Annotated in this window: 50 protein-coding genes and 1 other RNA gene (1 of these 51 running past the window's edge); 31 read left to right on the top strand and 20 right to left on the bottom strand. The window is 58.7% G+C overall.

The genetic code is table 11. The features are described from left to right. On the top strand, positions 1-180 hold the 3' portion of the coding sequence (locus tag VE934_RS11035; protein ID WP_324887363.1) for an amidohydrolase. It extends 996 nt beyond the left edge of the window; only the last 180 of its 1176 coding nucleotides appear in the window; its start codon lies beyond the left edge, outside the window; it ends in the stop codon at positions 178-180. 49 nt (positions 181-229) lie between these two features. On the opposite strand, the gene crcB is transcribed toward VE934_RS11035, so the two are convergent. From crcB to VE934_RS11015, 4 genes are read right to left on the bottom strand one after another with little or no spacing between them, the layout of a single operon-like run. Continuing rightward, a complete protein-coding gene (gene crcB, locus VE934_RS11030) occupies positions 230-616 on the bottom strand; it encodes a fluoride efflux transporter CrcB (RefSeq protein WP_324887361.1) in 387 nt (128 codons plus the stop codon). 11 nt (positions 617-627) lie between these two features. Continuing rightward, on the bottom strand, positions 628-1938 hold the full coding sequence (locus tag VE934_RS11025; protein WP_324887359.1) for a TRAP transporter large permease subunit: 1311 nt from the start codon (positions 1936-1938) through the stop codon (positions 628-630). Positions 1939-1952: 14 nt separating this feature from the next. Next, entirely contained in the window at positions 1953-2486 is a 534-nt protein-coding gene (locus VE934_RS11020; RefSeq protein ID WP_324887357.1) for a TRAP transporter small permease, read from the bottom strand. A 2-nt stretch (positions 2487-2488) separates the two neighbouring features. Further along, positions 2489-3460, bottom strand: a complete 972-nt coding sequence (locus VE934_RS11015) for a TRAP transporter substrate-binding protein (RefSeq protein ID WP_324887355.1) — start codon at positions 3458-3460, stop codon at positions 2489-2491. A 122-nt stretch (positions 3461-3582) separates the two neighbouring features. Between VE934_RS11015 and VE934_RS11010 the strand changes: the two genes are divergently transcribed. The 8 genes from VE934_RS11010 (at position 3583) to VE934_RS10975 (ending at position 13839) form a co-directional block, all read left to right on the top strand. Further along, complete coding sequence (locus VE934_RS11010) at positions 3583-4452, top strand: LysR family transcriptional regulator (RefSeq protein ID WP_324887353.1); 870 nt, start codon at positions 3583-3585, stop codon at positions 4450-4452. Between the two features lie 149 nt (positions 4453-4601). After that, a complete protein-coding gene (locus tag VE934_RS11005; RefSeq protein ID WP_414693837.1) occupies positions 4602-5414 on the top strand; it encodes a putative hydro-lyase in 813 nt (270 codons plus the stop codon). Between the two features lie 28 nt (positions 5415-5442). Continuing rightward, complete coding sequence (locus VE934_RS11000) at positions 5443-6408, top strand: TRAP transporter substrate-binding protein (protein WP_324887351.1); 966 nt, start codon at positions 5443-5445, stop codon at positions 6406-6408. Positions 6409-6456: 48 nt separating this feature from the next. Beyond that, entirely contained in the window at positions 6457-7041 is a 585-nt protein-coding gene (locus tag VE934_RS10995) for a TRAP transporter small permease (RefSeq protein ID WP_324887349.1), read from the top strand. Positions 7042-7052: 11 nt separating this feature from the next. Next, the gene (locus VE934_RS10990; protein ID WP_324887347.1) at positions 7053-8363 is read left to right on the top strand and encodes a TRAP transporter large permease subunit; all 1311 of its coding nucleotides are present in this window, start codon (positions 7053-7055) and stop codon (positions 8361-8363) included. A gap of 76 nt (positions 8364-8439) precedes the next feature. After that, positions 8440-9453: a TRAP transporter substrate-binding protein gene (locus tag VE934_RS10985; protein ID WP_324887345.1), complete on the top strand. Its 1014-nt coding sequence runs from the start codon at positions 8440-8442 to the stop codon at positions 9451-9453. A gap of 64 nt (positions 9454-9517) precedes the next feature. Continuing rightward, a complete protein-coding gene (locus VE934_RS10980) occupies positions 9518-13162 on the top strand; it encodes a hydantoinase B/oxoprolinase family protein (RefSeq protein WP_324887343.1) in 3645 nt (1214 codons plus the stop codon). Between the two features lie 113 nt (positions 13163-13275). Further along, positions 13276-13839, top strand: a complete 564-nt coding sequence (locus VE934_RS10975; protein WP_324887341.1) for a DinB family protein — start codon at positions 13276-13278, stop codon at positions 13837-13839. 70 nt (positions 13840-13909) lie between these two features. Here VE934_RS10975 and VE934_RS10970 read toward each other — a convergent pair whose 3' ends face one another. The 12 genes from VE934_RS10970 to gyrA all read right to left on the bottom strand — a co-directional run bounded on the left by VE934_RS10970 (position 13910) and on the right by gyrA (position 27695). Next, positions 13910-14491 carry a ComEA family DNA-binding protein gene (locus tag VE934_RS10970; RefSeq protein WP_324887339.1) on the bottom strand — a complete coding sequence of 194 codons (582 nt, stop codon included), beginning with the start codon at positions 14489-14491 and terminating at the stop codon, positions 13910-13912. A gap of 135 nt (positions 14492-14626) precedes the next feature. Continuing rightward, complete coding sequence (gene rfaD / locus VE934_RS10965; RefSeq protein WP_324887337.1) at positions 14627-15640, bottom strand: ADP-glyceromanno-heptose 6-epimerase; 1014 nt, start codon at positions 15638-15640, stop codon at positions 14627-14629. After that, complete coding sequence (gene rfaE1, locus VE934_RS10960; RefSeq protein WP_324887335.1) at positions 15637-16575, bottom strand: D-glycero-beta-D-manno-heptose-7-phosphate kinase; 939 nt, start codon at positions 16573-16575, stop codon at positions 15637-15639. The genes rfaD and rfaE1 overlap by 4 nt, the downstream gene beginning before the upstream one ends. A 110-nt stretch (positions 16576-16685) precedes the next feature. Further along, positions 16686-17831 (bottom strand): lipopolysaccharide assembly protein LapB, encoded by a 1146-nt coding sequence (gene lapB, locus VE934_RS10955; RefSeq protein WP_324887333.1) that lies wholly within the window; start codon positions 17829-17831, stop codon positions 16686-16688. After that, complete coding sequence (locus tag VE934_RS10950) at positions 17821-18096, bottom strand: LapA family protein (RefSeq protein WP_324887331.1); 276 nt, start codon at positions 18094-18096, stop codon at positions 17821-17823. Before VE934_RS10950 ends, lapB begins: the two co-directional genes overlap by 11 nt. Positions 18097-18156: 60 nt before the next feature. After that, complete coding sequence (locus VE934_RS10945) at positions 18157-18468, bottom strand: integration host factor subunit beta (protein WP_324887329.1); 312 nt, start codon at positions 18466-18468, stop codon at positions 18157-18159. Between the two features lie 67 nt (positions 18469-18535). Then, entirely contained in the window at positions 18536-20221 is a 1686-nt protein-coding gene (rpsA, locus tag VE934_RS10940) for a 30S ribosomal protein S1 (RefSeq protein WP_324887327.1), read from the bottom strand. A 148-nt stretch (positions 20222-20369) separates the two neighbouring features. Continuing rightward, positions 20370-22358 carry a bifunctional 3-phosphoshikimate 1-carboxyvinyltransferase/cytidylate kinase gene (locus VE934_RS10935; RefSeq protein ID WP_324887325.1) on the bottom strand — a complete coding sequence of 663 codons (1989 nt, stop codon included), beginning with the start codon at positions 22356-22358 and terminating at the stop codon, positions 20370-20372. A 10-nt stretch (positions 22359-22368) separates the two neighbouring features. Beyond that, positions 22369-23250 (bottom strand): prephenate dehydrogenase, encoded by an 882-nt coding sequence (locus VE934_RS10930; RefSeq protein WP_324887323.1) that lies wholly within the window; start codon positions 23248-23250, stop codon positions 22369-22371. Between the two features lie 39 nt (positions 23251-23289). Continuing rightward, positions 23290-24372, bottom strand: coding sequence for a prephenate dehydratase (gene pheA / locus VE934_RS10925; RefSeq protein ID WP_324887660.1), 1083 nt, complete (start codon positions 24370-24372; stop codon positions 23290-23292). Positions 24373-24471: 99 nt separating this feature from the next. Next, entirely contained in the window at positions 24472-25041 is a 570-nt protein-coding gene (locus tag VE934_RS10920; RefSeq protein WP_324887321.1) for a DUF2059 domain-containing protein, read from the bottom strand. After that, positions 25041-27695, bottom strand: coding sequence for a DNA gyrase subunit A (gene gyrA / locus VE934_RS10915; RefSeq protein WP_324887319.1), 2655 nt, complete (start codon positions 27693-27695; stop codon positions 25041-25043). Before gyrA ends, VE934_RS10920 begins: the two co-directional genes overlap by 1 nt. 254 nt (positions 27696-27949) lie before the next feature. Between gyrA and ompA the strand changes: the two genes are divergently transcribed. The 9 genes from ompA to VE934_RS10870 all read left to right on the top strand — a co-directional run bounded on the left by ompA (position 27950) and on the right by VE934_RS10870 (position 39213). Next, complete coding sequence (gene ompA, locus VE934_RS10910) at positions 27950-28582, top strand: outer membrane protein OmpA (protein ID WP_324887317.1); 633 nt, start codon at positions 27950-27952, stop codon at positions 28580-28582. Positions 28583-28648: 66 nt separating this feature from the next. Then, positions 28649-29356, top strand: coding sequence for a bifunctional 2-polyprenyl-6-hydroxyphenol methylase/3-demethylubiquinol 3-O-methyltransferase UbiG (gene ubiG, locus VE934_RS10905; protein ID WP_324887315.1), 708 nt, complete (start codon positions 28649-28651; stop codon positions 29354-29356). An 11-nt stretch (positions 29357-29367) separates the two neighbouring features. Continuing rightward, positions 29368-30030 carry an HAD-IA family hydrolase gene (locus VE934_RS10900; protein WP_324887313.1) on the top strand — a complete coding sequence of 221 codons (663 nt, stop codon included), beginning with the start codon at positions 29368-29370 and terminating at the stop codon, positions 30028-30030. 12 nt (positions 30031-30042) lie between these two features. Next, positions 30043-30429, top strand: a transfer-messenger RNA (tmRNA) gene (ssrA, locus tag VE934_RS10895). A gap of 77 nt (positions 30430-30506) precedes the next feature. Then, the gene (locus VE934_RS10890; protein ID WP_324887311.1) at positions 30507-32201 is read left to right on the top strand and encodes a site-specific integrase; all 1695 of its coding nucleotides are present in this window, start codon (positions 30507-30509) and stop codon (positions 32199-32201) included. 121 nt (positions 32202-32322) lie between these two features. Then, entirely contained in the window at positions 32323-33843 is a 1521-nt protein-coding gene (locus tag VE934_RS10885) for a site-specific DNA-methyltransferase (RefSeq protein WP_324887308.1), read from the top strand. A gap of 20 nt (positions 33844-33863) precedes the next feature. Next, on the top strand, positions 33864-36575 hold the full coding sequence (locus tag VE934_RS10880; protein ID WP_324887306.1) for a DEAD/DEAH box helicase: 2712 nt from the start codon (positions 33864-33866) through the stop codon (positions 36573-36575). Between the two features lie 497 nt (positions 36576-37072). Beyond that, positions 37073-38515 carry a DNA cytosine methyltransferase gene (locus VE934_RS10875; protein WP_324887304.1) on the top strand — a complete coding sequence of 481 codons (1443 nt, stop codon included), beginning with the start codon at positions 37073-37075 and terminating at the stop codon, positions 38513-38515. Positions 38516-38610: 95 nt separating this feature from the next. Beyond that, positions 38611-39213, top strand: coding sequence for a hypothetical protein (locus VE934_RS10870; RefSeq protein ID WP_324887302.1), 603 nt, complete (start codon positions 38611-38613; stop codon positions 39211-39213). A 74-nt stretch (positions 39214-39287) separates the two neighbouring features. Here VE934_RS10870 and VE934_RS10865 read toward each other — a convergent pair whose 3' ends face one another. Further along, complete coding sequence (locus tag VE934_RS10865; protein WP_324887300.1) at positions 39288-41177, bottom strand: DUF262 domain-containing HNH endonuclease family protein; 1890 nt, start codon at positions 41175-41177, stop codon at positions 39288-39290. 322 nt (positions 41178-41499) lie between these two features. Here VE934_RS10865 and VE934_RS10860 point away from each other — a divergent pair, with 322 nt between their 5' ends. The 4 genes from VE934_RS10860 (at position 41500) to VE934_RS10845 (ending at position 45359) form a co-directional block, all read left to right on the top strand. Then, complete coding sequence (locus tag VE934_RS10860; RefSeq protein WP_324887298.1) at positions 41500-41847, top strand: plasmid mobilization protein; 348 nt, start codon at positions 41500-41502, stop codon at positions 41845-41847. Further along, the gene (locus tag VE934_RS10855; protein ID WP_324887296.1) at positions 41844-43241 is read left to right on the top strand and encodes a relaxase/mobilization nuclease domain-containing protein; all 1398 of its coding nucleotides are present in this window, start codon (positions 41844-41846) and stop codon (positions 43239-43241) included. Before VE934_RS10860 ends, VE934_RS10855 begins: the two co-directional genes overlap by 4 nt. Before the next feature lie 100 nt (positions 43242-43341). After that, positions 43342-44283: a hypothetical protein gene (locus VE934_RS10850; RefSeq protein ID WP_324887295.1), complete on the top strand. Its 942-nt coding sequence runs from the start codon at positions 43342-43344 to the stop codon at positions 44281-44283. A gap of 107 nt (positions 44284-44390) precedes the next feature. After that, positions 44391-45359 (top strand): ArdC family protein, encoded by a 969-nt coding sequence (locus VE934_RS10845; protein ID WP_324887293.1) that lies wholly within the window; start codon positions 44391-44393, stop codon positions 45357-45359. 400 nt (positions 45360-45759) lie between these two features. Here the strand turns inward: VE934_RS10845 and VE934_RS10840 are convergent, their stop codons facing one another. Continuing rightward, positions 45760-46545: a hypothetical protein gene (locus VE934_RS10840; protein WP_324887291.1), complete on the bottom strand. Its 786-nt coding sequence runs from the start codon at positions 46543-46545 to the stop codon at positions 45760-45762. 604 nt (positions 46546-47149) lie between these two features. On the opposite strand from VE934_RS10840, the gene VE934_RS10835 reads away from it, so the two are divergent. Both VE934_RS10835 and VE934_RS10830 read left to right on the top strand, forming a co-directional pair. Continuing rightward, on the top strand, positions 47150-48085 hold the full coding sequence (locus VE934_RS10835) for a TraB/GumN family protein (protein WP_324887289.1): 936 nt from the start codon (positions 47150-47152) through the stop codon (positions 48083-48085). Between the two features lie 247 nt (positions 48086-48332). Then, positions 48333-48890, top strand: coding sequence for a hypothetical protein (locus VE934_RS10830; RefSeq protein WP_324887287.1), 558 nt, complete (start codon positions 48333-48335; stop codon positions 48888-48890). 162 nt (positions 48891-49052) lie between these two features. On the opposite strand, the gene VE934_RS10825 is transcribed toward VE934_RS10830, so the two are convergent. Continuing rightward, positions 49053-50336 (bottom strand): phospholipase D-like domain-containing protein, encoded by a 1284-nt coding sequence (locus VE934_RS10825; RefSeq protein ID WP_324887285.1) that lies wholly within the window; start codon positions 50334-50336, stop codon positions 49053-49055. A gap of 126 nt (positions 50337-50462) precedes the next feature. Between VE934_RS10825 and VE934_RS10820 the strand changes: the two genes are divergently transcribed. After that, a complete protein-coding gene (locus tag VE934_RS10820; protein ID WP_324887282.1) occupies positions 50463-51197 on the top strand; it encodes a 16S rRNA pseudouridine(516) synthase in 735 nt (244 codons plus the stop codon). A gap of 41 nt (positions 51198-51238) precedes the next feature. Beyond that, entirely contained in the window at positions 51239-51832 is a 594-nt protein-coding gene (locus VE934_RS10815; protein WP_324887280.1) for a molybdopterin-dependent oxidoreductase, read from the top strand. 89 nt (positions 51833-51921) lie between these two features. Here the strand turns inward: VE934_RS10815 and VE934_RS10810 are convergent, their stop codons facing one another. Further along, positions 51922-52701 (bottom strand): alpha/beta hydrolase, encoded by a 780-nt coding sequence (locus VE934_RS10810; protein ID WP_324887279.1) that lies wholly within the window; start codon positions 52699-52701, stop codon positions 51922-51924. A gap of 163 nt (positions 52702-52864) precedes the next feature. On the opposite strand from VE934_RS10810, the gene VE934_RS10805 reads away from it, so the two are divergent. The 5 genes from VE934_RS10805 (at position 52865) to VE934_RS10785 (ending at position 57653) form a co-directional block, all read left to right on the top strand. Beyond that, positions 52865-53812 carry a YncE family protein gene (locus tag VE934_RS10805; protein ID WP_324887658.1) on the top strand — a complete coding sequence of 316 codons (948 nt, stop codon included), beginning with the start codon at positions 52865-52867 and terminating at the stop codon, positions 53810-53812. Between the two features lie 106 nt (positions 53813-53918). Beyond that, positions 53919-54782, top strand: a complete 864-nt coding sequence (locus VE934_RS10800; protein ID WP_324887277.1) for a polysaccharide deacetylase family protein — start codon at positions 53919-53921, stop codon at positions 54780-54782. A 3-nt stretch (positions 54783-54785) separates the two neighbouring features. Beyond that, complete coding sequence (locus VE934_RS10795; RefSeq protein WP_324887275.1) at positions 54786-55742, top strand: sterol desaturase family protein; 957 nt, start codon at positions 54786-54788, stop codon at positions 55740-55742. A 27-nt stretch (positions 55743-55769) separates the two neighbouring features. Continuing rightward, positions 55770-56690 (top strand): EI24 domain-containing protein, encoded by a 921-nt coding sequence (locus tag VE934_RS10790; RefSeq protein WP_324887273.1) that lies wholly within the window; start codon positions 55770-55772, stop codon positions 56688-56690. A gap of 33 nt (positions 56691-56723) precedes the next feature. Further along, entirely contained in the window at positions 56724-57653 is a 930-nt protein-coding gene (locus VE934_RS10785) for a competence/damage-inducible protein A (RefSeq protein ID WP_324887271.1), read from the top strand. Positions 57654-57671 lie beyond the last annotated feature (18 nt).

Below are 57671 nucleotides of genomic sequence, written 5' to 3'. Positions count from 1 at the left end.
CTCATCTCCGCCCACCCCTGGCGTTTCCTGGCCGCGCTCGATCTCAATGGAATGATCATGCCGACCTTCGCGGGCAGGGTGCGCGCGCAACGGGGGGTCTTGGCCAGCCTACCGGAGTCGGTGCAGGAGATCGTGGCGTACAAGGCGGCCTGGAAGCTGTTATTCAACGAAGAGTTATGAGGCAATGCTCGCCTGAGAATGACGAGAGAAAAGTGCCTATTGCCCTTGTTTAATGGGCGCGAACAGCTATAAAAAACATAGCGGTCTTCATTCCCACCACTGTCAACAACAGCGACCCGAACAGGTGCAGCGAAGCCGTACCCAGAGCCAGGGCGTAGCGCTCCTGTTGCAGCATGGCAATCACTTCTGCGGAAAAGGTCGAGAAGGTGGTTAACGCGCCCAGGAAGCCGGTGACCAGCAGCAGGCGCCACACCGGGTCGATTTGCGGTATGGCCTGGAAGGTTGCCACGCAAACACCGACCAGGTAGCCGCCTATCAGGTTAGCGGCGAGAGTGCCCCAAGGGATCAGGCCTGCGGGATTGAGCCACAGGCCCAGACCCCAGCGGGCCAGGGCGCCGACGCAGGCGCCTGCGCAGATAGCCAGAACGGACCACATCAACGTGCTCTCTATTTTTCTTTGCCCATCACCAAGTCGGGCAAGATGGTGACGATTTGCGGGAACAACGTGATCAGCACAATGCAGATCACCATACAGATGAAAAACGGAATGGCCGCACGTGCAATGACGTTGCTGTCTTTGCCGGTCATGTTTTGCAGCACAAAGAGGTTAAAGCCGACAGGCGGCGTGACCTCGGCAATCTCAACCAGCAGCACGATGAAGATGCCGAACCAGATCAGATTGAACCCGGCTTTCTGCACCATGGGCATGACCACCGCCGCCGTCAGCACAATCATGCTGATGCCGTCCAAGGCCGTTCCAAGAATCAGATAAATCACCACCAGCGAACCGATCAACGCGTAAGGAGAAAGCTGCATCGCGTTGACCCACTCAGCCAGCTCGCGCGGTATACCGGTGAAAGCCATGGTCTTGGTCAGAAATGCCGCGCCGGCCAGAATGAACATGATCATGCAGCTGGTGCGGGTGGCACCCATCAGGCCTTCGGTGAAGTTGGCCCAAGTCAGGCTGCGGCCCCAGGCGGCAATGCTGAGCGCACCCAACACGCCGTAAGCGGCGCATTCCGTCGCCGTTGCCCAGCCGGCCACTAGCACCCAGACGATAAAAACGATGAGCAGGCCGCAAGGAATCAGGTTGCCGGAGAGGCGGATTTTTTCCCTGAAGCTGGTCGGTGGATCGGCTGCCGGTACCTGATCAGGATGACGCAAGCTCCACCATGCGATGTAGCCTGAGAACAGAAGCATGAGCAGAAAGCCGGGCAAAAATCCTGCTAGAAAAATACGGATGATGGAAGCATCTGCCGCCACGGCATACACGACCATGGTGATTGAGGGGGGAATCAAAATTCCCAAGGTGCCTGCAGATGCAAGCGAACCGATTGCCAGGTTCTCGTTGTAGCCACGGCGCTTGAGTTCGGGCAGCGCTACTTTGGCAATGGTGGCGCAGGTGGCGGCAGACGAACCCGACACAGAGCCGAAAACACCGCAACCGATAACGGTTGTGTGCATCAGGCGGCCGGGAATCCTGTTAAGCCAGGGGCGCAGGCCTTCAAACATCTCTTCACTGAGCTTGGTGCGAAACAAAATTTCGCCCATCCAGATAAACAACGGCAGGGCGGCCAGCTCCCAGCTCGCGTTACTTTCCCAAAAGGCAGAAAAAAGATTCTTGCCGGGTAGGGTATTGGTAAAGAAGGCCTGACCGACCCAGCCGACGATGGCCAAAGTCATGGCAATCCATACGCCGCCCGCTAACAGTACCAGCATGATGACCAGGAGCAGCGCCCCCATGAGCAAGGTATCCATGGATTTTCTGATCTCTAAATGTCGGAAGAGAAGTCGCCCTTGGCGTGGCGCTCTTCGACCGCGCGCTGATGGCTCGGCTTGCCGCCTTGCACCACAGTCACCAGTTCATCAATCATGGCGGCCAGCAGCAGCCAGCAGCCAATAACAAAGGTTGATTGCGGAATCCAGATCGGGATCACCACCAGGCCTGTGGCCATTTCCTGAAACTCCCAGCTCTCGTAGGTGAAGGCGGTGGCGGAGTAGGTGAGGTAGCTCACGCAGATGGCTGCAATAACCAGGCAGGTGACGTCCATGATGCGACGCAGTTTTGGAGGTACTTTGTCCAGCACCAGCGTCACGCGTACAAAGTCACCGTGACGAAAAGCGTGGGCCATCGCAAAAAACGCCGCAGCAGCGCACAGCCACGAGACGATGTCGTTGACGCCACTGACAATCATGCCCGTCTGGCGACCTACCCCCGCAACAATCATCAGCACAAAGATGAGAAAGACGCAGAAGGCGCCAAGCGCACCCGCTGCGTCGAGTACACGCTCCAGAGCGCGGCGCACGTTTACTTCTTCGCTTTGTAGGCGTCGACGATGGCCACGCCCTCAGGGCCAGCAGCCTTGAGCCAGTCAGCCTGCATGATGGCGCCAACCTGGCGCATGTCGGCGTTGAGCTTGGCAGACGGCGCGTGGATTTTCATGCCGCGCTCGGTCAGCAGGCGCTTGTATTCCACGTTTTTTTCCTGAGCTACTTTCCAGCCGCGGGTTTCGGCGTCTGCTGCCATTTTCAGCAGGGCGGCCTGGGTGGGTGCGTCCAGAGCGGTAAAGGCTTTCAAATTAACCAGCACGGCGTTTTTGGGAATCCAGGCCTGGGTGTCATAGAAGTTCTTGATGTGCTCATATGTCTTGGTGTCGAACCCGGTCGAGCCCGAACTCATGTAGCTTTCAACCACGCCAGTGGCCATTGCGGCGCTCAGTTCGGCTTGCTGGATCTGAACCGGCTGCGCGCCAATCAGTTCTGCAATTTTGGCGGTGGCGGGGCTGTAAGCGCGCCACTTGATGCCGCGCAAGTCACCTACCGAATTAATCTCTCGTTTGCTGTAGATGCCTTGCGGTGCCCATGGCACCGAGAACAAGAGCTTGATACCTTGGGCAGCCAGCAGTTTTTCCATGGCTGGTTTGGAGGCGTCGTACAGGTTGCGTGCCTGCGGGTAGCTGGTAGCCAGAAACGGGACGCCGTCCAATGCATAAATCGGATTCTCGTTGGCAAAGTTGGCCAGCAAAATCTCGCCAGCCTGGGCCTGCCCGCTTTGGACCGCGCGCTTGATCTCCGGCGCTTTGAAAAGCGATGCGTTGGCATGTACCGTGATTTTGAGCTTGCCGCCAGTGGCTGCGTCAACGTCCTTGGCAAACTGGGTGATATTTTCGGTGTGGAAGTTAGTGGCGGGGTAGGCCACGGGCAAATCCCATTTTGTCTGGGCCCATGTGGCTGTACTGGCGCTGAGCAGTGCGGTAACGATGGCGAGCTTGAATTTCATGGCGACTCCAGAACTGTTGATTACTAAGTACGGATAGGATAGACGCAATTCCCGCGCCAGTTTCCCCGGACATACCCCCAAAAGTCCGACTTCTCCTCTCAAGCTGCTTTGTCAACCGCCTTATGAACCTTCGCTTTGTTGAAGCCTTTTACTGGGTGGCCTCACTCAAAAGCATTTCGCGGGCGGCTGAAAAGTTGTATCTGACCCAGTCGGCCATGTCGGCCCGCGTGGCCGCGCTGGAAGAGGAGTTGGGCGTCTTGCTGCTGGACAGGCGCGACAAGCAGTTCCGCCTGACCGTAGCTGGCACGCGATTTGTGACGTATGCGCAGAAACTTCTGGAATTGCAGCGCGAGGTCAAGGCCGAGATGGGCTCGGGTCTGGCGCTGTCCACGTCACTGCGCATAGGCGCCATTGAATCCGTGCTGCACTCGTGGCTGATCCCATGGATTGAAAAACTTCGTGTGGAGCAACCCGGGCTGGAGCTGGAGCTCACGGTGGAAACCACGCCTGTGCTGATGGACCAGATTCAACGCGGTGCGCTGGACATTGTCTTTGCCGCTTTGCCATCGGGCGGGGAGGGCGTACGTACCAAAGCCCTGCCGTCCATGCCCATGTGTTTTGCAGGGCAGGCCACCGTGCACCGCAAACGTGCCTACACGCTCACCGAGTTGGCCAAGGGCGAGTTGCTGACCTTTCAGCGCGGCTCTCAACCCCACGTGGCGTTGCTGGATGCGCTGCGCCAAGCCAAGGTAGAGAACAAGCGTATCCACACCATCTCCAGCATCTCGGCCATGGCGCAATTGGTGCAGGGCGGCTTCGGGGTGGCCACGCTGCCACTCGCCGCTGCAGAACGATTGGTGGATGTGCAGGGCCTGCGCGTGCTCAAGTGCAATGTCCAGCTGCCGCCGCTGCCGATTCACGCCAGTTATCGGAGTGATCCGGCGACGGGGATTGTTGATGGTGTGCTTAAGTCGGCCCTTGCTTTTATGTAAATCCTGTGAATTGAACCTAGGGTTTACCTGTAATTTGTCTCTGACGCGCCATCGAAAAAATTGATGACTTAAGCAATATATTTTGAGTTTGCGTCTCGGCGTGACGCTGTTCACAATCGGTTTCATCTTCAGAACGTGATGGACCCGCTGTGAATATCCTGGACCTTTCTGCCGCCGACGCAACCCCCCTTAGTGCCCAGCAAGCACGCGCCCGCATTCGCCGCGGCGAGTGGACTGCCCACACCAGTGGTCTGGCCGACGGCTATGTGCAGGGCAATGTCGTCATCCTGCCCGAGGCACTGGCAAACGACTTTTTGCGTTTTTGCCAGCGCAACCCCAAGCCTTGTCCTTTACTGGCGGTAAGTGAGCCAGGGCAGGCCAAACTGCCAGCGCTTGGCGAAGACATCGACATCTGCACCGATGTGCCGCGCTACCGCGTGTGGCGAGATGGTGAGCTGACAGATGAGCCAACAGACATCAGCACCCTGTGGCGCAAGGACCTGGTGACCTTTGTCATTGGCTGCTCCTTCTCATTTGAAGAAGCCCTGATGCAGGCCGGCCTGCGCATTCGTCACATTGACCAGGGCAGAAATGTGCCCATGTACCGCACCAGCGTGGCCACCGAATCGGCTGGTCCTTTCCGCGGACCTATGGTTGTTTCCATGCGGCCGTTCAAAGCTGCCGATGTCATACGCGCGGTGCAAATCACCTCCCGGTTTCCCAACGTGCATGGCGCACCTGTCCACATGGGCGACCCTTTGCTGATTGGTATTGCCGACCTTGCCAAGCCCGACTACGGCGACGCTGTTGATTTGCAGGCTGACGAAATTCCCGTCTTCTGGGCTTGCGGCGTCACACCGCAGGCGGCACTTGCGCAAGCCCGTCCCGAGTTCTGCGTCACCCATGCCCCCGGGGCCATGTTGATTACCGATTTGCTCAATCACCAACTGGCCATTTTTTGAGGCCGTCTTTTTACGAATGGAGATCACGATGAAAAAATTACTCGTTTCCCTGGCGGCTCTCGCCACCCTTGGCACCACCTGGGCGCAAACCAAATGGGACCTGCCTTCCGGCTACGGCGCCAACACCTTCCAGGTGCAAAACCTGATGCAGTTTGCCGAGGGCGTTGACAAAGCCACCGGCGGAAAAATGAAGATCAACGTACATCCGAATGCATCGCTGTTCAAGGCCAATGAGATCAAGCGCGCCGTGCAGTCGGCGCAGGTCCCCATGGGTGAGTTCATTCTTTCGGGCGCATCCAATGAAGCACCCGTGTTTGGTGTGGACTCCATTCCTTTCCTGGCCACCAGCTACGCCGACTCGCGCCGCCTGGACGCCGCTTCACGCTCCCTGCTGGTCAAGACGCTCGCCGGGCAGGGCATGAAGTTGCTCTACACCGTGCCATGGCCTCCGCAGTCCCTGTATTCAGCCAAGCCTGTGGGCTCGCTCAAGGACCTCAAGGGAACCAAAATGCGCGCCTACAACCCGGCGACGTCATACATTGCGACCGCTGTTGGCGCGCAGCCTGTAACCATCCAGCTGGCTGAACTGCCGGCTGCGCTGGCAACCGGCGGCGTTGACAACTTCTTGACATCAAGCGCCAGCGGCGTGGACAGCAAGCTGTATGAAAGCGTGAAGAATTTTTATGCTGTCGCAGCCTGGCTGCCCCGCAATGCAGTGGTCGTCAACTTCAAACTGTTCAACGCACTGGACAAGCAAAGCCAGGACGCTGTGTTGCAGCAAGCTGCTGCCGCAGAGCAGCGCGGCTGGAAACTGAGCGAGCAAAAAGACGCCGAGTACATGAAAGAGCTGGCAGCCAAGGGCATGAAGATTGACGCCAGCGCGGCAGGGCTGAAGAAAGAGCTGTCGGTGATTGGCGAGCGCATGACTGCTGACTGGGTGAAGCTGGCCGGTGATGAAGGCAAAGCCGTCATCGAATCGTTTCGCAAGCAATAAGTCCTGATCCGGATATCAGCCTTAAAAAAGCAAGAAAGCAGCCAACCCATGTCTTCCTCTCTGGCCATCGCCCAACCTACTGAAGCTGCAGGCTCTGCCTTGCGGCGCTGGCTGGATCGAACCTACGACGGGGCTGGCGCGCTGGGCGCTGCCTGCATTGCGCTGATTTGCGTGCTGATGGTGTTTCAGAGTCTTAGCCGGCAATTCGGTTTTCCCACGGGCGCCATCAACGATGTGGTGGCGTGGCTGTGCGCAGCTGCGGCTTTTTTGACCATGGCCCACGCCTTCAAAAATGGTGACTTTGTACGCGTCACCCTGGTGCTGGAAAAAGTGTCCGCGCCGAGGCGGCGGGTGATGGAGCTGGTGAGCCTGGGCATTGCCGTGGCGGCAACGGGCTATCTTGCCTGGTGGGCTTGCCGGTTTACCTATGAAAGCTGGCAGTTCAATGAACTGGCACAGGGTTTGTGGGCCATCCCGATCTGGATTCCGCAAATGAGTTTTGCGCTGGGTTCGCTGCTCTTTTTGGTGGCGGTAGTGGATGAGTTTGTGATTGTGGCGCGTGGCGGTGTGCCTACCTTTGTGCGGCTGGTACAAGAGCGCCACGCCAAGGGTGATTTTTCTTCAGACCTGTAAGAGGCCACACCATGGATATTTTGACCATAGGCGCGATTTTGCTGATCCTCATGCTGCTGATGCTTTCAGGCGGCGTGTGGATCGCCATGACACTTGCTATCTGCGGCTGGGTGGGACAGGCCTTTTTTACCAGCAGCCAGCCCGGACTTAATTTGTTTTCGGCTTTCTGGGAGAGCAATGCAAGCTGGGAGTTGGCTGCGCTGCCGCTTTTCATCTGGATGGGCGAAATATTGTTTCGCACCAAACTCAGTGAAGAGATGTTTACGGGTCTCGCCCCCTGGCTCAACCGGGTACCGGGGCGACTGTTTCACACGACCATTTTGGGCTGCGGTATTTTTGGCTCGGTGTCTGGTTCATCGGCCGCCACCTGCGCCACGATTGCCAAGGTGTCATTGCCAGAATTGAAAAAGCGCGGCTACGACGAAACCCTGGCCATTGGCTCCCTGGCCACTGCGGGCACCCTGGGCATCCTGATTCCGCCCTCCATCACCATGGTGGTGTATGCGGTGGCGGCGGACGCATCGATCATCCGGATTTTTCTGGCGGGCTTTTTACCTGCACTGGTGCTGATGACGCTTTTCTCCGGCTACATCGCCATTTGGTCTCTGCGTAACAAGCACAAAATGCCGCCTTCAGAGCCCGTCACGACGCTCGCGGAAAAGTTGCGCCTGTCAAAGAACCTCATTCCCTGTGCGCTCCTGATCGTTTTTATCTGCTGGTCGCTGGTGGCGGGTTGGGCCACAGCCACGGAGTGTGCGGCCTATGGCGTGGTGGGGGCTGTGGCCCTGGCGGCCTGGAGCCGCTCCCTGACCTGGGAGAACTTCAGGGAAAGCCTCTTCGGTGCCACCCGCACCAGCTGCATGATCATGTTTATTCTGGCGGGTGCAGCATTCCTGACCAAGACCATGGCTTTTACCGGCATACCCCGCGAGCTGGCCGAATGGGTTAGCAGCATGAACCTGTCTCCCTATGCACTGATTGCTTGCCTGATCGTTGTCTACCTCGTGCTGGGCACCGCGCTGGACGGCATCAGCATGATTGTGCTGACCGCTGCGGTGGTGATGCCCATGATCCAGAAAGCCGGATTTGATCTGGTGTGGTTCGGCATATTCATCATCCTGCTCATCAGCATTGCAGAGGTGACCCCACCCGTCGGCTTCAATTTGTTTGTGCTGCAAAACATGACAGGCAAGGACAGCAACCTGATCGCGAAGGCTGCTATCCCATTTTTCTTTTGTTTGGTCGTGTGCATTGTGTTGATCACGGCTTTTCCGGAGATCGTCACGGTTTTCCCTGATGCGGTGATGGGGAAACAGAAGTGACGGCGATATCCAGGCGCGCGGCAATGGTGTGGCAACTGCCCAGGCGCATTCTGTGAGCCACCTCTAAGGATTCATCATGAAATTTAAACTGATCGTGGTTGCTGCCGCAGCCACGCTGGGCAACCTTTGCCTGGCGCAAACCACAACCCCCGCTGCGGCTCCCGTTGCAGCGAGCCAGAAGACCACCTGGAAACTTGCAACCGGCTACCGGGCAGAGTCTTTCCACACGCAAAACATTGCGCAGTTTGCGCGGGAGGTAGAAGAGGCAACGCGCGGGCAGTTGGTGATTCAGGTTCACCCCAACAACACGCTGGCCAAGCTCAATGACATCAAGCAGGCCGTGGTGGACGGCAAGGCCGAGGCTGGCGAAACCATCATGACCAGCCTGGTCAAGGACATGCCCATCGCGGGGGCGGATTCCATTCCATTTGTGGTCAGTAGCTACAGCGACGCAGAGCGCCTTTGGAAGCTGCAGCGGCCTGGCATGGAAAAACATTTTGCCCAGCGTGGATTGAAGCTCCTGTACGCCGTGCCATGGCCGCCGCAAGGGCTGCACTCCAGCAAGCCGATCCGCGGTCTGGCCGACTTCAAGGGCACGCAAATGCGTACTTACAACTCGACCACACAACGCATTGCTGAACTGCTTGGCGCCAAGCCGGTAGACGTCGCCATGGTGGATGTGGGCAAGGCGCTGTCAGAAGGGCGCATGGACAACATGATCACGTCGGCCCTGACCGGTGTAGAAAACAAGGTTTGGGGTCCGATCAAGTATTACTACGAGATCAATGGCTGGTTCCCGAAAAACGTTGTCTTTGTGAGCAGCAAGGCGTTTGATGGCCTGAAGCCCGAAGCCAAGAGTTCAGTCGTCAAGGCATCGGCTGAAGCCGAGTCCCGTGGCTGGGCGGCCAGTCAGGCGCTGGCAGTGAGTGCCACCAACGAATTGCGCCAAAACGGGGTCAAGATAGACCGCATTCCTGCCGACCTGGACCAGGAGATCAAGCGCATGGGCGAGAAGTTCTCACGGGAATGGGTACGATCCGTAGGAAATGAGGCCAATGACATCTTTGTGCCCTACTACCTGAAACCCTGATTTTTAATGTCCTGCGGTGAGCCTGTTGCGAGCCCTTCATGTTTAACACTACTTTATTGAAATCATGCTGACCAACCATCAAACCGCTGCGGGCAAGCCCAAAGACAAATGGCAATTCTGGATTGACCGGGGCGGTACGTTCACCGACATCGTGGCCAGGAAGCCCGACGGCTCGCTGACCACCCACAAATTGCTGTCTGAAAATCCGGAGCAGTACCGTGATGCAGCCGTCGCAGGTATCCGCCATCTGCTGGGCTTGAAGAATGGTGAGCCGATTCGTGCCGACGTGGTCGACTGCGTGAAGATGGGCACCACGGTAGCCACCAACGCGCTGCTGGAGCGCAAGGGCGAGCCAACCTTGCTGGTGACAACACGCGGGTTTCGGGATGCGCTGCGGATTGCGTACCAAAACCGCCCGCGCCTGTTTGATCGCAACATTGTTTTGCCCGAGCTGCTTTACAGCGCTGTGGTGGAAAGCCATGAGCGGATGGGCGCGCAGGGGGAGGTTCTCCAGAAACTCGATGAAGCCTTGCTGAAAAATGAATTGACGGCGCAGTACGACAAAGGTCTTCGCAGTGTGGCCATTGTGTTCATGCACGGCTACCGCTACACGGATCACGAGAAAGCGGCCAAACGCATTGCGCAGGAAGTGGGCTTCACGCAAATCAGCACCTCCCACGAAACCAGCCCGATGATGAAGTTTGTCAGCCGGGGCGACACCACGGTGGTGGACGCTTATCTCTCGCCCATCTTGCGCCGCTATGTTGAGCAGGTGGCGGGCGAGATGCCGGGCGTCAAGCTTTTCTTCATGCAGTCTTCTGGCGGGTTGACCGATGCCCATGTGTTTCAGGGCAAGGACGCCATTCTCAGTGGCCCAGCGGGCGGCATTGTGGGCATGGCGCGCACGGCGGCCATTGCGGGGCACGCCAAGGTGATTGGCTTCGACATGGGCGGAACTTCCACCGATGTGTCGCATTACGCGGGCGAGTTTGAGCGTGAGTTTGAAACTCAGGTGGCGGGTGTGCGCATGCGTGCGCCCATGATGAGCATTCACACCGTGGCGGCCGGTGGTGGTTCCATATTGAAATTTGACGGCGAACGCTTTCGCGTGGGGCCGCAAAGCGCCGGTGCCAATCCTGGCCCCGCCAGCTACCGCCGTGGTGGCAGGCTGGCGGTGACGGATGCCAACGTGATGGTCGGCAAGATTCAGCCGCGTTATTTCCCCAAGGTGTTTGGCCCCAATGCTGACGAGGCGCTGAGTTTTGATGCGGTGCAGACGCAGTTCAACGAGCTGGCCGGGCAAACCGGGCGCAGCGCCGAGGTGGTGGCCGAAGGCTTCATCAACATCGCGGTGCAGCAGATGGCCAACGCCATTAAGAAAATATCAGTGGCACGCGGTTACGACGTGACACGTTACACCCTGCAGTGTTTTGGTGGTGCGGGCGGGCAACACGCCTGTCTGGTAGCCGATGCGCTGGGCATGACCAAGGTGTTTGTGCATCCTCTGGCCGGTGTGCTGAGTGCGTACGGCATGGGCCTTGCCGACCAAAACGTGATTCGCGAGCAGGCGGTGGAGCTGAAGTTGGTTGAAGGCGCCTTGCCGAAAATCGCATCGCTACTGGACCAGCTGGTGGCGACGGCTGAGGGCGAGTTGCAGCGTCAGCAGGTCAATGCAGGCGCCATCACCACGCACCGCCGGGTGCATGTCCGCTACGAAGGCAGCGATGCCGCGCTCATCGTGCCGTTCGGCAGCTTTGAAGAGATCGAGGCCGGGTTTGAGGCGGCTTACCGCCAGCGCTTTTCGTTCCTGATGCAGGGCAAGGGCCTGATTGTTGAGGCAGTGTCCGTCGAAGCCGTGGTGGCAGGCGATGCGCCAGCAGAGCCACGCCACGCCACGCACGAACCCCGCGAAGTCCCGCGCCGCGAGACCGTGCGCATGTATTCAGGCGGGCAGTGGCACGATGCTGCCCTGGTGGTGCGCGAGGATCTCCAGCCCGGCGACATCATCTCGGGCCCGGCCATCATTGCCGAGAAAAATGCAACCACCGTGGTGGAGCCCGGATGGGAAGCAGCTTTAACGGCTTTGGACCACCTGGTCCTTGATCGGCGGACGGAGCGTGCTATCAAATTTGCAGCAGGTACCAAGGTTGACCCGGTCTTGCTGGAGGTCTTTAACAACCTCTTCATGAACATCGCCGAGCAGATGGGCCTGCAACTGCAAAACACCGCCTACTCGGTCAACATCAAGGAGCGGCTCGACTTCAGCTGCGCGTTGTTTGACACCGCCGGCAACCTGATTGCCAACGCGCCGCACATGCCGGTGCACCTGGGTTCCATGGGCGAGAGCATCAAGACAGTGATTCGCGAGAACGCGGGCAAGATCCAGCCGGGCGATGTGTATGTGCTGAACGACCCCTATCACGGTGGTACGCATCTGCCCGACATCACGGTGATCACGCCGGTGTATCTGGGCACTGCGCAAACAGCGCCCACCTTTTACGTGGGCTCGCGTGGTCACCATGCGGATGTGGGCGGTATCACGCCAGGATCCATGCCGCCGTTTTCAACCCGCATCGAAGAAGAGGGCGTGCAGATCAACAACGTCAAGTTGGTGGAGCGCGGCGTGTTGCGTGAGGCCGAGATGGTGGCACTGCTAAAGAGCGGTCAGTACCCGTCGAGGAACCCGCAGCAAAACATGGCCGACTTGAAAGCACAGATTGCCGCCAACGAAAAAGGTGTGCAGGAGCTGCGCAAGATGGTGGACCAGTTTGGGCTGGATGTGGTGCAGGCTTACATGGGCCATGTGCAGGACAACGCCGAAGAGTCGGTGCGCCGCGTGATCACGCGTCTCAAAGACGGCGAGTTCACACTGCCGCTGGACAACGGCGCGCAGATCAAGGTGGCGATACGCGTGGACAGCAAAAACCGCAGTGCCGAGATTGACTTTGCGGGAACCTCAGCGCAGCAGACCAACAACTTCAATGCGCCGACAGCTGTTTGTATGGCGGCGGTGCTGTATGTCTTCCGGACCCTGGTGGATGACGACATCCCTCTCAACGCCGGCTGCCTGAAGCCGCTCAAGGTGATGATTCCTGCGGGGTCGATGCTGAACCCGAACCCTCCGGCTTCTGTCGTGGCGGGCAATGTGGAAACGTCGACCTGCATCACCAATGCGCTGTACGGCGCGCTGGGTGTGATGGCGGCCAGCCAGTGCACCATGAACAACTTCACCTTTGGCAATGCACGCCACCAGTATTACGAGACCATTTCAGGTGGTTCGGGTGCTGGCGGTGTGATGGATGACAGCGGAGCCATCGCCAAGGGTTTTGACGGCACATCGGTGGTGCAGACACACATGACCAACTCACGCCTGACTGACCCGGAAGTGCTGGAGTTCCGCTTCCCGGTGCGGCTGGAGAGTTATGAGATTCGCCCCCAGTCGGGCGGTGCAGGGCGCTGGGCGGGCGGCAACGGCGGCGTGCGCCGCGTGCGTTTTCTGGAGGCCATGACGGCGAGCATCTTGTCCAACGGCCGCAAACACGGCGCGTTTGGCATGGCTGGCGGCGAGGCGGGGCAGGTTGGGCGTAACGTTGTGGTGCGCGCCAACGGCCAGATCGAGACGTTGGACCACATTGGCCAGGCGGAGATGATGCCGGGCGACGTGTTTGAGATCCATACACCCGGCGGTGGAGGGTTTGGGAAAGCCTGAGTCCGGGGCCGTTTTTGTGTTCCACAGCCGTCCCATCGTGCGTTTATGATTAAAAACGGCACCTCGCCCTTTAATAACGGGCGAAGTTTGCTATCAAATCAGGAGTAAATGACATGGGTGGCCTACACGATATGGCAGAGGTGGTGGGTGGCAACTACAGGTTTTTGGCGCAATACAACCGCTGGATGAACCAGCGTCTGTATGTGGCGTGTGAAACGCTGACCGATGAAGAGCGCAAACGCGAGCGTGGCGCTTTTTTCGGCTCCATCCACCACACGCTGAACCATTTGATCGTGGGTGATCAGGTTTGGCTCAAGCGCTTTGCGCAATGTGCGGTGGACAACGGCGCCACTTTGCCCAGCCTGAACCCGACCGTGCTGGATCTGCCGGAGGGCAGTCACCTGGACACCGTGGTCTTTGCTGACTGGCAGGCCCTGCGGGGAAAGCGCGAGCAGCTTGATGCGGCTATCGAGGCCTGGGTGGCCGAGATGCCGGCGCAGTATCCCTCATTTGTCATGCGTTACAGCAACAGCAAAGGGGTGCAGCGCGCGCATCCGGCCTGGCAGGCCATGGCGCACTTTTTCAATCACCAGACCCACCATCGCGCCCAGGTCGGCACTTTGCTGACACAAGCGGGTGTGGACGTTGGCGTGACAGACATGATTGCGTTGGTTTAGGCCGCCCCCGACGAAAAACGGCCACAAAAAACCCGCCAGGTGGCGGGTTTTTTCTTGCAGCTTCAAGAGCTTATTTCTTGGCGGCGCTGGCAGCGGGTTTGGCTGCATCCGCTTTGGCATCGGCCTTGACTTCAGCTTTTGCATCGGTTTTTGCTGGCGTTACCGCGGCCTTGACTTCCTTTGCAGTTTCCTTGACAGCGTCTTTGGTGGCAACCGCAGCGCCCTTGACGGCATCTTTGGTGGCAACCGCTGCATCCTTGGCTTTTTCGGTCACTGATTTGTCGGTTTTCTTGTCAGCTTTTGCGTCGGCCTTCGCTTCTGCTTTTGCCTCTGCCTTGGCATCGGCTTTCACTCCAGCCTTTGCTTTTGCATCGCCTTTGGCGGTGGTTTTGTAGCTGGCCCCATTGATGGTCATGCCTTCAGCGGAGAATTTTGCGGCGCTGTCAGTACCAACACCTTTGACGCGGGTCACAAAATCATCCCAATCCTTGAATTTGCCTTTTTTGCGCTCGGAGAGAATCAGGGCGGACTTGACGGGGCCGATGCCTTTGATGCTGTCCAGGTCTGCCTCGGTGGCGGTGTTGACGTCGACGGCGGCAAAGGCCGCGGCGACAAACATGGCGGCAACAAAGGCCAATAGTTTCTTGAACATCGGAAAGCTCCTCAGTGGGTTTTTAAAAATCAGGTGGGATCCTGAAGTCAGGATGCCCACCCTTAACGGTTGCCCGCGTCGCGGGGTTGACTCGGCCACTGGCTACCCTAACGGACAAATCGGCTGGAAAATCGCTCAGGGACCTTTGCTTACGCCACTTACCAGCGTACGCATGTATGCGGCCACGCCGGTCTGGACATCGGCAAATACATGGTTGCAGCCAACCCGCCGCAAAGCCGTTAAATCAGCTTGGGTGTAGCTCTGGTACTTGCCCACCAGCGCGGCAGGGAAGTCGATGTAGTCGATCAAACCCGCTTTTGTGGCCTCATCAAGGGACAAGGGTTTGCCGCCGGGCTGGCGCAGGGTGTTGATGACACTCAGCGCGACATCATTGAAAGGCTGCGCGCGGCCGGTGCCCAGGTTGAAGATGCCACTGGCCTGCGGGTTATCAAAAAACCAGAGGTTGACGGCTACAACGTCGTCAATAAACACAAAGTCACGCATCTGGCCACCGGCACCGTAGCCACCGTACTCACCAAAAAGCTTGACCTTGCCGTCAGCATGAAACTGGTTGAACTGGTGATACGCCACACTGGCCATGCGTCCCTTGTGCTGCTCGCGTGGGCCATAGACGTTGAAATACCGAAAACCAGCGACTTGCGTGGACGCGCCAGAAAAATCCTTGCCCAGCTCGCGCCTGAGTTTCTGGTCAAACAGCAGCTTGGAGTAGCCGTAAACGTTGAGCGGTTTTTCAAATTCAGGCGATTCGCGAAAGGTGTCTGAACCGCCATAGGTGGCAGCCGACGACGCGTAGAGCAGACGTGTGCCTTGCTCCTGGCATGCCGAGAACAGGTCGCAGGACAGCGTGTAGTTGTTGTCCATCATGTATTTGCCGTCGAGCTCCATGGTGTCGCTGCAGGCGCCTTCATGAAAAACCGCTTCGACTTCGCCAAACGCACCTTCGGCAAACAGCTCGTAAAAGTCGTCGGCGTCGATGTAGTCTGCAATTTGCAGATCAGCAAGGTTGCGGAATTTGTCGCCGTGGGTCAGATCGTCCACCGCAATGATGTCGTCGATGCCGCGGGCGTTCAGGCCTCTGATGATGTTGGCGCCAATAAAACCCGCCGCGCCAGTAACCACTATTTTCATTGGAACAATTCTCCGTAGGTGACCGTAGCCGTCCCAAACTTGCCGACCACAACGCCACCTGCGCGGTTGGCGATTGGCACAGCATCGCGCAGGCTCAGGCCAGCGGCTGCCATGGCAGCCAGAGTGCCGATGACCGTGTCGCCAGCGCCGGTGACATCAAACACTTCACGCGCCAGGGCCGGCACATGCAAAAAGCCCTGCGCGTCAAACAGGGTCATGCCTTCTTCACTTCGGGTCAGCAGCACGGCCTGCAATTGAAGCGTCTCGCGCAAGTTTTGCACCTTGGTTTGCAAGTCAGCTTCGTCGCGCCACATGCCTATCACCTGCTCAAGCTCGGCGCGGTTGGGCGTGATAGCGGTCGCATGTTTGTAGCGGGAGTAGTCCGAGCCCTTGGGGTCAACCAGCACCACTCTCCCGGCTGCGCGCGCCGCGTCAATCATCAGCGCAATGTGCGCCAGCCCGCCTTTGCCGTAGTCCGAAAAAAGCACGGTGTCATGTTCAGGTAGCAGTTTTCCGAACTCGGCACGCTGCGAGGCCAGCACCTCGTTTTCGGGCGTGCTCTCAAAGTCAAGACGCAGCAACTGTTGCTGCCGGCCAATCACACGCAGCTTGACGGTGGTTTTAAGTTGCGGGTCGCGTCCAAAGCAGGGCTTGACCCCCGAGGCGGCTACCAGCGTCTCGAGTTGATGGCTGGCTTCGTCATTGCCCACCACGCTCAGCAGCGACGACTGCGCGCCCAGGGTCACGATGTTGTAAGCCACATTGGCCGCACCACCCATACGCTCCTCCTGCCGCGTGACACGCACCACCGGCACCGGCGCCTCCGGCGAAATGCGATCCACCGCGCCATACCAGTAGCGGTCCAGCATGGCATCGCCGACCACCAGCACACGCGCCTTGGCGAGTTGCTCACGAGATAGATTTGAAGCGGTCATGCGTAGTTATCTTCAAACGGGGAACAGCGTGGAACCGGCTTTGCCGGGCCACAGCTGTTGCCCCTGCAAGGGGGAGGAGGCGAAGCCTCCACGGGGTGTGCCTAGCTTTTTCATAACTCTTCTATCCGCCGCGCAGGATAGCTGTCCCAGGCCTGGCAACCAGGACAGTGCCAGAAGTGCTGGGTCGCCTCAAACCCGCACGCCGCGCAGCGGTAACGCATCAGCGGCTTGGTGGCCTTGTCCAGCGCGCGTTGCAGCAAGCCTTGCTGGTGATCGTTGCCCAGTTTCTCGCCGGCTATCCACCGTGCAGCCGCAACTAGCGAAGCTTCCCGCTCCAGGTGCTGAACGTAGTGGTCGCGCGGGGCCGCAGCGGCTGTATCCAGCTTGACGATGGCCTCCACCACATCAATGGACGGCATCTGCTCGTAACTGGTGTTCAGCAATGCCAACGCCGCCGCTTGCTGACCGCTTTGTTGAGCGATGTTGCCGAGCAGGCTGGCTGCAAGCGGCATGGCTTGCGGGGCTGTTTTTTCCAGCTTGAGCAAGGTGGCAAAAGCATCCTGCTGCTTGCCCAGCTGACTTTGCAGTTTGGCCAAATCGATCAAGGGGCGAGCGGAGGCGGGTGCGAGCGCGACGGCCTGTTGCAGACAGTCCAGTGCCTGTTGGGTAGCGCCCGATGCGGAAGCGGCCAGCGCCTGTTCACACAGGTAGTGGGCCTGCCGCGTGCTAAAGCTTCCGTGACTCACGCTGTCAAGCTTGCCCGCAATTTCTGTCGCGTGTTCCCAGTCGCGTGAGCGTTCATAGATCGACAGCAAGGCAAGCCGCGCTTCCTCTTCGTAACTGGTGCCTTCCAGTTTTCTCAGGGCGATTTCGGCACGGTCCAGCAGCCCGGCTTTCAGGAAATCAAGCGCCAGTGCATGTTGCGCGCGGTCACGTTCGGGCTGGGTCAGGTCCCCCCGGGACATCAGGTGCTCGTGTACACGCACGGCGCGCTCGTACTCGCCGCGGCGGCGAAAAAGATTGCCCAACGCGAAATGCAACTCGGACGTATCAGGGTCGTTTTGAACCGCCTCAATAAAGGCGTCGATCGCCTGGTCCTGTTGTTCGTTCAGCAGAAAATTCAGACCGCGAAAGTAAGCCTTGGGTGTTTGCTTATTTTGAATGCGAAGTTGCCGCAGTTCCAGCTGGGACGCGAACCAGCCCAGCGCAAAGGCAATGGGAAACCCGAGAAGTACCCAGGTGAAGTCAAATTCCATGGTGCATGCTTGATGGGTTCTCGCTGACGTTGCCGGCCCGGTTGTGGTGCTGAATGGTTTTGCGCTTTTTCCACCAGCGCGGCATCATCATCAAAATGCCGGCAGCCAGGCCAAAGGCAAATGTGACAAGGACGACCAGCACTTGCGGCGCCTGCCACTGCGTGCCGAAAAAGAAGTTAACGGAAACGACTTGCTGGTTGTTCAGCGCGAAAGCAAAAAGCGTAAAAAAAATGGCTGCTTTAAGCAGCCACATCAGGTATTTCACTGGAAGTCCCCTTGTGGTCTGGCGATTGTAGCGAGAGCACCGGGAAGGATACCTGCCAACCTACTTGGGCTTGGTCACCAGCATTTCTTCGGTCCGGGTGTCCACCGCTTCGCGCAGGGCTTTGCCTGGCTTGAAATGGGGCACGCGTTTTTCCGGAATGGCCACACTTTCGCCGGAGCGCGGATTGCGCCCCATGCGCGGCGGGCGCCGGTTGATCGAAAAACTGCCGAAACCGCGAATCTCGATCCGGTGCCCACGCACCAATGCATCGCTCATGGCGTCAAGAATCGTCTTGACGGCATATTCGGCATCACGGTGGGTGAGCTGGCTGAATCGGGCAGCCAGTTCTTCGACGAGATCGCTTCGGGTCATAAATTAGGGGACAGAGAAATGGCGTGCTGTTCCGGGGAGCAGGCACGCCATTTCTGGGAGGTCCTGATTACTTCTCTGCGTTGTCCATCTTGGCGCGCAGCAGCGCACCCAGGTTGGTCAGGCCGGCGTTGTCGCGTGACGACTGCTGGCTCAGCGATTGCATGGCTTCCTGCTGGTCAGCGTTGTCCTTGGCTTTCACGGACAGCTGGATGTTGCGGGTCTTGCGATCCACGTTCACCACAACAGCCGACACTTCGTCGCCTTCTTTCAGCACGTTGCGCGCGTCTTCGACGCGGTCACGGCTGATTTCGCTGGCGCGCAGGTAACCAATGATGTCTTCGCCCAGATCGATCTCGGCGCCCTTGGCGTCAACCGTCTTGACCTTGCCGGTCACAATCGCGCCCTTGTCGTTGATCGACACGAAAGTGGTGAACGGGTCGGAATCAAGCTGCTTGATGCCCAGGGAGATACGCTCGCGGTCGACGTCGACAGCCAGCACAATCGCTTCAACTTCCTGGCCCTTTTTGTAGTTGCGCACGGCGGCTTCGCCGGGCTCATTCCACGAGAGGTCAGACAGGTGCACCAGGCCATCGATACCAGCAGCCAGGCCCACAAAGACGCCGAAATCGGTGATCGACTTGATCGGGCCTTTGACGCGGTCGCCGCGCTTGGTGTCTTGTGCAAATTCTTGCCATGGGTTGGCCTTGCACTGCTTCATGCCCAGGCTGATACGGCGTTTGTCTTCGTCGATCTCGAGGACCATGACTTCGACTTCGTCGCCCAGGGTCACAAGCTTGCTTGGGGCCACGTTCTTGTTGGTCCAGTCCATTTCGGACACGTGGACCAGACCTTCGATACCTGGCTCGAGTTCGACAAATGCGCCGTAGTCGGCGATGTTGGTGATCTTGCCGAACAGGCGGGTTGCCTGTGGGTAGCGGCGGTTCACGCCCATCCATGGGTCGTCGCCCATCTGCTTCAGACCCAGGGACACGCGGTTTTTCTCGGTGTCGAACTTCAGGATCTTGGCAACAATTTCCTGACCAGCTGTCACCACTTCGCTTGGGTGACGCACGCGGCGCCATGCCATGTCGGTGATGTGCAGCAGGCCGTCAATACCGCCGAGGTCCACAAAGGCGCCGTATTCGGTGATGTTCTTGACGATGCCCTTGACGGCAGTGCCTTCTTTCAGGGTTTCCATCAGCTTGGCGCGCTCTTCGCCCATGCTGGCTTCGACCACAGCGCGGCGTGACAGCACGACGTTGTTGCGCTTGCGATCGAGCTTGATAACCTTGAATTCCATGGTCTTGTTCTCGTACGGAGACAAGTCCTTGATGGGGCGGGTGTCGATGAGCGAACCGGGCAGGAAAGCGCGGATGCCGTTGACCAGGACGGTGAGGCCGCCTTTGACTTTGCCGCTGGTCTGGCCAGTGACAAATTCGCCGGATTCCAGGGCTTTTTCCAGGCTCATCCAGGATGCAAGACGCTTGGCCTTGTCGCGGGAGAGCAGGGTGTCGCCATAGCCGTTTTCGACGGAGTCGATGGCAACGGAAACAAAGTCACCGACCTGAACTTCGAGTTCGCCCTGGTCGTTTTTGAATTCTTCGAGGGGGACATAAGCCTCGGATTTGAGTCCGGCGTTGACGACAACGTGGTTGTGGTCGATACGAACAACTTCAGCGGTGATGACTTCACCGGTACGCATTTCAGAGCGTTTCAGCGATTCTTCAAATAGGGCGGCAAAAGATTCTGACATTGATTTTCCTAGTCCACAAAACAGGATTCCGACAGCACCATTGCTATCGTTTTTAGAGCTGACTGTGGCGGTTTTGTGCGGGTGACCGCGGTTAAGTTAAAAATTTCTGCTGACCGAAGCACTGGCGTGCCTACAAAATGTATGAGGGTCAGAAGGGCCGGGTGCCTTGCCACCAGTCAAGAACCTGAGCCACCGATTCTTCAATCGAGAGCAGGGAGTTGTCCAGCAATTCGGCATCATCAGCGGGCTTCAAAGGTGCGGATTGCCGCGACATGTCGCGTGCGTCCCTAGCCTCGAGATCCTGCTGAATCTCGGCGATTGTAGCTGAAATTCCCTTTGAAATCAATTGCTTATGGCGCCGTTCGGCCCTGTGGCGGGCACTCGCCGTGAGATAGATCTTCAGGGGGGCCTCGGGGAAAATAACCGTCCCCATGTCCCGGCCGTCGGCCACCAGGCCAGGTAGTTGCCTGAAGCTGTGCTGAAGGTCTATCAGGGCCAAGCGCACGGCGGGCAGGGAGGACACGCGGGAGGCATTCATTCCGGCTTCTTCGCTGCGAATGGTTTCGGTGACGTCCCGATCACCCAGGAAAACCTTGCCATCGACAAAGCGAACCGGCAATTTCCTGGCCATCAGAGCAATTTCAGCCTCTTGATCAGGGCCTATCGCCAGGCCTGCCTGCAAGGCGGCAAATGCGGTAATCCGGTACATCGCACCTGAATCCAGAAAGTGGTATCCCAACTTCTGCGCCACCACGGCCGCAACTGTGCCTTTGCCTGAGGCGGTCGGGCCGTCTATGCAGATGACCGGGATCAGATCCTGCCCGGTTTTGACGACCGAAAACAGTGTTTCGAAATAGTCCGGAAAGGTCTTGGCAACACATTTGGGGTCCAGAATGCGAATCGGTAACTGCGCGGGGTTAAAGGCCGCCAGCGAAAAACACATGGCGATCCGGTGATCGTCGTAGGTATGGATGGGAGCCGTCTGCCACTGAACAGGGGGAGTAATCTTCAGGTAATCAGCACCTTCCTCGACCTCTGCGCCCAGTTTGCGCAACTCGCAGGCCATGGCAGCGATGCGGTCGGTTTCCTTGACGCGCCAGCTGGCGATGTTGCGAAGCACCGTGGTGCCGTCGGCGTACAGCGCCATCACCGCGAGCGTCATGGCGGCATCCGGAATATGGTTGCAGTCCAGCTCGATGGCCTTCAGGGGCCACGAGCCGCGCCGAACGGTCAGGCTGTTGGTCCGGGTTTCAATGTGTGCGCCCATTTGCCGGGCTGCCTCAACAAAGCGGATATCGCCCTGTATCGAGTCCTCTCCCAACCCTGAGATTTCTATGCCATTTTGGCCTTCTGCCCAAGCGGCTATTGCGCCAAGTGCTATGAAATAGCTAGCAGACGAAGCGTCGCCTTCGACATGAATTTCACCTGGTGAGCGATAGCGGCTACCGGCGGGAATCGTGAAGCGCTGCCACCCGTCGCGTTCGACGTCGATGCCAAAGCGCGAAAGCAACTTGAGTGTGATTTCAATATAGGGCCGGGAGATTAATTCGCCGACCACGTCGATGTGGATGTCCTGCTCGGCCACCAGGGGCAGGGCGAGCAGCAACGCTGTCAAGAACTGGCTGGAGACATCGCCGCGCACCTGGATGGGAGCGGCGAGGCTTAACTGCCCCGCTCTGATACGCAATGGCGGAAAGCCTTCCTGTCCCAGGTAGTCAATCGCACACCCGAGTTGGCGCAGGGCATCGACCAGATCGCCGATGGGCCGCTCATGCATGCGGGGGATGCCAGACAACTCGAAGTCACCACCCAGCAAGGCCAGAGCGGCAGTCAGTGGCCGCATGGCTGTACCGGCGTTGCCCATGAAGAGCTTCGCCTGCTTTTGAGCCAACTGACCACCCAGTCCCTCGATGAGCGCCGTTCCACCATTCTGCTCGACCGAACAGCCCAACTGCCGAAGTGCCGTCAGCATCACGGCGGTGTCGTCAGACGCCAGCAGGTCACGAACCGTGGTGCGGCCCTCACTCAGGGCTGCGAGCAGGAGAACACGGTTGGAAATGCTTTTGGAACCGGGCAAGCGAACGCTGCCACCTGCCTCGGTCAGCGCCGGGATGTCCAGGAACTCAATATCGAACATGGACCCGCGCTTATTTCGTAAAGGATTTTTGTGAGCTGATTCGCCAGTTGGCGCGCGTGTGACTGGCTTGTTCAATGCGCTGCTCCAGCGCTTCACCGTCGCCGGCGGCTATCATTTTTTCCAGTTCCTGAAGGGTGGTCTGGAAAATTCTGGATTGCTGTAGCAGCTCTTCCTTGTTGGCGATTAAAACGTCGCGCCACATTTTGGGATCGCTGGCTGCAATGCGTGTGAAATCACGAAACCCGGGGCCGGCTAGCGACAGGTAGTCCTTGCCCTCGGCCTGGCCTGAGATGCTGTTGATCAGGGCAAACGCGATCAGATGCGGGAGGTGGCTGACGGCAGCATAGGCGGCGTCGTGCGCCTGCGGAGACATTTTCACGACATGGCAACCGAGTGCGGTCCAGACGTCCACCGCTTTTTTCAGCTGCACGGTAAAGGTGCGTTCAATGGGCGTCAGGATGACTTGCTTGCCGTTGTACAGGTCCGCATCCGCATGCTCTACGCCAGAGACTTCTTTGCCGGTGATCGGGTGCGCCGGCACAAAGCAGCCCAGATGATCGCGCAGCACGCGGCGGGCAGCGTCTACGACATCTCGCTTTGTGGAGCCGACGTCCATGATCAGGGTTTTGGGCCCGACCAGGTGGCGAATCGCCTTGAAAGACGCTTCGGTTGCCGAAACCGGCACCGCCAGCAGCACGATATCGGCGCCTGAGACAGCCAGCAGCGCAGAGGGCGCCTCGACGTCGATGACACCCATTTGGCGGGCGCGCTCCGTGGTGGAGGGCGATTTGCTGTAGCCGACGACGCGTTTCACCAGACCGGCGCGCTTGAGCGCCAGGGCGAACGATCCCCCCATCAGGCCGCAGCCAATCAGGCCTAACTGTTCAAACATGGGGGTGCCAAGGTTAATTGCATTTGCTTCATTATTGCTTCAGTCCCCGGCGGGGTAGGTGCCCAGCACTTTATAAAACGCGCACAGCTGTTGCAGATCCTTGAGAGCCGCCGCAACATGGGGCTGGGAAGGATGGCCCTGCAGATCAATGTAAAAGAAGTATTCCCATTGTCCAGACCGCGCAGGGCGGGACTCAAAGCGCGTCATGGAAACGCCGTGCGTCTTGAGGGGGACCAGAATGTCGTGTACGGCGCCTGGTTTGTTGGGCACAGACACGATCAGGCTGATGCAGTCTTTACCCGATGCCTCCGGTGCGCGCAGTACCTGCGGCAGGCAAATCACGGCAAACCGCGTGCGATTGAATGCATCATCCTGAATGGCATGAGCGGCAATGTGCAAACCGAACTGCGCACCGGCCCGCTCGCTCGCAATTCCCGCCCACGCGGGGTCGGATGCGGCCAGTCGGGCGCCTTCTGCATTGCTCGAGACAGCGCGCCTTTCGGCGTTTGGCAAATGGGTGCTAAGCCATTCCTGGCATTGCGCCAAGGCTTGGGCATGAGCAAGCACAACCTCCACCCCCTCCATCGATTCGGAGAGACGCAGCAGGTTATGGCGTACCAGCAGGCTGGTTTCTCCGATGACGTGCAGGGGGGAATTGAGAAACAGGTCCAGCGTGCGAGTGACTACACCTTCCGTGTTGTTCTCGACCGGAACAACACCGAACTCAGCCGTTCCGGCAGTGGCCGCGCGGAACACCTCGTCAAAGCTCGCGCACGGCACGTGTTCGATGCTGGACCCAAAAAACTGAACCGCAGCCTGCTCGCTGAATGTACCGGCGGGTCCGAGATAAGCCACCCGATGGGGCGCTTCCAGCGCGCGGCAAGCCGACATGACTTCACGCCAGATATGGGAGATGCTGTCGCCGGACAGGGGGCCTGCATTGGCAGTCTGCAAACCCTGAATGACCTGTGCTTCACGCTCCGGCCGGAAAATCGGTGAACCATCGACGCGTTTGATCTCGCCGACCTCATTGGCCAGCGTGGCGCGCCGGTTCAGGAGAGTGAGCAACTGCTGATCCACTGAATCAATTTGCTGACGAAGTTGCAGAAGATTCTGGGTCATGACTTTGGGGTAGCAGGCCGCGGGTTCGCCGGCGATATTTCGGGCTTGGGGTGTCTTCATGCGCCCATTGCGCCCCTTTCGGGGCTGCTCAACGTGACTCTATTTCTTGGCAGGCTTTGCGGGCGTTGCTGCCTTGGGCGCGCCAACAATTTTCTCGGCAATTGCATCAAACTGAGTGGCACGGGCCTGAATATCGCTCTGAGTGGTTTCGATCAGTTTTTTCACAAACACGTTAACCAGATCGGGAGTTGCCGTCTTGTACTTGGCGACTACGGGCGACTCAAAAAAAGTCACGAGCTGACGCAGTTCTTCAAGCGTGAAGCGTTCCATGTACATGGGCACCAGGGCCTCGCTGTTGGCTTGTCCCACTTTGGCTGTGATGATCTTATTGGCATCGGCCGCAAACTTCGCCAGTTCCGCATTGAATTCTTCCGAGGCCTTGGCCTGCCGGGCTTTCGGGACACTGGTGTCAAACCGTTCTGTCCAGGTTCCAGCCATTTGCTGTGCTGCGCCATTGGCCAACTGGGCAACCAGAGCATCGAGATCCGGACCCTGCTGCAGGGCGACCACTTTACGGGCCCACTCCTGTTTTGGGTCGACCGCTTGTGCCTGACTGGAGGCAGAGAAGGACAGGCCTGCGATCAGCAGTGCGCCTAGGATTTTTTTCATCAATTGAGTTCCGGGTTGGGGGTGGAGGCCGCTTGGCCTGAATCGGTATCGGGTTCGTTTTCGTCCAGACTGGCATCATTTTCCACGATCCGCTGAAGACCGCTTAGTTGAGAGCCCTCATCCAGACCGATCAGGGTAACGCCCTGGGTGGCGCGGCCCATCTCACGGATTTCGCTGACACGGGTGCGAACCAGCACACCCTTGTCGGTGATCAGCATGATTTCATCGTCGACGTGAACCAGCGTTGCGGCGACGACTTTGCCGTTTCGCTCGCTCTGCTGGATGGCAATCATGCCCTTGGTTCCGCGTCCATGTCGGGTGTACTCCTGAATGGAAGTGCGTTTTCCAAATCCATGTTGTGTTGCGGTCAATACGCTCTGCTGCTCGTCCTCGGCAACCAGCATGGCAATCACGCCCTGGCCATCGTCCAGCATCATGCCGCGCACGCCACGTGCATTACGTCCCATCGGCCGCACGTCGTTTTCGTCAAACCGGACAGCCTTGCCCCCGTCGGAGAACAGCATCACATCATGTTTGCCGTCGGTCAGCGCTGCGCCGATCAGGTAGTCGCCATCGTCAAGATCCACGGCGATGATGCCGGCCTTGCGCGGGTTGCTGAAGTCTTCGAGTGGCGTCTTTTTAACCGTGCCCATGCTTGTCGCCATGAATACGTATTGATCGGCCGGAAAGCTGCGTTTTTCACCCGTCAGTGGCAGTACCACGGTGATTTTTTCGCCTTCCTGCAAGGGAAACATATTGACGATGGGTCGCCCCCGTGAGCCGCGTGAGCCGGCCGGAACTTCCCACACCTTGAGCCAGTAAAGCCGGCCGCGGTTTGAAAAGCACAGGATGTAGTCGTGCGTGTTGGCAATAAAGAGCTGGTCAACCCAGTCATCTTCCTTGGTGGCCGTTGCCAGCTTGCCGCGCCCGCCGCGTTTTTGTGCGCGGTACTCGGACAGAGGCTGGCTTTTGATGTAGCCGGTGTGAGACAAGGTCACCACCATGTCGGTGGGCGTGATCAGGTCTTCGGTGCTGAGGTCAAACGAGCTGTGTTCAATATGGCTTCTGCGAGCACCCAGCTTGGTCTGACCGAATTCCTGGCGAATCACAGATAGCTCTTCACCAATGATGGTCGAGACACGCTCGGGACGTGAAAGGATGTCCAGCAGATCATCGATCTCTGCCATAACCTCCTTGTACTCGGCAACGATTTTGTCCTGCTCCAGGCCGGTCAGGCGCTGCAGACGCATCTGGAGGATTTCCTGAGCCTGCGTTTCGGACAGGCGGTACAGACCGTCACCGCCCATGCCAAATTCCTTTTCCAGGCCGTCGGGACGATAGTCGTCAGCATTGACGATGCCTCCATCTGCGCGGGTGCGGGTTAGCATCTCACGCACGAGGCTGCTGTCCCAGGGGCGCAGCATGAGCTCGGCTTTGGCGACCGGCGGCGTAGGTGCATTGCGAATGATCGCGATGAAATCGTCAATATTTGCCAGCGCAACGGCCAGGCCTTCAAGCACATGCCCGCGTTCGCGCGCCTTGCGTAGCGTGTACACCGTGCGGCGTGTGACCACTTCACGGCGATGAGACAGGAAGACCTGGATCAGGTCTTTCAGGTTGCACAGCTTGGGCTGGCCGTTGACCAGGGCCACCATGTTGATGCCAAAGGTGTCCTGAAGCTGGGTCTGCTTGTACAGGTTATTTAGCACCACTTCGGGTACTTCGCCGCGCTTGAGTTCAATGACCAGGCGCATGCCTGACTTGTCGCTCTCGTCCTGGATGTGGCTGATGCCCTCGATTTTTTTCTCGTGCACCAGCTCGGCCATACGCTCCTGAAGCGTCTTTTTGTTGACCTGATAAGGAAGCTCGTCCACGATGATGGACTGTCGTTGCCCCTTGTCGATGTCCTCAAAATGGCAACGCGCGCGCATGACCACTTTGCCACGGCCCGTGCGGTACCCGTCCTTGACACCATTGATCCCGTAAATGATGCCGGCGGTGGGGAAGTCGGGTGCCGGAATGATTTCCATCAGTTCGTCAATGCTGGCGTGCGGGTTTTTCAACAAATGCAAACATGCGTCGACAACCTCATTGAGGTTGTGTGGCGGGATGTTGGTGGCCATGCCCACGGCAATGCCGCCGGAACCATTGATCAGCAGGTTGGGGATGCGTGAGGGCAGAACCAGCGGTTCTTTTTCGCTGCCGTCATAGTTGGGCCCGAAGTCGACGGTTTCCTTGTCGATATCGGCCAGCATTTCCTGCGCGATCTTTGCCAGACGGATCTCGGTGTACCGCATCGCTGCCGGGTTGTCGCCATCGACCGATCCGAAGTTACCCTGACCGTCTACCAGCATGTGACGCAGGGAAAAATCCTGCGCCATCCGCACGATGGCGTCATATACGGACTGGTCGCCATGCGGGTGGTATTTACCGATAACGTCACCGACGATACGCGCCGATTTTTTGTACGGCCGGTTCCAGTCGTTGTTGAGCTCGTGCATCGCAAACAAGACACGCCTGTGGACAGGCTTGAGGCCATCACGCGCATCGGGCAGTGCGCGCCCGACGATCACGCTCATTGCGTAATCCAGGTAGCTGCGCCGCATTTCCTCTTCAAGACTGATGGGCAAGGTTTCTTTGGCAAACTGGGTCATGAACGGCCTGAATTGGATTTTTGTAACGCGCGGAAGCTTAAGCCTGCTGATTTTAAGGCCTGCGTGACGTTATACCGGGTGTGGCACTCCCGCAACAAAAACAAAAGTTTCTGCATTCTGTGTCAGACGAAGCCGCTACCAAGCTTGAACAGCGAATGAGGTATGGCACAATAACTGTAACGCTTTGAGTGATGGTCACTTAACGGCGTGTATCCAATCGCAGCAAGTCTGCGGCTTTTCTCTAGAGGAGAACCATGAAGAAACTCAACAAAGTGGCAATGTTGTTTGCTTCCGCAGCGCTTGCAACCGCCGCTGGTGCACAAACAATTGACAACTGGAAAAACGGCAACAATGAGCTGGTCTGGAAAAACGGCACCAATGAGTTGTGCTGGCGCGATGCCTTCTGGACCCCGGCAACTGCCGCTCCAGGTTGCGACGGCGCTATCGTCCCCGTTCCAGCTGCTGCTCCAGCACCTGCTGCTCCGGCACCTGCCGCAGCCGCGCCTGCTCCGGCTGCTCCTCCAGCGGCTACCAAAGTCACTTACGCTGCTGACGCTTTCTTTGATTTTGACAAGTCTGTGCTCAAGCCTGAAGGCAAAGCCAAGCTTGACGACCTGGTCGGCAAAATCAAGGACATCAACCTGGAAGTCATCATTGCTGTTGGTCACACCGACGCAGTGGGTAGCGACTCCTACAACCAGAAGTTGTCGGTTCGCCGCTCTGAAGCTGTGAAGGCTTATCTGGTGTCCAAAGGCGTTGAGAAAAACCGCGTTTACACCGAAGGCAAAGGCGAGAAACAGCCAGTTGCTGACAACAAGACCGGCGAAGGCCGCGCGAAGAACCGTCGCGTGGAAATCGAAGTGGTTGGTACCCGCGCCACCAAGTAATCCTCACGGATCACTAAAAAACCGCGCTACGGCGCGGTTTTTTTATGTCCGGGCGATAATTGAACCATGCCTACAACCGAAAATTTCGATCCCGCCGAACTGGCCAAATTCTCTGATTTGGCTCACAGGTGGTGGGATCAGGACAGCGAATTTCGCCCCCTGCATCAGATCAACCCCCTGCGCTTGGGGTGGATTGAAAGCATTGCTCCGCTTAAAAATCAGCGCGTCGTGGACATTGGCTGCGGCGGTGGCATTCTGTCGGATTCCATGGCGCGCAAAGGCGCCAACGTTTTGGGGATTGATTTGGCCTCCAAGGCCCTGAAGGTCGCCCAGCTTCATGCGCTGGAAGCCAACACTGAAAACATTGCTTACCGGGAAATCAGTGCAGAAGCACTTGCAGAAGAGCAACCCGGCAATTTTGACGTGGTGACCTGCATGGAAATGCTGGAGCACGTACCCGATCCATCTTCCGTGGTTCGCGCTTGCGCCGCGCTCGTCAAACCCGGCGGCCATGTGTTTTTCTCCACGATTAACCGCAATGCCAAAGCCTTCCTGTTTGCTATTGTTGGGGCGGAGTATGTGTTGAATCTTTTGCCGCGTGGCACGCACGAGTACGCCAAGTTGATCAAACCCAGCGAGCTTGCCGGCTATTGCCGTAGCGCGGGACTCGGATTGCAACAGACCCGGGGCATGGAATACAACCCGCTGACACAGCACTATTGGTTAAGCGCTGACACCAGCGTTAACTACCTGCTGGCGACGCAAAAGACCTGAAACGGCGATTGATGTTCAATGATATTGATGCGGTGCTATTTGACCTGGATGGCACCTTGATTGACAGCGCGCCCGACCTTGGCGCTGCCGCAGACAAAATGCGCACTGACCGGGGTTTGCCCGGGCTGCCTCTGACCGACTATCGACCCATGGCAGGCGCCGGGGCACGCGGCATGCTCGGAGTCGCTTTCGGCATGACACCTGAAAATGCGGACTTTGGCGCACTGAAGGAAGAGTTTTTCTTGAATTACGAAGCCTGCATGACGCAGCGCACCTATGCGTTTGACGGCGTGGCTGAATTGATTGAGAAAATTGACCATGCCGGTCTTAAATGGGGAGTGGTGACCAACAAATCAGCACGTTTTACCCTGCCTCTGACGCGCCAGATGCCGCTTTTCAGTACGGCTCAAACCATCATCAGCGGTGACACGACGCCCCATGCAAAACCTCACCCGGCGCCCTTGCTGGAGGCGGCCCGGCAACTAGGCGTTGCCCCTGGTCGGTGTGTGTATGTTGGTGATGACGAGCGTGACATTGTCGCGGGGCGGGCTGCGGGCATGCCCACGGTCGCAGCGGCGTACGGCTATCTGGGTACTACAGACACAAGCAGCTGGAATGCTGATGCAACCATCGTTTCCCCAGCGGCGCTCTTGTATTTGCTGCGAATGGCTTAAACTAGTCTACTTGGGGCTGCATTGGTTTCGACGTGGGTTCGGACGCGGTGTGGTGCATGTCGAGCTGAGTGTGCTCGTAAAACTGATTCAAACAAACTAACTGCAAACGACGAACGTTTCGCACTCGCTGCTTAATTGCCAGTGAGCTTTACAACAGCAGGCCGATGGGCTGGGCAAGGGGTGTTTAGCGCAAGTTAAACGCTCCCGGCTGTAAAGATAATTTCATCGGCTGGTTCCTGGCTGGGTACCTTAACCAGGGACGAGAAAATAGGGTGCTGGCGTCCTGTGTAGCGTGCGACTGCGCGACACAGGTGGCGAGACCTAAATCAGACCGCTAAACATGTAGATCTGCCCGAACAAGGCTTGCGGACGGGGGTTCAAATCCCCCCAGCTCCACCATATTGCTATAACCTGTTGATTTTCATGGTAAATTCATGAAATCGACAGGGTCAAGGGGTATCACGTGAGGTATCACGATGCCATCCCCTTGGCTAATGGCCCGCGCCAGCGGGTTCTACTGTCGGGTCTTCGTCCCGGCTGACTTGCGCCCCCATATCGGGCAGCGCTTTCTGGTTCGCTCGCTTGGCAGCAGGGACAGGGATCATGCCCGCCTGTTGGCCGCCCGGTATGCTCTGGCCATCGGCGATTTGTATCGTCAGTTGCGCCAGGAGCTATCTATGCCAGAACCCAAGGTTGAGGACATCATCAAAGCGATCCAGTCGGGTGGCACGCGCGACCTCATCCGCATGGGCAAGATGACCTTTCCCAATGGCGCTGTAATCGAAGGGCTGGAAGTCGATACACAAGAGGAGCTGGAATCGGTTGTTAAGCATGCCAATGCTGCCGCACCCGCACCCGCGCCCGGCCCCTATCGGTTCTCACCTGCTCATGGCGTGCTGGCATCCGAGAGAGCCAAGCAGTTTTGCGATCACCTGAGCAACACGCACGGCAAATATCAAGCTGCTACTCGGCGAGCGTTGCAGATGTTGATCGACATCTGTGGCGACCGTGCGCCTGATGATTACGACTCAATTGACATTGACCACTTTGAGAAGCGGATCAAACTCCTTCCCAAGAACCCAGAAAAGATCAAGGTCCATCGTGATCGGTGGGTCGGCAGGAACTTCGCGCAGATTGCCAACGATGTGGAGCTTTTTGGTGGCGTTGAAACCATTGGCGACGAGACAATCAAGGGACACTTCGAGCGACTGGCATCGTTTTTCAAGTTCTGCTACGAGCGGCGTTACATGGGGCAACCCTCGCCCGTTGCGGCCCGAGTGAAGAAGGATGCAAGCGTCAACCCGGATGTCCCCATACGGCTAGCATTCTCAACAGCGGAATTGGTTGCCATCTTTGACCCGCAGACATATAAGTCGCGCAAACTACCCCACTCCTTCTGGCCGCCGCTGATCGCACTCTACACGGGTGCGCGATGCAATGAAATCGCCCAGCTCTACCTAGATGACATCGTGAACGATGATCCACAGCATCCGCAGCGTTGGCGCATCATGGTTCGCATAGGCCCCGGCAGAACCGACCAAAGACTGAAAAACAAGTTCAGCAACCGATCTATCCCGCTGCACCGGCGGTTGATCGACTTGGGGTTCATTGACTATCTGAACGATGTTCGCGCCTTAGGGTTTGATCGGGTGTTTCCGTCCTTGCGCTGGACAGAAGCTGCGGGCTATGGCGACACCGTCTCTGACTCGTTCAGCGGTTACCTGCGCGACAAGGTCAAGATCACAGACCCCTTGAAGGTGCTCCACAGCTTTCGGCACTACTTCTGCGATCAGGCAAACAACCTGACCCAGTATGACCAACCCCGCATCTTTGACCTGACCGGGCATAAGCGGGAGGGGGTGTTCAACCTGAGTTACGCCAAAGAGCTGCATTGGGACACAAAGCTGGCAATACTCAACGACATACCCCTGCCGACTCTCGACGTGCCTGTCTATGTGCCTGGAATGTTTACCAAGAACTTGAAGGCTACCAAGGAGCGCCAGCGGGCCAAGGCCAATGCGAGCGAGGCGATCAAAGACAACCACGCCAAGGTGAGCAAGGGTGCCGCGAAGAAAATGGTGCCGATACCAAGCAAAACGCCGGAAGGCGGGCCAAAGCCATTTAGCATCAAGGCAACCAGAAGGCGCGTGGCGCGACCCAGTGGGGCCTGACCCTTACAGATTCCATGGTTTAGCTTTGCACTTTGGGTGCTCGCGTACACCGTTTTAGTTTATTTTGTGGGTTGGCAGGCATGGTGCCAGTAGCCCGCGCGGAGAAAGAAAAGACAAGTAAATGCCATTTTTAGACTGGGTGAACAAGAACCAAGCAAAGGAGACCACCAGGGAGGTGCCCTATCACTTGCTGAAACAGGAGTCGGTCCATGGCGATGCTAGCGGCGCCAACGCGGACAACCTGCTAATTCAGGGCGACAACCTGCTGGCGCTCAAAGCCCTGATCCCGTTCTACGCGGGCCGGGTCAAGTGCATTTTCATTGACCCGCCCTACAACACGCAGAGCGCCTTTGAGCACTACGACGACAAGCTGGAACACAGCCAATGGCTGTCGATGATGTATCCCCGGCTGGTGTTGTTGCGTGAGCTGCTGGCGGCTGACGGCACCATTTGGGTGTCGCTGGACGACAACGAGGCCCACTACATCAAAGTAATGATGGACGAGATTTTCGGGCGGCAGTGTTTTGTGGCCAACCTAATTTGGGAAAAGGCGGATTCACCTCGAAACTCCGCGCGCCAGTTTTCCTCAGACCACGATCACATTTTCGTTTTCTCACGGACCCCCGACTGGCAGCCGAGCAAATTGCCTCGAACGGAAGAGTCAAACTCGATTTACACCAACCCCGATAACGATGAGCGCGGTCCGTGGATACCAGGTGATCCCTACGCGAACAAGCCATATTCCAAAGGGCTGTTTTCGATTACGGGTCCATCAGGTCGTGTTTTTACTGCGCCGCCCGGTCGGTATTGGCGCGTTTCGGAGGAGAAGCTAAGGGACTTGGATACTGATGGGCGGGTCTGGTGGGGACCCAAGGGTGAGGCCAGGCCCAGTATCAAGCGATATCTCTCAGAGGTTTCGGACCTGGTCCCCCGAACACTTTGGCGCAAGGAACAAGCGGGAAGCAACCGAACATCGAAGAATGAAATGCGAGCGCTGTTCCCAGCGGAGGCGTCATTTGGGACACCAAAACCAGAGGCATTAGTTAAGCGGGCACTCCAAATTGCGACATCGGCGGGCGACCTCGTGATGGATTCGTTCCTTGGGTCCGGCACCACGGCGGCAGTTGCGCACAAGATGGGACGACCATACATCGGTATCGAGATGGGCGAGCATGCGCGCACTCACTGCCTGCCGCGCTTGCAGAAGGTGATAGATGGCGAGCAGGGAGGCGCTAGCAAAGCTGTGGAGTGGCAGGGTGGCGGCGGGTTCCGCTTCTGCACCTTGGGCGAGCCCGCCTTTGATACCGATGGCCGTATCAGCGCAGAAGTGAAGTTCGCCACGCTAGCCGCGTATGTCTGGCACTTTGAGACCGGAGAGCCAGGCCAGCAAATGTTTGACACGCCCATGCTGGGTGTCCACAACGGCACGGCCTACTACCTGCTTTACAACGGCATCCTGGGCGACCGCCGCCCCGCTGGTGGCAATGTGCTGACCCACGCCGTGCTGCAAGCTATCAACGAGGTATTCCCGCACGACGGGCCGAAGGTGGTCTATGGAGAAATGTCGCGGCTGGGCGCGTCGCGACTTGGCGCGGAAGGCATCACCTTCAAGCAGATTCCCTATGACGTGAAGATGCGTTGAACAGCGAGAACCAGAAGAACATGCTGACCCTCAAAACCTACCAACAGACCGCGCTGACCGCGCTCACCGATTTTCTGACGGCGGCTCGCAGCCAGCCGGTAGCCGAGGCCTATGGCGCGGCACTCGCCACGCAGAACCGCACAGGCGAGACCTACCATCCCTTGTTTGGTGATCTTCCTACCGTGTGCCTGCGGGTGCCCACGGGTGGCGGCAAGACCATCATGGCCGCGCACGCGGTGGCGCTGGCGGGCAAGGCCGTATTGGACAGCGATGCGCCCATAGCCCTTTGGCTCACACCCTCGGACACCATCCGCACCCAGACTCTCGAGGCGCTGGCGAACGCGCGCCATCCCTACCGTCAGGCACTCGCCCACTACTTCGGCGACAGGGTGCAGGTTTGCGACCTTGAAAGTTTGCAGACCATTAGCCCGCACGATGTCGGCAAGGCTGCCATCGTCATCGTGGCCACCATCCAGTCCTTCAACGTGTCCGACACCGCCAAGCGCAACGTGTATTCCTTCTTTGAGGAACTGGCGCCGCACTTCGACAACCTGCCGCCCAACCTGTCCGCAGGCTTGGAGAAGGTCTCGGAAACTGACTTGCAGAGCCAGCCCTACCTGACCGCCAAGGACGTGGGCCGGGTCAAGTATTCGGTGGCCAACTGGATGCACCTGCAACGGCCCATCGTCATCGTGGACGAGGCGCACAACAACCGCACCGACCGGTTCTTCAAATCGCTGGGGCGCGTCAACCCGAGCTGCGTCATTGAGATGACCGCCACCCCGGTGCCGGGCAACAACGTGCTGTATCACGTCGCCGCCGCTGAGTTGAAGGCCGAGCAGATGATCAAGCTGCCCATCGTGCTGGCCGAGCACCCGCAGGGCTGGCGCGAATGCCTGCGCGATGCGCGTCTGACCCGCGACCGCTTGGAGCTGATCGCCCAGCGCGAACCGGACTACCTGCGTCCCATCGCGCTGGTGCAGGCCATGCCTATCAACGGCGAGGCAACCGTGGCCGTGGTGCGCCAGCACCTCATCGAGCAAGAGGCCATCCCTGAGAACCAGATTGCGGTGGCCACCGGCACCCAGAAGGAGCTGGATGGCATCAACCTGTTCGACCCGGCCTGTCCCATCCGCTACGTCATCACCGTGGAGGCCCTGAAAGAGGGCTGGGATTGCTCATTTGCCTACGTGCTGGCCAGCCTGCAATCGGTCAACTCATCCAAGGACGTGGAGCAGCTACTGGGGCGCGTGCTGCGCATGCCCTATGCCAAGAACCGGACGCAGGAGCCGCTGAACCGTGCCTATGCCCACATCGTCGCGGACAACTTCGCGCAGGCCGCAGCCACGCTCAAAGACCGCATGGTGCAGAACATGGGCTTTGAGAAGCTGGAAACCGCATCGATCATCATCCCCCAGCAGGCGCTGCCGCTGGCGGGCGGCGAGGGCGGCACACCCACGACCGTGGGCCGTGCAGGTGGCGCCGCCACGCCCGCGCCTGTCATACCGGACTGCCACATCGACCTGCCGCAGGTGCCCGACACCCAGCACTGGCCCGACGAAATCAAGGCCGTGGTGCAGGTCAGGCCCACCACGCAGGGCGCCACCGTGTTGCTCAGTGGGGATGTCAGCAGCGAAACGCTCGCGCAGGCCGAGGCCTTCATCAGCAGCACCATGAAGCCCAAGGACCGTGAGAAGGTCAAGGAGCAGTTTGACGCGCACCGCGCCGTGCGCCAGGCCATGCGTGCCCCGGCCCAGTTGGGCCTGGACTTCGCACCCATCCCGCAGCTTTGCCTGACAGTGGACGGCCACCTTGAAGTGGTGGAGCGTGAAACGCTGTCCAGCTTGGGCGATTGGAGCCTGCTGGACCACAAGGTGCAGCTTGCCGGGTTCAGCATCATCGAGACCGTCAACTCCTTCGAGATTGATGTCAACGGCGCCAAGGTTACTTACAAGCACACCGACGCCCAGCAGCTCCAACTGAACACCGCCCCCAGCCACACCAGCCAGCAAGACCTGGTGCGCTGGCTGGACGTGGAGGTGCGCCAGCCCGACATCGGCCAAGCCCAGATGCAGGCCTATCTGGTCAAGATGGCGACCCACCTCATGGCGGAGCGCGGCTTCACCCTCACGGCACTGGTCCGCGCCCGTTTCCAGTTGGCGCAGGCGCTGACTAAGGAAATCGGGCGGCTGCGCCAGCTCGCCATGGCCAAGGGCTTCCAGGGGCGCCTGCTGGACATGGCGGTGCCCAGCCTGGAACAGATGGCGCATTACAGCTTCCACTACCAGCCCGGCCAGTATCCGGCGCGGCAGATGTATCAAGGCAGCTACGAGTTCGCCAAGCACTTCTATCCGGTCATCCACGACCTGCGCGAGAAAACGCAGGCCGGAGCCGTTCCCGAGGAGTTCCGCTGCGCCCAGGCCGTCGATGCGCACCCCAAGGTCAAGCAGTGGGTGCGCAACATCGAGCGCCAGGACAAGTTCTCGTTCTGGTTGCCCACGTCCACAGACTACTTTTACCCCGACTTCGTCGCGGAACTGACTGACGGGCGCGTGCTGGCCGTCGAATACAAAGGCGAGCCCTACAAGACCAACGACGATTCGCGCGAAAAGAATCAGGTGGGACACCAGTGGGAGCAGTCAAGCGGCGGGCGCTGCCTGTTTCTCTTCGCGGTCGAACGGGACGGTGAGGGTCGGGATGTTTTCCAGCAGATTGCGCACAAGCTCGCTTAACGGCTGGAAGTGCAGTTCGGAACCCGTCGAACCGTACTTGTAAACCATATTGATTTATTCACTCTCGCCTACCCGGCGTCCGTTGCCTAATGACAAAAAGGTATGGGTAGATTGCGCTCAAACCCTCCTAACTTTTTCTACCTGCCGTAAAATTGCGGCACTCGGACATGTTTAGCACCACCGCATTGCGCACCGGTCAACATGTGATTGATAGCCTAGGTGATGCACACCGCAAGCTAGGGGCCGAGTCCCCAATCGTTTTGACGGCCACATAAAAAGCTGTCCGCGATGCAGGAGACCCGCAAGGGTCAGGGAGGCTTCCACTTGTCGGTGGGGGTCGCCTGTCCGGCCTGCCCGCGTAACCCGGGGGTCTGCACACCCGCACGGAGCGCACGGTGAAGCCGTCAGTGCCAGGTGGCATTGACGGTCAGCCGGGGATGCGGATTTCAAAGTTGTTGGACAGCGCTCGTCGCTGTCCCCAGCTTCGAGGTCCAACGATGAAAGTCGAGTCCCTGAGCGGCGGATGCAACCGCCGCTCCTTTTTCAAAAAATCCCACGTCGCCGCAGCAGTGGCTGCTGCTGCATCCCCCTTCAATGCCCGTGGCGTGGTGGAGGTGCCCCAATTTGTTTTGGTGCGTCCCGGCGTAAGCACGGGCGGAATCACCATCACCGTTCGCGCGCACTGTCTCGGGCAAGGCCGCTGGATCGCCGCTGCTGAATGGGGTAGCCAGAGCAAGCATCTGCCTTTTGATGGCACGTTCCCTAGTCGCTGGACCGCCGTCTTCAAGAGCCGCAGCGAGGCCGTGGAGCACGCCATCAACCTGGCCCTGCGGCAGATCAATGAGCAGCTTGGCCAACTGGTGCAGACCAAGGACTGGCACGGCAAGGTCGATGCCGTTACCGCTTGGGCTGCTGACGCCATCCGCCAGACCCGTATGCATGACGAATCCCTGCCACTGCGCGGGTTGAGCGTCATCGACCTGTGTGCAGGAGGCCTGGGTGGTTTCGGCATGGGCTTGACCGGGCTGGGCGCAGAGGTGATGTTGGCCTGCGAAATCGACCCCGAGGCCAGCGCCGTCTACCTGAAAAACGTCAAGCCAACCAAGATGCACCTTGACCTGTGCACGCTGGACGGCACCAAGCTAACCTGCGACATCCTCACCCTTGGCCTGTTGTGTCAGGCATTCTCAAAGGCAGGGAAGCGCAAAGGCTTTTCTGACCCCGTGCTCGCCAAGGTTTACGCGCACACCAAGCGCCTGTTGCGTGAAATCCAGGCCCGCGTCGTCATCATCGAATGCGCCCGCCAGTTCCTGACCCAGGAGGATGGCAAGGACGCCGCCGAGGTGCGGGAGCTGCTGATGAAGTCCGGCTACCGCGTGCAGCACCGCACGCTCAACGCCGCAGGCTTCGGTGTGGCCCAAAGCCGGGAGCGTTCTTTCATTGTGGGCATCCGCCTGGACATCGCGACCGATGACATCCTGGGCTTCGTATTCCCCGAAGAGCAGGAGCCTACTGCCTGCGTGGCGGACATCCTGGAAGCCAACGTCCCGGCCACCATGGACGCCAGCCAGTTCGTGCTCAGCCGTGCGGAGCCTGAAACGCGCCAACCCGACTTGGCCGAAGTGGGCCTCATGCGCCGGGTCAAGACCGGGGAAGTGCTCGACGCCCAAGGCTATCGCCTTTACAGCCCCATGGGACTCGGAGCCACGCTGACCGCCACGGGCGGTGGCCGGGCCGCCTCTACGGGGACCTATCTGGTGAACGGTCAGGCCCGCAGCCTGACGCCCCGCGAGGCTTACCGCATGCAGGGCATGCCGGAATGGGCGTCGCACCACCCGGTCAAAGGCCATGCCTTGAAGCACGCGGGCAATGCCATCGCCGTGCCTGTGGCCCGTGAGCTTGGACGCCAGCTCGGGGCGCTCCTGGGCAACCGTTCCTGAAAACAGATCCCGGTGGGTGCGTCCGCACCCACCGCCCGGATTGCGTTTTCAGGGCGGCGCAGCCTGGGTGTATTACGCCTGTTGAAAGGAAGACCATGTTTGACTATGACGGTGATTTGAATGCAAGCCTCGACGACTACCGAGAACTTGTGGCCAAGGTGATTCAGGAAACGTTCCCGAAGTCGCGGTGCGCTGTCCGCGTGCGGCAGACCAAAGCGATGAGATTCCCGAAGTTGTCCATCTCAATTGACGACGGCCCTCCTCCGAAGGACGTGGTTGACGCCATACCTTTGTTGGCAGGGGGCAGGGCAGGGGTGCGTTGGGCGCACTGCGGCAAGGTATTACCGGCGCTTGGGTATTCAGTGCGTTCGCGTCCCCGCGGCGCCCTGGCGCAAACGTCTCAGGAAATCTGGGAGCAGTTGGATCGTGAAATGCCGGGTGCGTGCTTCATTGCTTCGAACGGGCGCCTGAATCCTAAGTTTTCTGCGAAACACAGGCAGCAGGTTGCAGCGCGCGCGAACCAGGCTCACCCCGCCCACAGCTCGGCGACGATGGCGCTGATCGAGCGAGGAGTGGCGGGGAACATTGTCGGGATTGCCATGAACCAGCGAAGTGCTGATCTGGGAAGGGCCACGCCCATGCCGGGGGGCGGTAGCGAACAGGGACCTCGAAGGTCCACAGGCCCCAAACGTCTGTGAGGCCTGGGCTCCTTGGCTCCGGGGTCGCTTAGTTTGTCAGGGAGCGCGGCCGGCAGGGTCCGGCCCAAACTTGCCTAGCGCGGCCAGATCGAGCAGATCACTTCGCCGAGGAGCTTGCTGCGTGTTGCGATCGACTGCTCGTCCCACTCCTTGAACTCCGAAAAATAGCGGTTCAGTCGCAACACCGAATTACGGTATTCGCCCAGCTTCACGGTAAAGCCAGCGTTGCCGCCCGCTGGATTCAGATGGCCGTTGACCAACGACAAATTGCCGATCATGTGCACGAGCCGGTTGCGCTGTCGGATCGGCTCGCCCAGCTCCTTGAACTCGGCGTAGTTTGCCATCTCGGCATAGAAGGGATGTTCGCCCACCTGTTGCGGAATCACCTTCCCTTGGAGCGGCCAGTGCGTCCACCATTTCTGCGGCATCACGTGCTCGATTTGGAGGTTCAGGGCGACCTCCATTTTCTCCGTTTTCTTGTTTCGTTGGCTCAACTCAATCCGCTCGAGGATGAGGCGCAACGCGGGCGTCTTCAACACGTTGTATATGGGCTCGCTGATCGCATGCTCAATCACGTCCTCGTCGGTTGGCCAGCGACGCGTTCCTCCGCCGCCTGCGAGCAGCTTGGCTCGCAACGCGGGGGCGACCTCGACGCCGCGCTTGCCAATCAACGCGCCGACCAATTCGACGAAAAACTTGTTGTATTCGCGGTTCTCATCGTTCAAAAACACGCGGCGCGCGATGAACGACTCGACCATGCCCAGGCATTCACCGAGCTGCGCGGAGGCCAGGTTGGCCTCGAGTTCGAGAAACATGATCAGCGGCAACGCCGTCGACACCTCGAATTCGGCGAGCACCCGCCGAAGGTCGGTGGCTGGCAAGGTCGTCGCCAGCGGCGATTCGTATCGGGCATAGGCGTCGCCATGCCTTACGAAGTCCGCGAGCTCGTCCCGGACGCTGGCGTATTTGGAGGGTTTCGTGGAAATCCAGTGGCGGTATTCCTCGTTCACTCGGCGCGCGTCCACAAGCTGGCCGGTCTTCGCGATGAGGAAGTATCGGAGCCCGAGATCGAGTCGGGAGTAGGTCCGCCCAGCGCGTTTGATCTCGCCGCTCCAAAAGGGCGTTTCGAACTTGCTCCAATACTCGTCGAAAATCTGGTCCCGGTTCTGTTTCTCCTTTTCGGCCCGCATGAAGATCAGGCTTCGGAGGAGGTCAGACTGCGAAAGTGGCCGCCCTTGTGAGTTCAGCGAGTAGAAGATTTCCTGCGAGTCGTCGCCGTCCGACAGTGTGATCTCCACCACTGAAAAGTCCTCCTGGATGGCCTGCATCAGCGTGAACGCGACCGTCTCCGCGTCCTTTTCCGTGGACTTGGCCGTCCCCTCGATCCACAACGCGATCTGGACCGAGAAATACAAGTAGGCCTCGACAAGGTTGCTTCGGACCTCGGGCTTTCGCTTGCGCCCGAGGTAGACCAAGGCATGTCGCGTCTCGACCTCAGCCTTGCTGCCAGAGGTGAGCACGCTCTTGAAGATGTCCCGGTTCAACGTGGTGGGCCAGAGCTTGAAAACCTCCTCATCGGGCTTTTCCATCACGTCGGGGTCAGCGTTTTCCAGGTAACGCGAGAGCGGCTTGTCGATGCTCTTCCACTCTCGTTGCCGGGCCAGGTCGCGAAAGGCACAGAGAAGCAATTGCAAGGTGGTCAACCGCTGCTGCCCGTCGATGACCAAGAACCGCTTGACTTCGCGGGGCGAGGTGGGCTTCACGCCTTCGATGATGAGGGCGCCCAGGTAGTGAGGATTGGTCTCCATCTCGGCGATGCGCAGCGCCGCCTTTTCGACCACATCCTCCCAAAGCGTCTCCCACTGCGGCGACTGCTGCCAGACGTAGAGGCGCTGGAACATCGGCACCACATACCGAAGCTGAGAATTAAATAGTTCGCTGACACTGCGAGGATTTGCCTGCATCCGTCTCTCCTGTTGAAGACATCGTATCCCAGCAGAGCAATGAGGAGTCTAGGCGCCAGGAGCTCAGCCGAAGGCCAACAGCGACTTTTGTTCCGCAGTTCGCTTGCCGTGCACCACACGCACCTGGAAGGTGGCGGTAAATTTTGCGACGGCAGAGGGCCGAAGCGCCTGGGCCGGGCAGCTGGCGTTCGTCAACCCGGGGCTTGACAGCTGCGAGAGGCTTTGAGAGGAATGCTTGGGTAAGGTAAGCAGCAAGCTATGTTCTTCCCCCGTTTTCAACGGGCTCAGAACGCTTGGTCTGCGACCACAGGAGACCCAAACCATGCCGCGTCCGCTCAAATCCAGCCGCGAACTGCGGCAGCGGTTCGACCTCTACCTCGACGAGCGCGAGGTCGATCAAATCCGCGCCAGCGCCCAAGCCGCCCGCCTGCCCATGTCCACGTTCCTGCGGCGTGTGGCCCTGCGCCAACAAATCACAGTGCCGCCATCGGCGGGAAACCTTGAACGCTGGCGCGAGCTGGCGCCCCTGGCCAACAACCTGAATCAGATTGCGCACGCCTGTAACGCGGGCTTGCTGCCGGAGGGGATAGACCCGGTCGTCAGCCAGCTTGCCGAGCAGGTGCGCCTTTTGCGGATGGAGCTGCTGGGAGTCCGGGAGGGCAGTCCATGATCGGCAAGATAGCCGCCAAGGGGCGCAGCTTCCGGGGCCTGTCGGCTTACCTCCTGCGGCGGGGTAGGGGCCGCATCGTAGCCGGGGTGATGGCTGGACGCACGCCCCGCGAGCTGTCCAAGGAGTTCGGCGTGCTGCGCCGCCTCAATCCCAAGCTGACCAAGGCAGTGGCGCACCTGATGCTCAGTCCAGCGCCAGACGATCCACCGCTGACAGACCAGCAGTGGGAGGCCATCGCCCAGCACTACATCGGCGCAATGGGCTTTTCCAATGCGCCATGGGTCGCCGTCGTCCACCAGGACACCGACCACCAGCACATGCACCTGATGGCTTGCCGCATCGGCTTCGACGGCAAGACCATCTCGGACGCCAACGACTTTCGCAAGTCCGAAGCCGTCGTGCGCCAGATCGAAGCGCAATTTGGCCTGGCCGCCGTGCCGTCGCCGGATGGATTCAAACCCAAGCCGAGCAGGCGCGCGAAGGCAAACCAACAAGAAGCCACCACCCAAGGAGACAAGCCCATGACCAACAGCGCCACACCCCCCAACCCCTTCGATCCAGCCAACCCGCAAGACGCGACTAGGCCCGAGTCCTTCGAGCCAGGCCGAGACCAGGCGGAACTGGCGCTGGTCAACTCCAGCCCCGGCATCGTGGCGTCCGGCGCGAGCGTGGCCGAACCGCTGACCAAGAAGCAGGCGCAGGCCATGCGTCGGGCCATCGTCGAAGACGACTACCAGGAAAGGATGCAAACCTTGCTGGGCGATGACCTGACCCGTGTTCACCGTCATCCCCAGGGCGCGACGCTTTATTTCAAACAGAAGGGTCGGATCGCAGACCAAGGCAGCAAGCTGACCGTCCTGGGCGGCATGGACCAGAGGCTGGCCGCGCAGCGCATTGTGGCCATGGGGATCGACCGTGGCTGGAAGTCGATCACCTTCACTGGCAGCGGCAGCTTCATCGAGCTGGCCATGCGCGAGGCGCTGAGGCAGCAACTCCCCATCGTGGCCAGCGACGACCGTCAACAGATCATCCTGGACAAGCTGATGGCAGAGCGCCGTGGCGGCATGGGCACGATGGTCTTGCCGGTGGGGGCCGTTCCAGCCGATGAGGACATCCCGGCGATCCTCGCCGAGCTCGACGACCTGAATGACCTCCCGGCGCTGCCTGGGCCGATGCCGTCCCAGCCAGCCAAATCCACTGCGCCCGTGGCCCCGCCACCGGCTGCCCCCGCCGATCCCCGTCCACCCGAGCCGCCTAAGCCCGCGCAGGTGGGTGTCCTGCCCAAGTTCCTGAACCTGTCCGAGCGTCTGCACGACCGTCGCGCCCAGAAAACCAGCAACGCGCCGGGAACCACTGCACCGCCCGCCAAGCGCCCAGGAGGCCCTGGGCCATGACCCCAGCGCGACCGTCAACACAAGCCACCGAACTGCCATACAGAACAGGGGGTTTGGTACTTAACCATTCTGGGCATTTAGCCCGTCCAAGGAGGACGACATGAACACGAGAAACAGATCAACCACCAGAAAGACGGCACCTACCGCAGCACGGGACGCCTACATCAGCTTCAACAAAGACGAATGGGCCGCGCTGCAAAAGCTGGGCTTCCGGGAGCGCTGGGCCTATATGCAGTTCAAATGGCTTGCGAACTTCAAGACCGGCATGGTCGGCAACTTCCGCAAGCAGCGCCTGACCTACCAAGACATCGCCGGTCTCGTAACCGCGCCGGGGGTGCAGGGCAGGGGGATGGGAAGCATCGACGACACCCAGGCGGCTGACTTTATGGGCCGCTTGGCTGCCGTGGGCCTGCTGGTGCAGCACGACAAGCGCGCCAACGGCGGGTTGCTGTTCGAGCTTCCGCTGTCCCCCATCAATCGCCAGGCGTCCGCGCTCAGGACGCCAGCTCCGGCGCGGGAGGAACAGGGCCGCGCACCCGAGCCTATTTCCCCGGATTGGGATGCCCCGGAGGGTGTCTTTTCCCCGGACGATGACACGCCGCCGTTTGACGATTCCCCAATGGCTACGCGGCTTTCCGAGGTGGTTGACCCCTCTCTATCAGTATTGGCTTTAACAAAGTTAAAGAACAATACTGGCGGGGCGGGCACGGCTAGCGCCGACACCGCCCCGCCCAGCCGCGCCACAGGCGCGGCTGCCGACCTGGAAAATCCGCAAAGGCAGCCAGCGGCTGGCGCGCCGCTGAGCGCGCGCGACATCCGCGCGGTCCTCGCGGGGGACTGGACCTTCACGCAAACCGACACGCCGGAGGCCAGGACGCTCTATGAGTCCTGGGCGGGCGCGGGCATCACCTTGGCTGATCTGCATGCCGCCATGGCCAGCCTTGAAGGCGATGACGAGCATTCAGCGCTGACGCCGATGAGCCTGAAATCTAAACTCTGGCCGCATGTCGTCGATGGCTGGGCAAACCAGTTGGCCGCCTGACCCCACCAATCGACCAGCGGCCCGGACAGGCGGGCCGCGTTTTACGAAGCTATCCCGATAGCAAGTCGCTGCGCCAGAGAGGCATGGCGGGGCATCGGGAGAGCGCCGTGGATATTCGCGAGCAGATCACGTCGGAAATAGTCGCTTTGATGTCCCAGGAGGGCGGCGCGCCGCCCTGGCGCAAGAGCTGGTCGTCCGGGTATCTGCATTGCAACGCCAGCAGTGGCGCCACCTACAAGGGCATAAACCAGCTCATTTTGGCCATCGCAGGGGCCATCCATGGGGACGCCCGGTGGCTCACCTACCGACAGGCCGAATATATGGGCTTACAGGTGCGCAAGGGCGAGCGCGGCACGCGCATCGTCAAGATGGTGGAGGTCAATCGCAGGCAGGCGGCCAAAGAAGCGGACGCCGATGGCGAAGTGGTGGCCGAAGAGGGCAACAGGGCCTTGGTCATGAAGGCCTATACAGTGTTCAACGCCAGCCAGATCGACGGGATGGCACCTATGCCGGTGCGCGATTGCACCGTAACCTGCGCCGATGCGGTGCAGCAGATTATTTTCGGCTTGCAGGGCACGGGCCTGAAAGTCAACTTTGGGCAGGGCTTCCAACCGTGCTACCTGCCGCGCACGGACGAGGTGCGGATTCCACCGGCCAGCGAGTTCACCAGTTTGGAGGACTTCCACGCTACGCTTTTACATGAGGCTGCCGGACATGGCAGCCAGGCCGTGAAGCGGTTGGCCATGATGTCGTCGGATGTCCCGCGCTTCGGCTCTGCCGAATACGCCCGACTCGAACTCATTGCCGAGCTGGCATCCGCGCAGCTAGGTGCCCAGCTTGGTTTGCCCATGGGGCCATCGCTCATCGCCTCGCATGCCGGATACCTAGCGAGTTGGTTGCAGGTGCTCAAAGGCGATAAGAACGAGATTTTCAGGGCGGCGGCGAACGCGCAGAAGATTTGCGATTACGTCAGCAAACTGGCGGTTGAGGCGCAGCCGCTTGTAGTCCCTCCGGCTATGGGCGAAACTCGGTCAGAGGTGGCTGCGGTGGCCCGCCCCTCTCGCCTGGTTTTGTAATATGGAAGAGTTCAATATCGCAGGCGCGCAAGAGCGGCTGGCGCAAAAGACCCCGGCGTCTGACAGACAGCCGGGGTTGAAGGGCTAACGTCGCTCAGCTACTGTTTCAGCGGAACAGTTCGAGCTGATGAGGATGTGAGCGAAAGTGGTCCGTTACATTTTCAAGACGTTCGAAACGCCAGCGAACGTAGGGTCGCACATACACGCTCTTCGGCCAGTGGTCAGACGAGGTCATTCCACACTCCTTATAAAGAGAGTTTCGAGGGCGATATTTGCCTGCACCTCACCGAGTGTTAAACTCGGAGTTGTCCTCAACAGACCGGTGCAGGTGGCAGAGGGACGCCCTCACCACCTTACCAAGAGCCCAAGATGCGTCGTAACCGCTTCTTGGGCTTTTTCTTTATGGCCGCTTCATCAGCTTTACCTCAACATCGGAATCGCTGATGCTGGCCTTGTAGACCATCTTGAAGATGCTGTTGGCCATGTTCAGCCAGTTGAAGCGTTCTTCGTATTCCCAATCTTCGCCGGACTTCGGCAATGTGAGCATCAGCCCCTGAATCAGCGGGTGGTCCCCACCACCACCACCGCCGCCGCCATTTTTTTTCGGATCTTCCTGCGCCGGCTTTTCATCGGTCTTTCCGACTGCATCGACGCGTATGGCGGGTTTGGTCAGTCGATCAGCGGCCATGTCGAAGAATCCCGCCTGCTTAGCGCTGCGCATGAGGACTTGACGCGCCTTGTCCTTCACACCGTCGCCTACCCCCAGCGTAACCAGCGAGCGTTCGAGGGCAGCCTGCGGGGGCAGCGGGCTGCCCCTAAATTGTTCGTAGACCTTCCCATACAGCTCTACCGCAAGGAACGCGTCGATCCGCGCTGCACGCTCTTTCTCCCCATCAATGACGCGGCGTCCCAGTTCGGTGAGCGTGATGCGACCGCCGCGTTCGTAGGTAATCAAGCCGTAGATCCTCGCGCCGTTTATGCGTTGCCGAAACCCTCCGCCCTTAGACTCCATGTTGAGCTGTGCCGCCAGTTGCTCAGCTTCGCAAGCCATCCCGCCTGCACTGTGAACGCCCTGGGCGGTCTCAACAGCGGCATCCAAGTCGATATATGGGAAGTCGACGGTGGACTGTTGATTCCCGGTCTGAGATGCAGCGGGTTTGATTTCGGGGACGCTTTCGGCGGTCATGATTTGACTCCAAAAAGTTTGAGTGTGCCGATTGTAGCCTCAAAAAAGATTCTTAGTAATTTTATTAAAGCATTTAGCTTTTAAGTGAGCCTATCTGGCAGCCGTTGAGGTGGCGAAAGTTGTAGGGCTTGGCGTGTAATGCTTTCAAGCGTGTGAAGTGGGTGTTGGGCAACCTCCCTGTGTAACCGAGAGGTCGAATCGCTCAATTGAACCCGCGTCCGCATGCGCGCGGACTCGGATCATTCGTCCTTTGAGGTATCATCATGGGTATCATTTTGGAGGGTTTTCGAGGAAATATGCCTCGAAAAATTGTTTAAAAACAACCACTTGAAGCAATATGGTGGAGATTCCCCCCAGCTCCACCATCAAAACTTGCAAAGACACTCTTTTTGCATGTCGATCAACCCCGTCAGGCCCCAAGTCTGGCGGGGTTTTTCACTTCGGCTTGCGACTTCGCGCCAACCGGCGCACCTCTGTGTGCCCGTTTTCAATCCAGTTAAAGGTTTTATCGAAAAGCAAGCGATACAGTAACGAGTATTCAAAAATAAAATGTTACGCGGCAAAGTCATATTGATTTTTTCTAAATATTTTTGAAAGTACCCATATGCTCATTCAAACGGCCAGACCATTGCGAACATGCATTGCCGCGTTTTTATTGCCTGCGATGACCACTGGTGCATTGGCGCAGGAGTGCCCACCGCAACCCCTGCCTTTGGAGCAAGCACGTGAGCACATCGAAAAGACTCCTGCAAAAAATGCAGGTCTTTTGTGGCGTGTTGAAAAGTCTGGAAGAACTTCGTGGCTTTATGGGACCATGCATTTGATGCACATTGACTATGCCAAACCAGGCTTGCAGGTCATGATAGGCATGCGCACCAGTGACGTGCTCGCTGTCGAAATTAATGTCTATGAGCCTCAACAACCAATTCCGACTAGTCAAACCTCAAAATTTGAGATGTCACAGGAACAGCTTGGGCGCTTGAAATCAGCCTACCAAAAAGAATGCATTGCGCATGACCCTGCGCAGCCCGCCACACATCTTCTCATGCAATCTCAAGCCAATCGCCTCGGCCTGTTTTGGGGCTATGGGCCTGATGGGCGGTTGATGCAAATTGCAAAACGCACCAACAAACCCATCATTCAACTCGAAAGTTTGGATCAACAAATCAACGCGCTTCGCCCCAGATCGCAGGTTGAGTTTGATGCGCAACTCAATTCAAGCCTTAAAAGTTTTGAACATGGTGTTCTTTCCTCTCATTTGGCCACCCTGGCCAAGGCATGGCAGCGCAATGATTTGCAAACGTTCATTAAAGACACAGAACAAATGAACGCACAATTTCCAGACTTTGCGAGACGCATCAATGATGAACGAAACGTATTGATGGCGAGAAAAATTGATGACTTGCACACTGAGGGGAAGCGCATCTTTGTTGCCGTGGGTGCCACCCATATGACCGGAACGCACGGAATCCCCAAGCTGCTGGAAGAAAAAGGGTACACCGTGACCTTCGTTCCGCTACGAAACGACAACGGTCAGTAAGAATTTAGGCGTCTACGGCACGCACATGTTTTTTCGGACGTTGCTTGCGTTGGCATTTTCATTAACAGCAATTTCCTGCCACGCTCAGCGACGCGAAAATCCAGATGCACTGATTCTCGGCAAGGCCAAATTGGTCAGCTAAACTTCCAGAGTCGAACTTTATCGCGATGATCTAGAAGTAGAGGACGGGTTTGTCGAACTCATCGATCACCTGTATACGGTAATTGAGAAGCAACTGGCACGGCAATTGGATGCCCGTAATCTGGGGCCGAAAATCAAGGTCGTGGTATCCAACAACGTTCGGGTGTCTCATGTGTGGCAGGGCTACCAGCACATGAATGACCCACGCGCTGTCATTTTTTTAAACTCACGTGCCTACGAAGGATTCAAATCGGGAGCGAACGCGACGCTTGTCCACGAGATGACGCATCTTTTCACGTGGAAGTTCAATAGCCATAGTCTTCGAGAGGGGGTTGCCGACTATGTGGCTAGAGCTGTTATGCCAAACGCGTCCGTTGGGCCGAACGCTGCGAATGCTTTGCCCACTCCTGTTGATTGGGCATTCAGGTACTTGGGGTCCAGTCAGCCTGCGCCTTCTGAATTAATGACAGACGTTGAGTTTCGCAAAAGCTATTATTTTTTGAGTTATGTGTTTGTCAAAGCACTTATTGACAGAACTTCGATGGCAGATTTTTTGCGATTTTATGACAGCGCATACTCCGACACTTTGTTTGAGTCCACCTTCAAAGTTAAACGGTTGGACTTGATTTGCGAGTTGAGGCTTGGAACTCAGTGCAAAGAATGAATGAGGAATTCAAGGGCTGTATTTTGTTGGAACTCCGCAAATCGTATCAATTTCAGCAGTTGCCCGCGTTCGTTGGAAGAGGGTATTTAGGCGCAAGACCGCATTCCACCACCATCTCCTAAAGCCCGGTCTTTCTGAGCGGTTTTTTTTGCCCACCGGTGTTTAAAGCTGCGAGCCGAGCAGCAGTGCCAGACGCTCCTTCAGTTTTTCTTTCATTGGCCGGTCAGCCCATTCCTCAAACGTCACCCGGCGTGACTTGCGCAGGTCGTCTTCGAAGACTTTGGCCTGACGCTCGGCAAAGGCCGGGTCAAACACATTGAGGTTGGCCTCGTCGTTGAGCCGGAAAGAGCGGTTGTCAAAGTTGGTCGAACCGACCGAGACCAGCAGCTTGTCCACCACCATGGCTTTGACGTGGTACATCGTGGGCTGGTACTCGTAAATTTCGGCCCCCGCCTGTAGCAGCGGGCCCCATGTGCCGCGAGAGGCTGCGCGGACCGTCTCGGTGTCGATGATCTCGCCGGGCGTGATGATGCGGACCTTGACGCCGCGCTTGAGGGCGTCGATTAAAGTTTTGCTGGTCAAATCATCCGGGACGAAATAAGCGCTGGACAGATCAATGCTGCGCTGCGCTGCCGTGATCGACAGGTGATACATCAGTTGCATGCTTTCACTGCCGCCGGATGGCGAGCTGGAAAAGACCTGGGCTGAGCTTTGGCCTGCTGGTTGAAGCGCCGGAAAATACGGATCGCCGTGCATGACCCGCCCGGTGACCTTCAACCAGTTGTCCATGAAAACCGCCTGCATCTGGGCGACGGCTGGGCCTTCCATGCGGAAGTGGGAGTCGCGCCAGTGGTCTGGGTCTTGCCCCGCACCTGTCCAGTTGGGTGCGATGCCTACGCCGCCTGTAAAACCGATTTTCCCGTCCGCAACCAGCAACTTCCGGTGGGTGCGGTTGTTCATGCGGGCAAGATTGTACCAATGCGGCTTGTGAAATTTGCGTATTTCGACGCCCGCAGCTTCCATTTCCTGCAAAAAAGAATCGTCAATCTTGGCGCTGCCTACCCAGTCCAATAAAACGTGGACTTTGACCCCGGCTTTGGCGCGTTCCGCGAGCGCGGTGGCAAATTCCCGGCCAATGTCTCCGGACCAGTAGATGTAGGTCTCAAAGGTGATGGATTTTTGGGCCCCGCGTATGGCCGCTAGCATGGAGGGAAAAATCTGATCTCCGTTGAGGAGTTCTTGCACACGGTTGCCCCCCACGATGCCAGGCCCCAGCAGTGTGCCCATCGCGCGCTGGAACTGCGGATCGGCTGTCGAATACAGGCGCGGCAGCTCGCGGGTGACGTTTTTTTCTCCGCTGCTGAAGTTGATAAACAGCAGGACCGCGACGATGGTCAGCAGGAAAGTAATGGCAATCGTCATACCAGTGTGCATTTTTTTGGTCATTTTTGGAAAATGTCGGTGGGTGATCCGCACATTACGAAAACGCCCTGGGTGCGCTTGAAAGCGCGCAAGCTCATCCGTAGTAGTCCATTGCCTTGACTTGCGATGTGACAATAGCGCATGGCAAACATGCAACTTCAAGAGATTCTTTTTTCGCAGGGATTTGGCACCAGGCGCGTCTGTACGGGGCTGGTTCAGCAGGGTTTGGTGAGTGTGGCCGGCGTCCCCTGTGCGGAGCCTGCTATGGAATTCATAGCGGACGGCCTGAAGTTCAACGTGCAGGGCGTGGCGTGGGAGTACCACGAAAAAGCCTATCTGATGCTGCACAAGCCCGCAGGATATGAATGCTCCCAGAAGCCCAGCACCTACCCGAGCATCTATACCCTGCTGCCCGCGCCGATTCGCCAGCGCGGGGGTGGGGCGGCCGCGGGCGTTCAGGCTGTGGGAAGACTGGACCAGGACACCACTGGCCTGCTGCTGCTTTCAGACGACGGGAAGTTCATTCACCGCATGAGCTCTCCCAAGCACCATGTTCCCAAGGTGTACGAGGTACGTGCCAAACATCCGGTTGACGACAAGCAGATTCAGCAGCTTCTTTCTGGCGTGGTGCTGGATGATGACCCCAAGCCGGTTCGCGCGGCAGCCTGCGAAAAAACCGGAGAGCAGCAACTCAGCCTGACGTTGACGGAAGGCAAGTATCACCAAGTCAAACGGATGATCGCAGCGGTTGGGAACCGGGTGGAAGATGTTGGCGGTTTGCACCGTGCCCGCATCGGCCAGCTGGTGCTGCCGGTTGATCTGAAACCGGGCGAGTGGCGCTGGCTCCCCCCGGCAGACCTCGCAAGCATTTCGGCTAAAAACTGAGACTGAATCGCCTGTCGCGGCCAACAAAAGAAGGGAGCCTCATGACTGAACGTCGTCAATTTCTAAGCGCTGCCGCCGTGGGCGTGGCAATGTCTCCCTCTCTGGCCTTGAGCCAGACTTCGCCCAAAGCTTTGCGCGGTCCGGCTCTGCTGACCGTGAGCGGCCTGATAGGGCGGGGCAACCGTGGACCGCTGGACCCGGTGCGCGACCAGATGATGGTCAAGCAGAAGATCAGCTTTGACAAAGCGCATGCGTTTGACTTCGCCGCCATCACTGCGCTACCCGCTGTCGCCATCAATCCGACGCTGGAGTACGACGGCAAGCGACATCTGCTCAAGGGCCCCTTGCTGCTTGACGTGTTGAAGGCATGCGGTGTACAGCCCCTTCCCGGCACCGCGCTGTTGCTGCGCGCGGTTGACGGTTATGCCGCCCGGATTGCGGTTGCTGATGCGGTCAGGTACCGCTTCATCGTGGCCACCCATCTGGACGGGCAACCGATGGCATTGGGTGGGCTGGGGCCCTTGTGGGCGGTCTACGACGCCGATAGATTTCCCGACATGGCGGCCAAACCCCTGTCGGCCCGCTTTGCCCTGTGCCCATGGGCTACCTACCATATTGAGGTCAAAGAAGCCTGAATCCTCCTTAGGCGGGGCTTTTATTCTTTCAATGAAATCGACTTTTTGCCCATGTATAACGGGCAAAGCTTGCTATCTAAAGAATAGCGTCACGGCACGTTTTGCAGAAAGTCGGCGATGCGCTGGGTGATTTTTTCGGGCTGGTCACGGTGCGGGGAGTGAGCGCAAGCGGCTAACCTCAACTGATGGGCATGAGGTGCGGCGAGAGCAATTTCGTCAAGTTGACGCATGGTTCCGTACTCGTCGCCAGTACCTTGCACCAACAGCAGCGGCGCGGTAATTTGTGCGCATTCCTTGCGGATGTCAAAGCTGAGAAACGCTTGCGACAACCACACGTCGTTCCATCGCCAGAAAGCGCCGTCCACATCGGCATGATGCCGGGACAGGCGCTGGCGAAGATCGCCACCCTGGTACAGGGTGGCCGCCTCTGCAATAGCCTTGATGGCGATGTCTTCAACCAGAACATGGGGCGCCATGGCAATCACGGCACTTACCGGATGCTGGCTGGCATGTAAAAGCGCAATGCTGGCCCCGTCAGAGTGGCCCACCAGCACGGGACGGTTGAGACCCTCGGCAGCCAGTAGTTGCGGCAATACCTCCCAAGCCTCCCGGTGCAGATAGTTGGCGTCCAACCGGCCGTTCCCGCGAGCGTCCGCCACCGGGTCCGAGTGTCCATAACCACGGCGTGAATACACCAGGCCGCCCCTGCCTGTAGCCAGGCAAACTGCCTGCGGCCAGCTCTTACCGAGCTGCGTCCACAGGCTGACGGAGCCCAGCCCGTCATGAAGGAACACCAGAGTTGATCGCCCCGGTGCGCCCGGGATGCGTTGCACTTCAAGCTGCACGCCCTGAATTGAGACGAAATCCATGTCCTTCATCGTAAAGGATGTAATCCGCAGGCTCCCGGAAAGCGTTGAACAGGTCCCCGGCCGCTACACTTAAGGGTTGCCTTGACGCCCAGAAAGTAGTTTCGTGAAATTGCCCCGTTATTTGCTATCCGCCGCGCTGTTGTCCTGTCTGGCGGGGGCGTCATTGCCAGTCCTGGCCCAAGCTGCGCCACTGCCTGCGCCACATGCTGCACCCCTGTTTGTACTCAACTCGCTGGATGCAGATGTCAGTGTCATCAACCCGGTCACCTGGACCGAGACCAAACGCATCGCCACGGGTAAAGAGCCGCATCATCTGTACCTGACGCCCGATGAAAAATCACTCATCGTGGCCAACGCGTTGTCGGACACGCTGACTTTCATCGACCCCAAGACTGCTGACGTGCAGCGTGTGATTCGCAACATTGTTGACCCCTATCACTTGCGCTTTTCACCGGACATGAAGTGGTTTGTAACCGCCGCCAACCGGCTTAACCACATTGATATTTATCGCTGGAACGGCACCGATATTTCACTTGTAAAACGCGTGGGCACCAGCAAGACTCCCAGCCATTTGTGGATAGACAGCAAGAGCACCACGGTTTACTCAACCATGCAGGACAGCGACGAGTTGATCGCACTTGACCTGGCGAGTCAGGCGATGAAGTGGCGAATCAAGACCGGTGCAGTACCTGCCGACCTCTTTGGTACGGCCGACGACAAGCAGATTCTGGTGGCCCTGACTGGTGGAGACTCTGTTGAAGTTTTTGACGTGACCGGCAAAGAGCCCAAGCGCAGCCAGGTGATCAAAACTGCAGCCGGGGCTCACGCTTTTCGCGCGCTGGGCGATGGGCGTCATGTGCTGGTGAGCAACCGTGTGGCCAACACCATCAGCAAGATCGATCTGCAAACCATGACGGTGGTAGACAGCTATAACGCTCCAGGTGGGCCGGACTGCATTGAAGTCTCGCGAGACGGCAAGCTGATTTATGTCACTTCACGCTGGGCGCGCAAACTCACGGTAATTGATATGGCGAGCCACAAAGTTGTCCGCCAGGTCAAAGTTGGAAAGAGCCCTCATGGCGTCTGGACGCTTGATCACGCTAAGAGGTGAGCCCCCACGCTGCATGTGGCCCCCACGGTCGCTCACTCCGTGTAGCTCCCTGCCCCGGGGGGCCGCTGCGCCTGCGGCCCGGCAAAGCCGGTTCCGCGGCCCCGGCTTGAATAAGAGTGTGAGTGCGGCGCTAACGGTGATATGCGTTGCTACTCTTTTCATAGCTATCGGCGCCCGTCCCGCTTGGGCAGTAGGCTGTTTTGATGCCCAAGGCAAGCCTGGCAAGCCCGTCTACCTGACGCTGGACACCGGTCACATGGAAGTGGCGCCGCTGATGGCGGACATCCTCAACAAGCATCAGGTCAAGGTCACTTTTTTTGCCGCGAACGAGCGGACTAAAACCGGCGACGGGAGCCTGGGGACGCACTGGGCGCCCTGGTGGAAGGCGCGCGCTGCTGAAGGGCATGAGTTCGCATCGCACACTTGGGACCATAGCTACTGGCGCGGCGATATCCCTGCTGCGGCTGGCAAGCCCGCGCAATTCCGGATTCGGCCGTCTGCGGGGCCTGCAGAGGGCAAGGACTTCACGTGGAGCGCTGATCAATACTGTCAGGAGCTTGATCGCGCGACCGTTCGCTTGCATGAGATGACTGGCAAACAGGCGCTGCCACTTTTTCGGGCGCCCGGTGGAAAGACCTCGCCAAACCTGGTAGCCGCCGCCAGAGCTTGCGGCTATGCCCATGTGGGCTGGGCACCGGCGGGTTTTTTGGGAGACGAGCTCTCCAGCGAAAAATACCCCAATGACTTTTTGCTGAAGAAGGCCTTGCAGGGCATTCAGTCGGGCGACGTTCTGGTGGCGCACCTTGGGATCTGGTCACGCAAAGACCCTTGGGCTCCGACCGTGCTGGAGCCCCTGGTAGTCGGGCTAAAGTCCCGCGGCTTTTGTTTTCAGACTTTGCGAGAGCATCCTCAATACAGAGCCTGGGTTGCCGCCCCTGTGGGTTTCGCACCGGGCAAACGGGGCAAGTAGGTGATGGACTGGATAGAGAGCCTGTTTTCCGTGGTGCAGCAATGGCTGTTTGAGACGGCTGTGCAGCCCGCCATGTTTGCGATGGGGCTGGGCAACCTGCTTGAAGACGCGTATGCCGCCACGGCGTGGTTCATGGTCGGTTTGATCCAGATTGCCGTCCTGCTCGCGGTTATTGGCCCCCTGCAGAGGTGGCGGCCAGCCGAGCCTCTGACGGACCGGGCCACCATACGCACAGACATCCTGTACACGGTCATTCACCGGCTGGGCCTGTTCCGTATCGCGCTCTTTTTTATGCTGGACCCATGGTTCGATGATGCCTTCAGCGCGTTGCGCACGGCAGGATACGGCACCTTTCACCTGGACCAGTTGTGGCCCGGTGTGACTGACGGCGCGGTCATGAGCTTTGTGATTTATCTGGTGGCGTTTGACTTTATCGGCTACTGGATTCACCGCGGCCAGCATCAGTGGGACGTGTGGTGGCGCCTGCATTCGCTGCACCATGCCCAGCGCCAGATGACGATGTGGAGCGACAACCGCAATCATCTGCTGGACGATATTCTGGTCGACAGCCTGATGGTCATTGCGGCGCAGCTGATCGGTGTGGCTCCTGGCCAATTTGTAGCCATCGTGGCAATCACGCAGCTCAGCGAAAGTTTTCAGCACGCCAATGTGCGGTTGTGGTTTGGACAGATCGGCGAGCGGCTTTGGGTCAGCCCGCGTTTTCACCGCCTGCATCACAGCATTGGGATAGGGCACGAGTCAGCAGGAAGAGGCACCGTGGGTGGACATAACTTTGGCGTGTTGCTCCCTTGGTGGGACATGCTGTTTCGCACGGCCAATTTCGAGTTGCGTTATGACCCTACGGGCGTTCGCGACCAGGTTGAAAAAAGCCGCGACTACGGGCGCGGCTTTTGGTCGCAGCAATGGCTTGGGCTCAAGCGCCTTGTGGGGCGCGCGTGATGACACCGGGCGCGCTATCCTAGCCAGATGAACAAGATTTTCGACTCCTTCTGGCGCGCTGCCGTGTATTGCCTGCACCCCCGGGTGATTGCGCTTTCGTTTTTGCCGCTGATCATCATGGCGGTGGTATCGCTGGGTCTTGGTTACTTTTTCTGGGAGGACGCAATCACCGCCGTGCGCAGCGGCCTGGAAAGTTATGAGCTGCTGGCCAGCATGGTGCGCTGGCTGGAAGGTCTGGGCCTGGGCGATTTGCGCGTGGTGCTGGCCCCTGCAATCCTGCTTTTTCTGGCCATTCCGGCCATCGTGATTGCCACGCTTCTTTTTGTTGCGCTGCTGATGACGCCGGCCATGGTTGCGCTGGTGGCTGAGCGGCGTTTTCCCGCGCTGCAACGCAAAAAGGGCGGCTCCCTGCTGAGCAGCCTGCTGTGGTCTCTGGGGTCGACTTTGCTGGCCCTGGTCGCCCTGATCGTGTCGCTGCCGCTGTGGTTGATTCCGCCGCTGATCCTGATTTTTCCACCGCTGATATGGGGCTGGTTGACTTACCGGGTCATGTCTTACGACGCGCTGGTTGACCATGCGAGCGCCGAAGAAAGGCGTGTGATTTTTCGCCAGCACCGGACCCGGTTGCTGGGTATCGGCGTGGTCAGCGGCTACCTCGGGGCTGCGCCCAGCCTGATCTGGGCCTCAGGCGCGATGTTTGTGGCCATGGCGCCCATTCTTGTGCCGGTGGCCATCTGGATCTACACGCTGGTGTTTGCGTTTTCGTCGCTCTGGTTCTCGCACTACCTGCTTGCCGCACTTGACGAGTTTCGCAGGCAAAACAATGCCTTTACCCCCGATCTACGTACGCCGGATGCTATTGAATCAATAGCGTATGAAGAACGGGTGAGGGCGCCCTCCGATCTCCAGACCTTACCCCCACCCCGCACGCCGGGCCAGCAGCCTTGATGCGGCAACCGCTACCCACCCCACATTTTGAACATGAGCAAGCACTTCGGACTCATCATCATCGGCGATGAAATTCTCTCCGGCAAAAGGGCAGACAAACATTTGCCCAAGGTGATTGAGTTGCTGGCGGCGCGCGGCCTGCAACTGAGTTATGCCGACTACGTGGGCGACGACCCTGCACGTATCACCGCCACCTTGGCGCGTGCTTTCACTGCAGCGCGCGAAACCGGCGACGTGATCTTTTCGTGCGGCGGCATAGGTGCGACACCAGACGATCACACCCGGCAATGCGCGGCCCGTGCTTTGGGCACAGAGCTGGCGCTGCATCCGGAAGCCGAGCGCCTTATCCGCGAGCGCATGCAGGACTTGGCAAGAGAGCAGGGCGTGACCTACGAGCCTGATCGGCATGACAACATTCACCGCCTGAACATGGGCATGTTTCCCGCAGGGGCGGAGATCGTCCCCAATCCGTACAACAAGATTCCCGGTTTCAGTTGCTTTGTGGAAAGGGATGGCTATTCCAGCCGCGGAACCGGCTTTGCCGGGCCGCAGGCGACGGCCCCACTACCCGTGCAAGGGGCAGGGACCAGCCGCAGGCACGAAGCGAGCGACCGTGGGGGCGTACATTTCCTCCCGGGGTTTCCGGTGATGGCCTGGCCCATGGTGGAATGGTTGCTGGACACCTTGTACGCAGACTTGCGCCAATCGCAAGCCAGTGTTGAAAAGTCAGTGATCGTGATGGGCTCCATGGAGGCCGCACTGACTCCCTTGATGCTCGAAATTGAGGCGAAACACGCGGGCGTCAAGGTGTTCAGCCTCCCCAGCGTGGATCATCCCGAATACGGCAGGCATATTGAATTGGGCGTCAAAGGTGCGGCGGAGGCCGTGAATGCGGCATATCCGGCCATGCTTGCGGGACTGCATGCCTTCAACCTCAAATTGGGCCCCGAATTGGTGCGATAAGCTTGCACCAATATGGAT

The organism is Polaromonas sp., assembly GCF_035638815.1.
Classification (GTDB): Bacteria; Pseudomonadota; Gammaproteobacteria; order Burkholderiales; family Burkholderiaceae_C; genus Polaromonas.
Note: the sequence above shows the minus strand (reverse complement) of the source record. Positions and strands in the feature narration are given on the sequence as shown.

Bases quoted from the DNA above. Each gene is read 5' to 3' on its own strand.
- crcB (WP_324887361.1), bottom strand. From the start codon at position 616: ATGTGGTCCGTTCTGGCTATCTGCGCAGGCGCCTGCGTCGGCGCCCTG.
- VE934_RS11025 (WP_324887359.1), bottom strand. From the start codon at position 1,938: ATGGATACCTTGCTCATGGGGGCGCTGCTCCTGGTCATCATGCTGGTA.
- VE934_RS11015 (WP_324887355.1), bottom strand. From the start codon at position 3,460: ATGAAATTCAAGCTCGCCATCGTTACCGCACTGCTCAGCGCCAGTACA.
- VE934_RS11010 (WP_324887353.1), top strand. From the start codon at position 3,583: ATGAACCTTCGCTTTGTTGAAGCCTTTTACTGGGTGGCCTCACTCAAA.
- VE934_RS11000 (WP_324887351.1), top strand. From the start codon at position 5,443: ATGAAAAAATTACTCGTTTCCCTGGCGGCTCTCGCCACCCTTGGCACC.
- VE934_RS10995 (WP_324887349.1), top strand. From the start codon at position 6,457: ATGTCTTCCTCTCTGGCCATCGCCCAACCTACTGAAGCTGCAGGCTCT.
- VE934_RS10990 (WP_324887347.1), top strand. From the start codon at position 7,053: ATGGATATTTTGACCATAGGCGCGATTTTGCTGATCCTCATGCTGCTG.
- VE934_RS10985 (WP_324887345.1), top strand. From the start codon at position 8,440: ATGAAATTTAAACTGATCGTGGTTGCTGCCGCAGCCACGCTGGGCAAC.
- VE934_RS10980 (WP_324887343.1), top strand. From the start codon at position 9,518: ATGCTGACCAACCATCAAACCGCTGCGGGCAAGCCCAAAGACAAATGG.
- VE934_RS10975 (WP_324887341.1), top strand. From the start codon at position 13,276: ATGGGTGGCCTACACGATATGGCAGAGGTGGTGGGTGGCAACTACAGG.
- VE934_RS10970 (WP_324887339.1), bottom strand. From the start codon at position 14,491: ATGTTCAAGAAACTATTGGCCTTTGTTGCCGCCATGTTTGTCGCCGCG.
- rfaD (WP_324887337.1), bottom strand. From the start codon at position 15,640: ATGAAAATAGTGGTTACTGGCGCGGCGGGTTTTATTGGCGCCAACATC.
- rfaE1 (WP_324887335.1), bottom strand. From the start codon at position 16,575: ATGACCGCTTCAAATCTATCTCGTGAGCAACTCGCCAAGGCGCGTGTG.
- lapB (WP_324887333.1), bottom strand. From the start codon at position 17,831: ATGGAATTTGACTTCACCTGGGTACTTCTCGGGTTTCCCATTGCCTTT.
- VE934_RS10945 (WP_324887329.1), bottom strand. From the start codon at position 18,468: ATGACCCGAAGCGATCTCGTCGAAGAACTGGCTGCCCGATTCAGCCAG.
- rpsA (WP_324887327.1), bottom strand. From the start codon at position 20,221: ATGTCAGAATCTTTTGCCGCCCTATTTGAAGAATCGCTGAAACGCTCT.
- VE934_RS10935 (WP_324887325.1), bottom strand. From the start codon at position 22,358: ATGTTCGATATTGAGTTCCTGGACATCCCGGCGCTGACCGAGGCAGGT.
- VE934_RS10930 (WP_324887323.1), bottom strand. From the start codon at position 23,250: ATGTTTGAACAGTTAGGCCTGATTGGCTGCGGCCTGATGGGGGGATCG.
- pheA (WP_324887660.1), bottom strand. From the start codon at position 24,372: ATGACCCAGAATCTTCTGCAACTTCGTCAGCAAATTGATTCAGTGGAT.
- VE934_RS10920 (WP_324887321.1), bottom strand. From the start codon at position 25,041: ATGAAAAAAATCCTAGGCGCACTGCTGATCGCAGGCCTGTCCTTCTCT.
- gyrA (WP_324887319.1), bottom strand. From the start codon at position 27,695: ATGACCCAGTTTGCCAAAGAAACCTTGCCCATCAGTCTTGAAGAGGAA.
- ompA (WP_324887317.1), top strand. From the start codon at position 27,950: ATGAAGAAACTCAACAAAGTGGCAATGTTGTTTGCTTCCGCAGCGCTT.
- ubiG (WP_324887315.1), top strand. From the start codon at position 28,649: ATGCCTACAACCGAAAATTTCGATCCCGCCGAACTGGCCAAATTCTCT.
- VE934_RS10900 (WP_324887313.1), top strand. From the start codon at position 29,368: ATGTTCAATGATATTGATGCGGTGCTATTTGACCTGGATGGCACCTTG.
- VE934_RS10890 (WP_324887311.1), top strand. From the start codon at position 30,507: ATGCCATCCCCTTGGCTAATGGCCCGCGCCAGCGGGTTCTACTGTCGG.
- VE934_RS10885 (WP_324887308.1), top strand. From the start codon at position 32,323: ATGCCATTTTTAGACTGGGTGAACAAGAACCAAGCAAAGGAGACCACC.
- VE934_RS10880 (WP_324887306.1), top strand. From the start codon at position 33,864: ATGCTGACCCTCAAAACCTACCAACAGACCGCGCTGACCGCGCTCACC.
- VE934_RS10875 (WP_324887304.1), top strand. From the start codon at position 37,073: ATGAAAGTCGAGTCCCTGAGCGGCGGATGCAACCGCCGCTCCTTTTTC.
- VE934_RS10870 (WP_324887302.1), top strand. From the start codon at position 38,611: ATGTTTGACTATGACGGTGATTTGAATGCAAGCCTCGACGACTACCGA.
- VE934_RS10865 (WP_324887300.1), bottom strand. From the start codon at position 41,177: ATGCAGGCAAATCCTCGCAGTGTCAGCGAACTATTTAATTCTCAGCTT.
- VE934_RS10860 (WP_324887298.1), top strand. From the start codon at position 41,500: ATGCCGCGTCCGCTCAAATCCAGCCGCGAACTGCGGCAGCGGTTCGAC.
- VE934_RS10855 (WP_324887296.1), top strand. From the start codon at position 41,844: ATGATCGGCAAGATAGCCGCCAAGGGGCGCAGCTTCCGGGGCCTGTCG.
- VE934_RS10850 (WP_324887295.1), top strand. From the start codon at position 43,342: ATGAACACGAGAAACAGATCAACCACCAGAAAGACGGCACCTACCGCA.
- VE934_RS10840 (WP_324887291.1), bottom strand. From the start codon at position 46,545: ATGACCGCCGAAAGCGTCCCCGAAATCAAACCCGCTGCATCTCAGACC.
- VE934_RS10835 (WP_324887289.1), top strand. From the start codon at position 47,150: ATGCTCATTCAAACGGCCAGACCATTGCGAACATGCATTGCCGCGTTT.
- VE934_RS10825 (WP_324887285.1), bottom strand. From the start codon at position 50,336: ATGACCAAAAAAATGCACACTGGTATGACGATTGCCATTACTTTCCTG.
- VE934_RS10820 (WP_324887282.1), top strand. From the start codon at position 50,463: ATGCAACTTCAAGAGATTCTTTTTTCGCAGGGATTTGGCACCAGGCGC.
- VE934_RS10815 (WP_324887280.1), top strand. From the start codon at position 51,239: ATGACTGAACGTCGTCAATTTCTAAGCGCTGCCGCCGTGGGCGTGGCA.
- VE934_RS10810 (WP_324887279.1), bottom strand. From the start codon at position 52,701: ATGGATTTCGTCTCAATTCAGGGCGTGCAGCTTGAAGTGCAACGCATC.
- VE934_RS10795 (WP_324887275.1), top strand. From the start codon at position 54,786: ATGGACTGGATAGAGAGCCTGTTTTCCGTGGTGCAGCAATGGCTGTTT.
- VE934_RS10790 (WP_324887273.1), top strand. From the start codon at position 55,770: ATGAACAAGATTTTCGACTCCTTCTGGCGCGCTGCCGTGTATTGCCTG.
- VE934_RS10785 (WP_324887271.1), top strand. From the start codon at position 56,724: ATGAGCAAGCACTTCGGACTCATCATCATCGGCGATGAAATTCTCTCC.